The sequence below is a fragment of the Nocardia sp. JW2 genome (genome assembly GCF_051843015.1).
Taxonomy (GTDB): domain Bacteria; phylum Actinomycetota; class Actinomycetes; order Mycobacteriales; family Mycobacteriaceae; genus Nocardia; species Nocardia coubleae.
The window spans coordinates 1-57,047 of record NZ_JBPXLK010000013.1 but is presented as its reverse complement, the minus strand read 5'-3'; the positions used below and the strand labels follow the sequence as shown (position 1 = coordinate 57,047).

Below are 57,047 nucleotides of genomic sequence, written 5' to 3'. Positions count from 1 at the left end.
ACGACCTGACCACGGTCTTCCAGGCATTATCCCTGTCCGACGACCTACGATTGGCCCCCGCCGCCTCGCTCACCGTCCGGGTGACGGGGGAGGGCGCGGCGCAGGTCCCCACCGACCGGACCAACCTCGTCTGGCAGGCCGCCGTCGCGCTGGCCCACCTGGCCGGGCGTGCGCCGCTCGTCGAGATCGCCATCGCCAAGGGCATCCCCGTGGCCGGTGGCATGGCGGGCGGCAGCGCCGACGCGGCCGCCGCGCTCGTCGGGCTCAACGAGCTGTGGGACCTGGGACTCGGCCGCGACGAACTGGCCTCGGTCGCCGCCGAACTCGGCAGCGACGTGCCGTTCGCCCTGCACGGCGGCACCGCACTCGGCACCGGTCGTGGTGAACAGCTGCTGCCGGTGCTGTCGCGCAACACCTTTCACTGGGTACTCGCCCTCGCCAAGGACGGGCTGTCCACGCCGTCGGTCTTCCGTGAGCTCGACCGCCTGCGCGAGGAAGGCGACCCGCCGCGCCTCGGCGACCCGCAGAAACTCCTGCAAGCCCTGGCCGCAGGCGACCCACACGCCCTCGCCCCGCTGCTCGGCAACGACCTGCAGGCAGCCGCTCTCTCCCTGAAACCGGAACTGCGCCGCACCTTGCGCGCCGGGGTCGGAGCCGGTGCGCTGGCCGGGCTGGTGTCGGGGTCCGGCCCGACCTGCGCGTTCCTGTGTGAGACGGAGGAGGCGGCCATCGCGGTGGCCGCCGAACTGGCCGGAGCGGGCGTGTGCCGCAGCGTGCGCACGGCGAGTGGCCCGGTACCGGGCGCGCGAGTGCTCGACCACGAAGCGCACTGAACGCGGCCGGCCCTGAGTGGGTGAGTAGGCTCGGCCCAGCCGGATAGTCACGCGGAAGGCGGGCGAAGAACACCTATGTCGAACCTGATCAACCTCGAACAAGTCTCCAAGAGCTTCGGCATCAAGCCGCTCTTGGACGACGTCTCCCTCGGTATCCACGCCGGGGAACGAATCGGGGTGGTCGGTCTCAACGGTGGCGGTAAGACCACGCTGCTCGAGGTGCTGACGGGTCTCGAACCGCCCGACAGCGGCCGGGTGAGCCGGGTCGGTGGGCTGCGGATGGCCGTGGTCACCCAGCGCGGTGTGCTGCCCGAGGGGGCGACGATCGGGTCGGTCGTGCTCGCGGGACTGTCCGACGACCTGTCGACCGTCGACATCGCCGAACACGAGTGGGCCGCCGACGCGCGCATCCGCACGGTGCTCGAGGGCATCGGCATCGCCGACCTGGGCCTCGACACCCCGGTGACCAACCTGTCCGGTGGGGAACGCCGCCGCGTCGCGCTGGCCGCCGCGCTCGTGCGCGACCTCGACCTGCTGGTGCTCGACGAGCCGACCAACCACCTCGACATCGAGGGTGTGCAGTGGCTGGCCGAGCATCTGATCGCCCGTCGTACCGCGCTGGTGGTCGTCACCCACGATCGCTGGTTCCTCGACACCGTCGCCACCCGTACCTGGGAGGTCGTCGGCGGCAAGGTGGAGACCTACGAGGGCGGTTACGGCGACTGGATCTACGCCCGCGCCGAACGCGCCCGCCAGGCCGATGCCTCCGAGGCGCGCCGCGCCAACCTGGCCCGCAAGGAACTGGCCTGGCTGCGCCGGGGCGCCAAGGCCCGTACCTCCAAGCCGCGCTACCGCGTGGAGGCCGCCGAGGCGCTGATCGCCGATGTGCCGCCGCCGCGCGACTCCGTCTCGCTGGCCGCCTTCGCCCGCAAACGCCTCGGGCGCGTGGTGATCGAGCTCGAAGACGCCACCCTCACCACCCCCGACGGCCGCGAGCTGGTCAGCGACCTCACCTGGCGGCTCGCACCCGGCGAACGAGTCGGTCTCGTCGGTGTGAACGGTTCGGGCAAGACGACGCTGCTGCGCGCCCTGGCCGGCGACGTGGAACCGGCCGCGGGCAAGCGGATCCAGGGTCAGACCGTGCAGATCGGCTGGCTGCGTCAGGAACTCGACGACCTGCCCACCGATATGCGTGTGCTGGAAGCCGTGCAGCAGATCGCGCAGCGAATCATGCTGGGGGACAAAGAGATCTCGGCCGGACAGCTCGCCGAACGGCTCGGGTTCACACCCGCCCGTCAGCGCACCCCGGTCGGCGACCTCTCCGGTGGTGAACGCCGCCGCCTGCAGCTCACCCGCATCCTGATGGCCGAACCGAACGTGCTGCTGCTCGACGAGCCCACCAACGACCTCGACATCGACACCCTGCAGCAGCTCGAAGACCTGCTCGACAACTGGGCGGGCACCCTCGTGGTCATCAGTCACGACCGCTACCTGGTCGAACGCATCTGTGACTCCACCTGGGCCCTGTTCGGCGACGGCAAGCTCACCAACCTGCCCGGCGGGATCGACCAGTACCTCACCCGCCGCGCCGCGCAGACCGACGCCGCCAAGCCGATCAACACCAAGTCGACCGCCACGTCGACGGATTCGGCCGACCGCCGTGCCGCGCGCAAGGAACTCTCGCGCCTGGAACGTTCCATCGCCAAGCTCGACGAGCGCGAGCAGAAACTCCACACCGCCCTCGCCGACGCCGCCACCGACCCGGACAAACTCGTCAAGCTCAACACCGAGCTCAAAGAGGTCGTCGCGGAAAAGGAAGCGGCGGAAGAGCGCTGGATGGAACTGGCCGAGCTGGCCGAGAGCTAGGTCGCGGTTTCTCGGCCGTCGTTGATCACGACGGGTAAACAGGTCTGGACGAAGTCGGCGCCGAACTCGGTGAGCACGATGCTGCGATAGCTCACCTTGGTGCCGAAACTGGCGCGCTTCAACGCCTCTCGCACCTGTTCCTGCGCCTCGATGAGCTGATAGCGGCTCGGGTTGCCCACCGGCTCACGGGTGGACTCGATGAGCCCGAGCCTGCGCAGGTTCGGCAGGTACTGCGGCACCCGGTTCGGAAAGCGAAGGCCCGCATGCTCACCGAGCATGGTGAGACCGCTGATGAGGCGTTCGCCCCCGAACGCCCGCTGACGTCCGGTGCGCACGTCGATCGACGGCTGCGGTCCGTCCACGTGCAGAAACCGCAGGATGCGCGCCTCGTCGGGGGTGATCTCGGCGAGGATGCCCGGGTAGGCCGGATGCGAATCCGGTGCCACCGCATGGGTACTCGCCGACAGGCGGAGCAGTTCGGCGCCCTGTTCGCGCAGCGTCGGCATGCCCGGACCACCGTGCTGTTCCCCGCTCTGGGGAAGGCCGAGGGCGTTGCGCAGCCGGTCGCGTACTTCGGTCTGCGCGTCGGCGAGCACCTCGGCGGGTGGTGCGCCCGCGATACTGCCGCGCAGCACCGTGACCGTGACACCGAGGGCGGTGTCGAGAGTCCACATCGTCATCCCCGACGCGGCGGTGATCGCCACGCGCGCGACACCGGTCGCCGCGCGGGCGGTACGCACCGGTGATACCGGGAGCACGCCGCGGCGGGCATCGGGCGACGGCACCGACCGTCGCACCAGTTCGGTGGACGGAGGTCCGTCGTCTACATCCATGTCGTCGCTACTCCTGTTCCGAAGACCAGGATGTGAGCGTATCCGGCAATGAGTCCGAGCGCGCCGCCATGGACGAAAAGCAACCATTCGTCCTGTTTGATCGCCGAACGCAGCATGTCCACGAAGTCGTGCGGCGAAAGCGCGGACATTTGCCGGGCGATGAATTCGTTGACCTGGCGGCCCTGCTGGACATTGAACGCGGGGTCGGCGAAGGCCATCGGCGCGATCGTCATCGCCTCGGCGGTGAGGGTGGACTGCAGCGAGTCGTATTCACGGCTGCCGAGCATGAACTTCACCGCGGGCCTGGCCGGGCCGAGGGCGCGGTCGGCGGCCGGGCGCAGCGTGTCCTCGAGCATCTGCAGCGTGCGGTCCGAGCGCGGGCCGTTGAGCAGTTCGTCACCGATGTTGGCGACGGTGAGCACCTCGGTCGACACCAAAGCCGCGTAGCCGGAAGTGATTTCGGGCTGACGCTTGATGAGCAGACCCTGCCGCCACGGGCACCACCACTTGGGTTCGGCGGGCGCGAAGATCATGTTCAGGCCGACCCAGTTCACCACCCAGCCGATCACGATGCCGCCGAGCGGCAGGACGATCAGGGGCGAGAGCGAAGTGGTGTGCAGTGCCAGTACGAGCAGCAGGCCGCAGGGCGCGCCGAAATAGAAACCGAAATTCTGCATGAATCGGAGTTCTTTGGCGCCGAGCACCTGGAACAACTGGTTGAGCAATTGCGGGCGTGCCTGGAAATAGCGGATCACCATCTGCTTCACGTCGAGCAGCTGATCGATATTGGTGCCGAGTTCCATGGTGAGTTCGCGCAGGATCTCGGGCAGTTGCGAGCGCACCCGCTGGTGGATCATCTCCCTGACCTGGGTGGGCAGGTTGTACCAGAGCTGTGGATGCTCACGGCGCAGGATCACCTCGACGATGTCGCGGATCTGCGCGTCGGCCACCTCGGCCAGATGCTCCGCGAGTTTGTCCGGCTCGAGTTCGCGGTAGAAGTCGGAGACGCTGCCCAGTTTCGACAGCCCCTTGTCGACCGCGATGCTCGCCATTTTGTCGGCACGCGAGGGAACGATGCCCTGCCAGCCGATGCGGCCGTCGTAACTGAGCAGCGGCAGCACCTGAATTCGCTTGGGCAGGTAGGGAAACACCGTGCGCAGACCGGGCAGCTTGACGCCGTGGAACTCGAGCGGCCGGAAGAGCATGAGAATGCCGGTCCAGTTGGTGATGTAACCGATGACGCCTGTGAACAACGGGATGGTCAGAATTTCGAGCAGGAGCGTCGGATGTATACCGAACACACTTTCCAACACTGACGACACCCTCCTGCCGATACCCGGTGACCACCGCCTTCACCGGCGTTCAAAAACTAGCACCCCCGCAGCGAGGTGACCCTACTGTGAGGTACGGAACCGGGTCCATTCGCCGTGCTCCAGGCCACAGGGTAGTGTCTGAGACATCAGTCACAGAACCTGTCGCGGATGCCGCACTCGGCCCACCGAATCGGAACAATGACCATCACCACATTTCGTGACAGGCCACAATCGAGGCGCGGACAGGGGCGCGCTGTAGATCGCACTGTGCCTGGAGCGTGGTCGGGCAATAATCTGGTGGGCGATCGTTGTCCACGGCGAGACTTCGGAGTAGGACGTTGACAGACGACAGGACCGGACAGGACCTGGCCCGTGCCGGTACCCGCGCCGTCGAGCGCAGCTCGGATGTCGAGCAGCGACAGATCAGTAACGAAGCCCGCCTGATCCGCGGGGTGTTCCGGGCGGCCGGACTGGCCGCGGGCACCGCCGTGCGCGGCAGCCAGTGGGCCGTCGGCACCACCTATGAGGTCACCAAGGAGCTCGCGCAGGCCGCGCTCGACGGTGAGTCGTCCGCCGATATCGCCGAGCGCACCGGCAACGCGCTGCGCTCGATCGCCCGCAGTGCCCTCGGCGTCACCGAGGGTTCGGTGCGCGAGATCGTCAGCTATGTGCCGACCACCAACGGTTCGGGCCAGCAGTCCCTCGCGGTCGGCCCGTACCTGCGCTCCACCACCACCGAGGAACTGCGCCGCCGCGGTGATGCGCTGCTGGCCCGCTCGGCCGACGTGTACTTCACCGAGGACGTGCACCCCGCCTACGACCGCATCCTCGATGAGATCGCCCCCGACGAGGCCCGCATCCTGCGGTTCATGGCCCTCAACGGACCTCAGCCCGCCGTCGATGTGCGGACCAACCGCCCGCTCGGCATCGGCTCGGAACTGGTGCAGGGCGACCTCACCTCGGTGCCCGAACAGGCAGGCGTGCGCTATCCCGACCGGGCACGTTCCTACCTCATCAACCTCAACCGCCTCGGTCTCACCCTCACCTCCGACGACCCGGTGGTGCTGAGCCGCTACATGGTGCTCGAGGTGCAGCCGGTGGTCGAGGAGGCGCTCAAGAAGGCCGGACGCGCGCCGAAGATCGTGCGCAAGAGCCTTCGCCTCTCGGAATTCGGCGAGGACTTCTGCCGCACCTGCTTCACCATCGGCTAGCCCAGACAGTCCGGGGCCCGAGCGGGCGCAGGTCACACTCCGGTTTCGACAGGGGTAGCGATCGGGTACAGATCCGCCTCGCGTGGGCGATCCGGTGGGATCGTGGAGGCATGGAGCAAGGGCCCGGGTCTGTGAACGCGCGCGTCGAGGAGGTCGATGTGCGTCGTGAACGCTCGGGGCCGCTGTTACCCGGGGCGGAGGAGCCGTTGGTCGCCGGGCACGGGACGGACAGTGTGATCGCCGACGACGAACAGCCCGCCGCCGCGCCGCCCGAGCAACCGAAGCCGCGTCCGCCCGAGCACCCCGACGACGTCACCGCGATCAGCAGACTCAAATTCCGCTACCTGCGCACGCTGGACACCAAGTCCTGGGACGAGTTCGCCGACACCCTCGTGCCCGAGGCCACGGCGACCTACAGCGAATACCTGCAGTTCGAGTCGCGCGAGGCCTTCCTCGCCTTCCTGCGCAACACCCTCGGCCCGCACGTCATCACCGAGCACCGGTGCGACCACCCCGAGATCGATGTCGACGGCGACACCGCCACGGGCACCTGGTATCTCGCCGACACCGTGCTCATCCCCGAACACAACATGTGCCTGCACGGCGCCGCGTTCTACACCGACCGCTACGTGCGCTGCGACGACGGCTACTGGCGCATCGCGCACACCGGTTACGAACGCACCTACGAGGTGGTCCTCTCGCTCAGCGACCTGCCGAGCCTGCGGCTCACCGCGAGCCGCTGGGGCATGATCTCCCAGGACGTTTCCCGGGTGGAACGCGAACCGGAGGAGTAGCCGCCCTCCCGGCCCAGACAGCTAGTCGGCCGTGGCCACCAGCGGCTCGAGGGTGAGATCCGGGTGTTCCTTCTCGATGTACTGCAGCCGCCACTTGTCGCTGAACAGGGCGAGGATCGCGCCGTCGGTGCGGGTGAACACCTCGACTCCGCGCTGGCGGTCCAGCTCCGGCGCCGACTCGGCATCGGTGCGCCTGGCCAGGGTGTAGGCGAGGAAGTCGAGCTGGGTCTCGACATTGAACTCGGCCTGCATACGGGCGGTGACCACCTCGAACTGCATGGGCCCGACGGCGGCGAGCACGGGCGAGGCGTCGCCGCGCGCGTCGTTGCGCAACACCTGGACCACGCCCTCGGAATCGAGCTGGTCGATGGCCTTGCGGAACTGCTTGTACTTGCCCGCGCTCTGGGCGCGCAGCGTCGCGAAGTGCTCGGGCGCGAAGCTGGGGATCGGCGGGAATTCGACCTTCTTGTCCACGAACAGGGTGTGCCCCGGTGCCAGCGCGGTCGCGTTCACCAGGCCCACCACGTCGCCGGGGTAGGCGGTGTCGACGGTGGTGCGTTCGCGGCCGAACACCGTGAGCGCGTACTTCGTCGCGAAGGGGCGACCGGTCTGGGCGTGCGTCACGACCATGCCTCGTTCGAACTCACCCGAGACGATGCGCATGAAGGCCAACCGGTCGCGGTGGGCGGTGTCCATGCCGGCCTGGACCTTGAACACCACCGCGCTGAACGGGTCACCGGTCTCGCGGGCTCTGCCGTTCACGTCGGCGCGCGGGCCGGGTGCCGGCGCCAGCGCGACGAGGGTCTCGAGCAGTTGGCGCACACCGAAATTCAGCATCGCCGAGGCATAGATGACCGGCGAGGTCTGCCCGGCGAGGAACAGTTCCTGATCGTGGTCCTGCCCGGTGGCCGAGAGCAGTTCGCTCTCCTCGGCGGCGGTGGTCCACGCCTCGCCCTCGCGCGCCTGCGCCTCGGCGGGCGTCAGCGATTCCTCGGGGGCGATCGTCGCGCCACCGGCGGTGCGGGTGAAGTGGATGTACTCGGTCGCCTCGCCCTCGGGCCCGCGGCGCAGCAGGCCGCGGAAGTCGCCCGCGATACCGACCGGGAGGAACAGGGGAGTCGGGGTGAGGCCGATGCGCTCGCTGATCTCGTCGAGCAGTTCCAGCGGCGCCTGACCCGGACGGTCCCATTTGTTGATCACCGTGATCACCGGGATGCCACGGTGCCGACACACCTGGAACAGCTTGAGCGTCTGCGGCTCGAGGCCCTTGGCGGCGTCGATCAGCATCACCGCGGCGTCGACGGCGGTGAGCACCCGGTAGGTGTCCTCGGAGAAATCGGAGTGACCCGGCGTATCGACGAGATTGATGACGCTGTCGACATCCGAACCGGCCGCGCGGTAATTGAACTGCAGCGCGGTGGAACTCACGGAGATACCGCGCGCCTTCTCCATTTCCATCCAGTCCGACACGGTCGATTTCCGACCGGCCTTACCGTGGATGGCGCCCGCCTCGGAAATCATCTTCGCGTGCAGGGCCAGCGCCTCGGTGAGCGTCGACTTACCCGCGTCGGGGTGCGAGATCACGGCGAACGTGCGGCGACGGGCCACCTCGGCGGGCAATCCGCGCGGGGTGGGGGCGGCGCTCTCTCCGGACTCGCTCAACACAAAACCTCTCGCAGTGGTCGGCAACCAATCGAGTTTATTGGAGCGCCGGCGCGCTCGAGGCCGCGGCCCCTCCTCGGGGTCGGGGCGTGGGGGCTGGGAGTTCGAAGCTGGAGCGGTTTCAGGTCGGCCGATTCGGTGCGGTATGGTGGTCGGGTTGTCTCGGCGAGGGTGAGTCGCACCCCGTGTGCTCACCGTGATCGACGCGGCTCGGCCTTCCCGGTCGTCCTCGTTCGTTCTTCGTCCGACGAGCAGACCACCCGACCCCGGTAGATGGGTCGCCCTTGACCAGCCCGGAAGAGCCGTAGGAGCGCATCAGTCATGTCCGACGTGAACCAGATCGAAGCCGCCGTCCGTACCGAATTCGGTAAGGGCGCCGCTCGCCGTACCCGTCGCGACGGCAACGTGCCCGCCGTGCTGTACGGCCACCAGTCCGAGCCGCAGCACCTGTCGCTGGACGCCAAGGCCTTCGCCGCCATCCTGCGTCTGCACGGCACCAACGCCATCCTGAGCCTGAAGATCGACGGCAAGGAGCAGCTGGCGATGACCAAGTCGGTCGTCGTCCACCCGATCCGTCGCTACATCGAGCACGCCGACCTGCTGATCGTCAAGCGTGGCGAGCGCGTCGTCGCCGACGTCAACGTCGTCGTCACCGGCGATGCGGCTGCGGGCACCCTGGTCACGCTGGAGCTCAACAGCCTGTCGATCGAGGCCGACGCGATGAACCTGCCCGAGAGCATCGAGGTCTCCGTCGAGGGCGTCGAGGCGGGCACCCAGATCCAGGCCGCCGACATCGCACTGCCCAAGGGTGTCACCCTGGCGGGCGAGCCGGAGATCCTGGTCGTCAACGTGATCCAGGCGCCGTCGGCCGCTCAGCTCGACGACGAGGGTGAAGGCGCCGCCGCCGCGGGCGACACCCCCGAAGAGACCGAGTAAGACGCTCCACGGTTCGGCCGATGACCGAATCCTCCGGGCCCGCACTCGTGGTGGGGCTGGGTAACCCCGGCCCCGAATACGAGCGCACCCGCCACAATGTGGGCTTTCTGGTCGCCGACGTGCTCGCCGAGCGCGTCGGCGGCCGTTTTGCCGTGCACAAGAAGTCCGGCGCCGATCTGCTGCAGGCCCGCCTCGACGGCCGCCAGGTTCTGATTGCCAAACCGCGCACCTATATGAATCTGTCCGGGCGCCCGGTGGCGGCGCTGGCGAAGTTCTTCTCGGTGCCCGTCGATCAGGTGATCGTGGTGCACGACGAATTGGATCTGCCGTTCGGGACGATCCGGCTCAAGCAGGGCGGCGGCGAAGGCGGCCACAACGGCCTGCGGTCCATTTCCCAGGCCCTCACCACCAAGGACTACCTGCGCACCCGGATCGGCATCAGCCGTCCGCCTGGTCGTCAGGATCCGGCTGACTATGTGCTCAAACCGTTCTCGGCCCCCGAGCGCAAAGAGGTGCCGGTGATCGTGGAGCAGGCCGCCGATGCGGTGGAGCTGTTGCTCAAAGCCGGTTTGGAAACCGCCCAGAACCAGCTGCACTAGCGAACTTTCGACAACGAGCCCTCCCCGGTTTCGGGGAGGGCTCGTCGGTGTCAGCGGAGGTGTGCTGCCGTCGCTGTGCGGCGGAGCTTTCCCGAAGAGGTCTTCGGGAGGGCGCCGGGGCCCAGAATGGCTACGGTGCGGGGGCGGGCGCCTACCTCGGCGAAGACCTCGTGGACGATCTCACGTTCGATGCGTTTCACCTCGTCGGGGACCTGATAGTCGTTGGATTCGACTACCACGGCGAAGCTTTCGCGTTTCTCGCCCGCGTCGAGGCGCACAGCCACGGCATTGCCGGGACGAACTCCCTGCACGCGCAGGGCGGCGCGTTCGATGTCGGTGGGGTAGATGTTGCGGCCGCCCATGATGATGACGTCCTTCATGCGGCCGCACACCACGATGAGGCCGTCGTCGGTGAAGTAGCCGATGTCGCCGGTGTCGAGCCAGCCGTCGGCGTCCTGGGCGGGGCGGAACCCGTCGACGGTGACGTAGCCCGAAGTGACGGCGGGGCCACGCAATTCGATGACGCCCACCGAGCGCACCGGCAGCGGCTGACGCTCGTCGTCGACCACCCGGCCCTCGAGATCGTCGACCAGGTGGCCGAGGGTCGGCAGTTTGCGCGGTGTGCCGTGATGGCCGTCCTCGGCGACGGGCACTGCCTTGCCGACGGCCTCGAGCAGATCCGCGTCGACGATATCGAGCACCATGCCGTGACCGGGATCGGGAATTGACACGGCGAGGGTGGTTTCGGCCATGCCGTAGACGGGGGTGAGGGCGGACGGGTTGAGGCCGAATTGTTTTCCGGCCTCGGCCAGGGCCGTCATGGTGTCGGGGTCGACCGGTTCGGCGCCGTTCCACATGTAGCGCACGCTCGACAGGTCCATGCTGCCCGGTTCGGCCTGCCGCAGCCGGCGCGCCAGCAGCGAATACGCGAAGTTCGGTGCGGCCGTGACGGTCCCGCGATACTTGGCGATGAGTTCGGCCCACAGCAGCGGCCTGGCCAGGAAGTCGAGCGGCGTCACGCACACCACTTCGGCGCCGAACTGCATGGGCACACTGAGGAATCCGACCATGCCCATGTCGTGGAACAGCGGCAGCCAGCTGATCATCACGTCGTCGTCGGTCTGGAACTTGACGCGATTGAACATCGCGTAGGCGTTGACGTAGAAGTTGCCGTGGGTGATGCGCACGGCCTTCGGTGAGCCCGTCGACCCGGAGGTGAGCTGCTGCAGGGCGATATCGGCCTCGGTGGTCGGCACCGGATCGGAGTCGGCGCCCTCGGCCAGCTCCGCCACCCGGACCACGGTGATCCCGCGCTCCCGCAGCACCGGTTCGGCGGCGGCGAACGGCTCACCGAGCACGACGGCCTTCGCCTCGATCATGTTCAGGACGGTCTCGGTGTCGCGTACCCAGACCGCGAGGTCGGTGCGTGGCGTCGGCTGGTGCAGCATCGTGATCGAGGCGCCACGCATCCAGATCCCTTGGCACACAGGGGCGATGTCGACCGGCAGCCCGGCGAGCACACCCACGGCATCGCCGTGCCCGATCCCGGCGGCCGCGAGACCGCCCGCCATCCGCCGCGCCTGGCGATGGATTTCCCCCCAGGTCTGCCGAAGCGGTGCCTCGGGTTCTCCGGTGACCAGCCCACGCGGGCTGGACAGCGCTGTGGCAAACATTTCGTCGGTGAACCTGCTCAACGTCGGACTCCCTTTACGCCAACGATCGGTTACGGCCGTGCTCCCAACAAGATCCCGCCCCGTGATTCCGGTGTTAACCCCAAATGCCCCCGGCACCCCTGTGTGAACACGATAGCCGCTGCCTCCGACTGCTCTGGCCACACCGGGGCAATTGCCTGCCGGAGGCAGCGGGCCGAACGTGCGATCCGCCGGTCAGCGCCGCGTCAGGGTTGCCAAGGTCGCGACGAAACGGTCGAGATCGGAGCGGCTGACGAAGTAGTGCGGTGAGGCGCGCAGGATGGCGGGCAACGCGCGCTCGGTCATGTCGAGCAGCGCCGAGGTGGCGCGGCTGACGGTGACGGTGACGGCGTGCTCGGCGAGCCGGTCACGCAGCCGGTCGGGGTCGTGGCCGTCGACGGTGAACGAGACGATGCCGCTGTGCTCGGTCCCCAGATCGCGCACGGTGACGCCGGGCAGGTCGGCCATGGCTTCGCGCAGGTATTCCGCGCCCGCGGCCACCGCCGCGTAGGCCTCGTCGGGGCCGAGTTCGAGCAGGTAGTCCACGGCGGCGCCGAGGCCGAGGCGGGCGGCCACATCGCACTCCCAGAACTCGAAGCGCTGGGCGCCGTCGGCGAGGCGGTAGTCGGTGGGGCCGGTCCAGGTGGCGCTGTGCAGGTCGAGGCGGGCGGGTTCCATCGTGTGCGCCAGTTCGTTACGCACGTAAAGGAATCCGGTGCCGCGCGGGCCACGCAACCACTTGCGCCCGGTGGCGGACAGGGCATCGACACCGAGTTCGATCACATCGATCGGCAGTTGGCCGATCGATTGGCAGGCATCGAGCAGCACGATCGCACCGGCTTGTTTCGCGATGCGGGTCGCCTCGGCGACCGGGTTCACCAGGCCGCCGTTGGTCGGCGCGTGCTGCAGCGAGACCAGGCGTACGCGCTCGTCGAGCATGTTCGCCAGGGCGGCGGTGTCGAGTCGGCCGGTGTCGTCGCTGGGAATGCGCTCGACCACCGCGCCGGTGGCGGCGGCGCGCTGCAGCGCGGCGATGGCATTGCTCGCGTAGTCGGCGCCGGAGATCAGCACGCGGTCGCCGGGGCGCAGTGGCACGGAGTAGGCGAAATCGGCCCATGACCTGGTGGCGCTGTCGCTGAGCGCGATGGTGTCGGGGGTGGCGCCGATCAGTGTGGCGATGGAGGTCTTCACGGCGGCGAGGTCGTCGAGTCGTTCGTTTGCCGCACGGTAGCCACCGATGTCGGCTTCGCGACGGAGATGGGCGATCACGGTGTCGGTGACGATGCGCGGCGGCAGGGACGAGCCCGCGCTGTCGAGGAAGACCTTGCCGTCGGCAAGGCCCGGGGTGGCGGCGGTAATGGCGGCGAAATCCAGCATGGCGACGACCCTAACGCCGATCGGTGTTCGGCTTCTCGACACTTTTTCTGTCGGTGGCCCTCGCTACCCTGGAATGAACGACATGCGCCGAGCCCCGGCGGCGCTCACCACGTGGAGGTTGGCATGGCGGTCACCCTGGAACGTTCCTCCTGGCCGGATTCCGCCTGCGACCAGGGCGAATTGTCGTCGCGGGCGGCGGCTGAGGCCTATGTGGGCGGGGTCTGTTTCAAGCTCGGGCCCCCGACGCTGATCGGTGCCGAACTCGAATGGCTCACCGCCGGACCCACCGGCGCCCGACCCTCGCTCGACCAGCTCTCCTCGGCCCTCGGGCCACATGCTCCGACTTCCCTCGCCCCTGCCTCACCCGCGCTTCCCCTGCCCGGTGGCAGCGCGGTGACCATCGAACCCGGTGGTCAGATCGAACTCTCCAGCGCACCTTTCGCCGATCCGGCGGAGCTCACGCGGCATCTGCGGGCAGATGCGGCCCGTTTGCGGGACTTGCTCGCCACCAGGGAAATCACCGTCACCGCCGCGTCCGCCGATGCGCACCGCCCGGCTGAGCGGCTCCTTCGCTTGCCCCGATACGCGGCCATGGAACGCGCGTTCGCAGGCATCGGCCCCTTCGGCGGCCTGATGATGTGCAATACCGCCGCCACCCAGGTCAGCGTCGACGCGGGCGCCGACCCGGCCGAGGTGCGCGCCCGCTGGACCGCGCTCTACGTGCTCGGGCCCGCGCTGATCGCGGCGTTCGCCTGCTCGCCCGCCTTGCACGGAATACCGTGCGGCGATTGGGTTTCCCAGCGGATGCGCACCTGGTTGCGGCTCGATCCGGCCCGCACCAGGCCCTCGGTATCCGACTGGGCCGACCCGATCACCGCCTACGCGCGCTGGGCGCTCGACGTTCCACTGTTGTGCGTGCGCTGCACCGAACCCGACGCCGACTGGTCGCCCCCACCCGGTGCGACCTTCGCCGACTGGCTCTCGGGCGCGCTCGACGACGAGGTCGGCCGCCGCCCCACCCGCGCCGACCTCGACTACCACCTCACCACCCTGTTTCCGCCGGTCCGGGCCTCGGGGCACCTCGAGGTGCGCTATCTCGACACTCAGCCGGGCGATACCTGGACCACCCCGATCCACCTGTTCGACGCCCTGCTCTCGAGACCCGAGGTGGTCGCGGAGGCAACGGCTCTCGCGGCCCCGGTCGCGGGGGAGTGGACCACAGCGGCGCGCCACGGGCTGCTCGACCCGCAGGTGCGCCAGGTGGCGGTGGACGTGCTCGACCTGGCGGCACAGCATGCCAGAACACCCGCCGCCGCACAGGAATTGGCCGACGCGGCGCGTCGATGTCGCTCGGCACTCAGCCCCTCGGACCAGCTGGAGAGCTCGGAGGGTTCGCGATGAATCGACGCCGCGCGCCCGATGGGCCGACCCTGCCTGCCGCTGTGAAGATCCCTGTCGCCCAGCCTCACTCGGAGATCCGCTCGTGACACTTTCCGCACCCGCCGACCATGCCGACCGCGAACGCACGCGAGCCAGGATCGCCGAGGTGCTCGCTCGTGCCCGCCGCCGCACCGCCGTGCTCACCGACAGCGTCGACGAGGCCGACCTCGTGGCGCAGCATTCACCGCTGATGTCGCCACTGGTCTGGGATCTGGCCCATATCGGCAACCAGGAGGAGCTCTGGTTGGTGCGCGATGTCGGCGGCCGGGAGCCGGTGCGCAGCGATATCGACGAACTGTACGACGCCTTCAAGCACGCCAGGGTGAACCGGCCCGCGCTGCCGCTGCTGAATCCGGAGCAGGCGCGTGGCTATGTGGGCACCGTGCGCGAGAAGGTCTTCGATGTTCTCGAAGCCAGTCCGCTGCTGGGAAACCCGCTGGTGGACAGCGGTTTCGCGTTCGGGATGATCGCTCAGCACGAACAGCAACACGACGAAACCATGCTGGCCACTCACCAGTTGCGTCTGGGCGCACCGGTACTGTCGGCGCCACCCGCGCCGTCCGCACGGGTTCCGATCGGCGGTGAAGTAGTTGTTCCCGCAGGCGAGTTCGTGATGGGTACGTCAGCCGATCCCTGGGCGCTGGACAATGAACGGCCCGCGCATCCGGTGTATGTCGAGGGTTTCGCCATCGATGTCGCCCCGGTGACCAACGAGCAGTACCTGGCGTTCATCGACGACGGCGGCTACGAGCGCCGTGAGCTGTGGTCGGAGCGCGGGTGGGCGCACCGGCAGGAGGCGGGGCTGGTCGCGCCGCAGTTCTGGGAGCGCGAGGGGAATCACTGGTACCGAAGGGTTTTCGGGGTGCGCACCGCGTTGCGGCCACGTCAGCCGGTGGTGCACGTGTGCTGGTTCGAGGCGGAGGCCTATGCGCGGTGGGCGGGTAAGCGGTTGCCCACCGAGGCCGAGTGGGAGAAGGCGGCCCGGTTCGACCCGGCCACCGGAGCGTCGCGGCGCTATCCGTGGGGTGAGGACGAGCCGAGCGAGCGCACCGCCAACCTGGGCCAGCGTCATCTGGAACCGGCCGAGGTCGGCGCGTATCCGGCCGGTGCGTCGGCAACCGGGGTGCACCAGCTGATCGGTGACGTCTGGGAGTGGTGTTCCTCCGGCTTCGAGGCCTACCCAGGGTTCCGTGCGTTCCCGTACCGGGAGTACTCGGAGGTCTTCTTCGGTGGGGACTACCGGATCCTGCGCGGCGGTTCGTTCGGCACCGACGAGGTGGCCTGCCGCGGCACCTTCCGCAACTGGGACCACCCCATCCGCAGGCAGATCTTCGCCGGGTTCCGGCTGGCCCGCGACCTGCGCGAGGACGAACGCTGATGTGCAGACACCTCGGCTATGTCGGCCCACCGGTCGCGGTCGGTGAATTGGTGTTGCGCGGCTCGCATTCGCTCTACGCCCAGTCCTGGGCGCCGCTCGACATGCGTGCCGGTGGCACCGTCAACGCCGACGGTTTCGGCGTCGCCTGGTGGCGCCGGGCCGAGGTCGGCATGGACGGTGCCCGCGACGCGGTGACCCGCTACCGCAACCCCGCCCCCATCTGGACCGATCCGGCCGTCGCCGAGGTCCTCGGGCAGCTCGAGTCCCGAGCGGTGCTCGCGGCCGTCCGCTCGGCCACCGTCGGCATGCCGATCGAACGCTCCGCCTGCGCCCCCTTCACCGACGACCACTGGGCCTTCAGTCACAACGGTGTCGTGCAGGAGTGGCGAACCACCCTGCCCGCCGTCCTCACCGACTTGGCGCCCCTCCTCGACCCGTCCGCCACCGCCTCGATGTTCCTGCACGCCGAGGCACTCACCGACGCGGCGGCACTGTGGGTCGTGCTTCGTGCCCTGCTCGCCGCGATCGACCCCGACGGTCCGGTCACGTCGCCGGCCGACGCGCTGCGACTACTGGTGACCACCGTGCTGCGTCATCAGCCCAACGCCCGTGTGAATCTGTTGCTCGGCAACGGTTCCGAACTCTGGGCCACCACCTGCTGGCACGCCTTGTCGGTGCTGGTCACCGACGACTACGCCGTGCTGTCCTCGGAACCGTACGACGACGATCCACGGTGGCGACCGATCGCGGATCGTCAGCTGGTGACCGCCTCGCCCGGCCACTGCACCATCACCGCTCTGGAATTCCCCGCCACCGAAAGGGTCCGTTCATGACCGCGCCGCTGCTGGACATCCACCTCACCGACGCCGATCTCACCGAGGCCCTGCGAGCCGACGCCCGCGCCGGACTCACCGCCGACCCGAAGTCGCTGCCGCCCAAGTGGTTCTACGACGCGCGCGGCAGCGAATTGTTCGAGGCGATCACCGAGCTGCCCGAGTACTACCCCACCCGCACCGAGCGGGCGCTGCTGCGCGATGTGGTCGACGAGATCGCGGCCGCCGCCCACGCCGACGTACTGGTGGAACTCGGCGCGGGCTCGGCCGCCAAGACCCGGCTACTCCTCGACGCGCTCACGGCCGTAGGCTCGCTGAAAACCTATGTGCCACAGGATGTTTCCGCGTCAGCCCTACGCGGTGCGGCAACCGAATTGGCGGCCGAGTACCCGAACCTGTCCGTGCACGGTGTGGTCAGCGATTTCACCGATACCCTGCACAACCTGCCGAGGGGCGGGCGCCGGATGATCGCCTTCCTCGGCGGAACCATCGGTAACCTGGTGCCCGCCGAGCGCGCCGAATTCCTGGCCGGCATCAACGAGGTTCTCGAACCCGGGGAACTGCTGCTGCTCGGCGCGGGCCTCGTGGTCGACCCCGAGATCGTCGTTCCCGCCTACGACGACGCCGCGGGTGTCACCGCCGAGTTCAACCGCAACGTCCTGCACGTCCTCAACAACCGGCTGTCCGCCGATTTCGAGCCGGACAAGTTCGAGCATGTGGCGCTCTGGGATCCCACGAACGAGTGGATCGAAATGCGCCTGCGCGCCACCGAAGCCATGACCGCGACCGTCGCCGATCTGGGCCTCACCGTCGACTTCGCCGCGGGCGAGGAGATGCGCACCGAGATCTCGGCCAAGTTCCGTCCCGAATCCCTCGGCGCCGAACTCGACGACGCGGGCTTCACCCCTACCCACACCTGGACCGACCCCGAGAACCGCTTCACCCTCGTCCTGGCCGAGCGTCGTTGACCGCGGCTACGTCAGAACTGCCGCGGTCGGCAGGATGTCGACCGAGCCGGTCGTCATGGCGTGGCGGCTCTAGAGGTCGAGTTCGTCGGCGACTCCTTCGCCGCTGATCAGGTTCTCGTCCCCGTCGAGGTCGGCGTTGTCGAGGGAGTCCTCGTCGAAAGCGCGGACGGCGACCTCTTCGGCGGGGCGCTCGTCTTCTTCCATCTCCTCGTGGCGCTCGCCGCTCTCGGTCCACTCCTCGGACAGTTCCTCGCCGATACCGAGGAAGCCGTCGGCGTCGGCCTCACGGTTGCGGATCACGTAGTCCGCGGGCGGGTCTTCGATATTGCGTTCGTATTCGATGATGTCGTCGGCCTGATCGTCGTCGCCCATGTCCATGTCCAGCGGTTCACGGCTCATGGTGCCAGTATCGGCCTGTGCGCCGACCCGTGCCAGGAAGGCACGCCCGCGCGGATCAGTCGACGCCTTCGAGGACGGCGGCCAGCCATTCGATGAGCGGACGTAGCTCGTTCCAGGCCCGCCGGACCTCGGTGACGCCTGCGGGGGTCTCGAGCCAGTCGGGTGCCCCGTAGTCGCGGCGAACGATCAGCGACTTGTGGCGGAGCAGTCCGATACGCGGATGGTCGGCGGGGTAGCCCTTGGGGCGGGTCTTGAGCTGTTCGCCGCCGAGGTCGAAACCGGCGGCCGTGATCGCGGCCAGGATGCCCTCCAGTTCGCGGCCGCGCACGTCGTCGTCGATGGTGGCACGCAGGACGGCCAGGGCACTGGGCGCGGGCCGGAAGCAGCCGCCGCCGACGGCCAGCCCGGCCGCACTGATCTGCACGTACCAGCCCACGCCTGGGGAGAGGTGGACCACCGCGCCCTGATGAGTCTTGTAGGGCGTCTTGTCGGCCGAGAATCGCACGTCACGGTAGGGCCGGAAAACCCTGGCGTCCCCGAATTCCGCCGCGAGTTCGGTGGTGAGCGCGACCATCGGCGCCCGCACCGCCTCGTCGTAGGTGTGCTTGTGCGCGGTCCAGAAGGCCTTGGAGTTGTCGGCCTCGAGATCCTCGTAGAAGTCCAGGCCGGCCAGGGGGAAACCGGTGAAAGCGTTCATCGTGCGTGCGGTTCTCAGTTCTGTGACGGGATGATGTCGGCGTCGAAGAAGAACACCCGGATCGCCAGCCCCGCGAGCAACGCGAACAGCGCCGCCACGGCCGACCAGTTGCCGAGCGGTTCACCTTTCCTGCTCCCGTACAGCCCCGCCGCGATCCCGAGCACACCGAAGATGATCGGGAAGAACAGCAGGGCGATGACGGCGAACACGAACGCCACTGTCGACCAGGTCTTACCCGCGGGCGCCTCGACATCACCATCGGAGTCGTCGACGGGCAACCCACCGTAAGACACCTCGGGCCTGCCGCGATATTTGGCCTCGTGCGCGCCATGCGATGACTCGACCGGCTCGTCCGACAGCGAATACGACACCTCGGGCCGCTCCGGCTTGGCATGCCGAGGCCGATACCCGCCCTCGCCGGATCCGGATTCCTGCGGTGTGCTCATCGAGACCTCCCAGGTCGGGCTATCGTCGGGCTACCGTTCCCAGTATCACCCAACGACGGCCCGTACCAGCACCGACGAGCCTGGCCGGGCTCTCGAAAGAACCCACAGATTGCGCAAGTACATGGGTAACTCACCGGGTACGAGCTAACCCACCCACATCACAGAAGCTTGCCGCCTCCCCAACGAACCCCGCACCTGAGTCTGGCCAGAATTCCCGGGGAGGCGGAACAGCTCAAGCGTTGCCGTTGAACAGGCCCGTCACCGAGCCGTTTTCGAAGACCTCGCGGATGGTGCGGGCCAGCAGCGGCGCGATCGACAGCACCGTCAGCGTGGGGAACTTCTTCTCCTCGCTGATCGGCAGGGTGTTGGTGATGACCACTTCTTTGGCACCGCACGAGGCGAGGCGCTCGGCGGCCGGGTCGCTGAGCACACCGTGGGTGGCCGCGATGATGACATCGCCCGCGCCGGCTTCCTTGAGCACCTTCACCGCACCGGCGATGGTGCCACCGGTGTCGATCATGTCGTCGATCAGCACGCAGGTGCGGCCTTCGACGTCACCGACGACGCGGTTGGACTTCACCTGGTTGGGAACCAGCGGGTCGCGGGTCTTGTGGATGAACGACAGCGGGGTGCCACCGAGCGCGTCGGCCCACTTCTCGGCGACCTTCACGCGACCGGCGTCGGGGGAGACCACGGCCAGGTTGTCGGTGGAGTAGTTGGTGCGGATGTAGTCCGACAGCTGCACCAGCGCGTGCATGTGATCGACGGGGCCGTCGAAGAAGCCCTGGATCTGGTCGGTGTGCAGGTCGACGCTGATGATGCGGTCGGCACCGGCGGTCTTGAGCAGGTCGGCGACCAGGCGGGCGGAGATGGGCTCACGGCCGCGGTGCTTCTTGTCCTGGCGGGCGTAGGGGTAGAACGGCAGCACGGCGGTGATCCGCTTGGCCGAACCACGCTTGAGCGCGTCGATCATGATGAGCTGTTCCATCAGCCACTGGTTCAGCGGGGCCGGGAAGCTCTGCAGCACGAAGGCGTCGGAACCGCGCACCGACTCCTCGAACCGGACGAAGATCTCACCGTTGGCGAACTCACGCGCGGTCTGCGGGGTGATGTCGACATCGAGTTCCTTGGCGACCTGCTCGGCAAGCTCAGGATGTGACCGGCCGGCGAAGAGCATCAAGTTCTTCTGATTGTCGATCGAGAACGCGGTCACTGCTGGTTGCCATCCTTTTGCTCGATTGCCTTGTTCGACGTCTCGTCTGCCGCGATGGCTTCCGCCGCCGCGCGTGCCGCAGCGGTTCCGGGACGGTAGCGCTGCACCCAGTTCTCAATGGTGCGCTGTGGCCCACCCGACACGGCAAGTGCCCCGGGTGGAACGCTCCTGCGCAGTACAGTACCCGCACCCGTATAGGCGCCGTCACCCACGGTGACCGGAGCGATGAACATGGTGTCGCTGCCGGTCCGCACATGGGAACCGACCACAGTGTGGTGCTTGTTCACCCCGTCGTAGTTCACGAAAACACTGGACGCGCCGATGTTGCTGTACTCGCCGATCGTCGCGTCACCGACGTAGGTGAGGTGCGGAACCTTGGAGTGCGCGCCGACCGTCGCGTTCTTGGTCTCGACGAACGCGCCGAGCTTGCCGTGCTCGCCGAGCACGGTGCCGGGGCGCAGGTAGCTGAACGGTCCGACGTTGGCGTTCTCGCCGATCTCGGCCTGCTCGCCGTGGGTGCGCACCACCTTGGCGCCCGCGCCGACGATCACATCGGTGAGCGTGGTGTCGGGCCCGATCTCGGCGTCCTCCCCGATATGGGTCTCGCCGAACAGCTGGGTTCCGGGGCGCAGGACCGCGTCGCGCCCGATCCGCACACTCGCGTCGACCCAGGTGGTGGCCGGATCGATGACGGTGACGCCCGCGCGCATGTGCCGTTCGAGGATGTACCGGTTGAGCGTGGCACCGGCCTGCGACAGCTGCACCCGGTCGTTGACCCCGGTGACCTTGTTCGAGTCGACCAGTCGCGCGCCGTGCACGGGATGTCCGGCCTCGCGGGCGAGACGCAGCACGTCGGTGAGGTAGAGCTCGTGCTGGGCATTGGCCGTGGACAGCCGCCCGATCATGGTGCGCAGCACGGCGGCGTCGAAGGCGTAGACGCCGGAATTGACTTCTTTGATCTTGGCCTGGGCCGGTGTCGCGTCGGCGTGCTCGACGATCTCGGCGACCTGACCGTCGTCGTCGCGCACGATCCGGCCGTAACCGTTGGGATCGTCGGGGACGAAGGTGAGCACGGTGACGGCCGGTCGTTCGGCGTAGCTGCGGTGCTCGTCGAGCAGGGCGCCGAGGGTGTGCCCGTCGAGCAGCGGCACATCGGCGGAGGTGACCAGCAGGTCGCCGGTGAAATCGGCGGGCACGGCCTCGAGCGCGCACTGCACGGCGTGGCCGGTGCCGAGCTGCTGTTCCTGTACCGCACAGACGATTTCGCGTCCGAGTTCCTTGCCGACCTCGGCGACGGCGGCGCCGACCTTGTCGCGGTCGTGGCCGACGACGGTGATCAGATGGGTGGGGTCGATCTCCGCCGCGGCGTGCAGCGCGTGCGAGAGCATCGAACGCCCCGCCAGCGGATGCAGCACCTTCGGAGTCTTCGACCGCATTCGCGTCCCAGCCCCGGCTGCGAGAACGACGACGGCGGTCTGCGGTGGCATGGATCTCCCTCGGCTGCCGGTCAGCGAGTGTGCTGTGGCGGGTTCGGTCGGTCGGTGATGGGGTGCGGGCCGACGATACGTCACTGTGCCCGTGTGTGCTCCGCCGCCAGGACTCGAACCTGAACTATCTGAACCAAAATCAGAGGTGCTGCCATTACACTACGGCGGATCGCCACACCAGTGGGCTGTCAGAGCCCACCACTGTGCTACGGCACGGCCATGATCCTCGCATAGATCGCGCCTCGCGGAAAATCTTGGCTCGCCCACATCCCCGACAATTTTGACCATCATGGGGTCTGAGACAGTTGACGCGGTGGGTCCGGCAGGTGGTGGAGAGGCAGGGAAGTTGTCTTCTAGTGATCCGGGGCGCGTTTCCAGACCGAGGATGACGGGTACTCAGCGGCGCCAGCAGTTGATCGAGATCGGTCGCGCGTTGTTCGCGGAGCGGGGCTACGACGCCACATCGATCGAGGAGATCGCGCAGCGTGCGCAGGTGTCCAAGCCGGTGGTCTACGAGCATTTCGGGGGTAAGGAAGGGCTCTACGCGGTGGTCGTCGACCGCGAGATGTCGATGCTGCTCGACATGGTCACCTCCTCGCTCACCCAGAACCGGTCGCGGTTGCGGCTCGAGCAGGTGGCGCTGGCGCTGCTCACCTACATCGAGGAACGCACCGACGGGTTCCGCATCCTGGTGCGCGACCAACCGGCCCCCAACGCCGACGGCCGGTACTCGAGCCTGCTCAACGAGGCCGTCAACCAGGTGGCGCACATCCTGGCGGGCGACTTCGGCCGCCGCGATCTCGACACCAGTCTGGCCCCGCTCTACGCCCAGGCGCTCGTCGGCATGGTGTCCACGGCGGCCACCTGGTGGCTCGACGAGCGCACCCCGCCGAAGGAAGTGGTCGCGGCGCATCTGGTGAACCTGTGCTGGAACGGTTTGAGCCACTTGGAAGCCGAACCGGGTCTCAGCTCCGAATGGAATACGAACATCGCGGGGCCCAAGCCGGGGTAACCGGTCGATAGCGCCCGTGCCGGAAGCGAATCCAGGATTCGGGTGCCCCCGAAGGGTCTGGTGGTACGGTTCACCCATCCTTTTGGGTGCTGCCGGGCGGTATGTCGATCAACTTCGGGATGTCGGTCTACTTCAGGATGGCTGGATTATTGGATGACAGGCGGATCTGATGGCTAGGCAAGCGCGCGCGGAGATCACCCGCGACTCCGTCCTTGCTGGCGCTGCCGATGTCTTTCTCCGTTTGGGCTACGCCAACGCGAGCCTCAGCGAAATCATCGCGCAGTCCAATGTGACCAAGGGCGCCTTGTACTTTCACTTCGGCTCCAAGGAGGAGCTGGCACGGGCGGTGGTCGATCAGGGCAACGAACGGCTCATCGGGTCGTGTCAGGGTTTCTTCGATTCCCGGGTGCCCGCGCTCGAGGCGTGCATCGGCATCACCTATGTGGTCGCCGATCTGTCGATGAACGATCCGATGGTCGGTGCGATGCTCAAGCTCACCCACCAGATCGGTGACTATCGCGGCGCCCAGGGCGACAACATCGCCAAGACCTGGGGTGAGACGTACCGAGTGCTGTCGGAGCGCGCGATCTCCCAGGGCAACCTGCTCGCCGATCTCGACGCCGAGGTGGTCGGGCTGTTGCTGCAGGAACTCACCGCGGGCGTGCACATCGTCGCGGTGGGCACCGAGTCGATGGACCAGATGGCCACCCGGATGGAACGGGCCTGGTATTTCCTGCTGCCCTCGATCGTCCCGCCCGAGAAGCTGTCGTATTTCCGGGAGTTCGCGGCGCGCCGGTTGCGCCGCTACGTGGTCTAGACGCTGCGGTCGGTGGCGAGCACGGCCCGCACGTCGGCGTCGGGTCCGCTCGCCTCGATCCGCACCTCGTCGCGACCGAAGGCGTGCAGCAGCAGTTCCGAGGGCGGGCCGGTGAGCACCACCGCGTCGCCGGTGCCCGCGTGCGCGGTGATCCGGTCACCGCCCGGGGTGGCAAGCACCAGCGGCGCGGGTGACTTGCGGTAGTTCGCCCGGGCGATCGCCCGCAGCGCCCGCCACAGCCGCTGCTCGTCGGCATCGTCCAATTGCCTTGGCTCCCAACCTGGTTCGCCGCGGCGGATGTCTTCGTGGTGGATGAACATCTCGGTCAGGTTCACCACCGCGTCGACCGGGCGCAGCGGTGACCACAGCGGGGGCCCGGTGCGGATCTGCTCGGCGAGCTCCGGGAACGGACGCTGCCGGATCTTGGCCTGTTGCTTGTCGAGGTAGCCGGACAGGGGCTTCAGGAGGATGCCGAGTGCGGCATCGGGCCTGCGCTCGCGCACCACCAGGTGGGCGGCGAGGTCGTAGACGGTCCAGGTGCCGCACAGCGTCGGTGCTTCGGCACCCGCCGCGAGTGCCGACCGAACAAGGGCGTGGCGTTCACGTTGAGCCAGACTCACGCCTGCGACCCTACGCCGCGTGGCCGGTGCCTCGCCCAGCTCGGGGAGATGTCGGAGCCGGTGACTAGACTTTGCTACGTCCTCCTCGACCATCCCGTCTGCGCATTCAGGAGCGTTCATGTCCTCCCTTCGTCCCCCGCTCGCCGGTCTGGCCGAGGCGGCTGGGGGTGATGCCGCGCTGCGGACGGTGGCCGATCTGGTCGGCAAGTCCGGGGTGGAACTGGTCGCCCCCTCGGCGGTGCGCGCGTTCGTCGCGAGCACCGTGGCCGCCCAGCGCCCGCTGGTCGTCGTCACGGCCACCGGCCGCGAGGCCGACGACCTGACCGTCGAGCTGGCCGAGATGCTCGGCGACTCGGTGGCGATTTTCCCGTCCTGGGAGACGCTGCCGCACGAACGCCTCTCACCCGGCGCCGACACGGTCGGGCGCAGGCTCGAGGTGCTGCGCAGGCTCGCCCACCCCAACGACCCGGTGTACCCGGAACCGCTGCGCGTGGTGGTCACCACGGTGCGGTCGCTGATGCAGCCGATGACGGCGGGCCTCGGCGATATCGAGCCCATCGTGTTGCGCGTCGGCGAGGACCACGACTTCGACGCCCTGCTCGCGCGCCTGGTCGAATTCGCCTACACCCGCGTCGACATGGTCGGCAAGCGTGGCGAGTTCGCGGTGCGCGGCGGCATTCTCGACCTGTTCCCGCCGACGGCCGATCACCCTGTGCGCGTGGAGTTCTGGGGTGACGAGGTCACCGAACTCCGCCCGTTCGCGGTGGCCGATCAGCGCTCCATCGACGATCTGAGCGTCGAGGTGGTCGTGGCCCAGCCGTGCCGCGAACTGCTGCTCACCGAGCCGGTGCGCGAACGCGCCGCCGCGGTCGCGGCCGACAACGCCGCCGACGCCGCGCTCGTGGAAATGCTCGACAAGATCGCCGAGGGCATCCCGGTCGACGGCATGGAGGCGCTGCTTCCCGTCCTGGCGCCCGGCAAGCTGAGCCTGCTCACCGAGGCGCTGCCCGAGGGCACCCACCTGCTGCTGTGCGACCCGGAGAAGATCCGCACCCGCGCGGCCGACCTGGTGCGCACCGGCGAGGAATTCCTCGAGGCCTCCTGGACGGCGGCTTCCTTCGGCAGCGACGCCCCGCTGGGCGCGCACGGCCTCGACCTGGCCGCCTCCGGTTACCGATCGCTGCCCGAATTGCACGGCAGCGCAGACGAACTCGGGCTGCCGTGGTGGACGTTGAGCCCGCTCAGTTCCGGCGATCCGGTCGAGGTGAACCTGCCGGTGCTCGCGGGCCCGACCGCGCGTGGGTCGGAGGAGTTGGTCGCGACCATCTTCGCCTCGCTGCGCGCGCACGTGGCGACCGGTGGGCGCGCCGTCGTGGTGGTCACCGGGTACGGCACCGCCCAGCGCGTGCTGGAACGGCTCGGTGAGGCCGAGGTGCCCGCCGCACCGCTCCCGGCCGGGGCGGTGCCGGAGCCGGGCGTGGTCGGTGTGCTGTGCGGTTCGCTGCACGACGGGTTGATCTTCGACGACGCGGGCCTGGTCGTCGTCGCCGAATCCGATCTCACCGGCAACCGTGTCACCGCGCCCAGCGAGGGCAAGCGGTTGCCCGCCAAGCGCCGCAACCAGGTCGACCCGCTGGCCCTGTCGGCAGGCGACATGGTGGTCCACGACCAGCACGGCATCGGCCGCTTCGTCGAGATGATCGAACGCACCGTCGGCGGGGCGCGCCGCGAATACCTGGTGATCGAGTACGCCCCGAGCAAACGCGGCCAGCCCGGCGACCGGTTGTTCGTGCCGATGGAGTCGCTCGATCAGCTCTCCCGCTACGTCGGCGGCGAGCTGCCGAGCCTGTCCAAGCTGGGCGGTTCGGACTGGGCGAACACCAAACGCAAGGCGCGCAAGGCCGTTCGCGAGATCGCCGGCGAGCTGGTGCAGCTCTACGCCGCCCGCCAGGCCGCGCCGGGACACGCCTTCGGTCCGGACACCCCGTGGCAGCAGGAGATGGAAGACGCCTTCGCGTTCACCGAGACCGTCGACCAGATGACCGCCATCACCGATGTGAAGGCCGACATGGAGAAGCCGGTCCCGATGGACCGGGTCGTCTGTGGCGACGTCGGCTACGGCAAGACCGAGATCGCGGTGCGCGCGGCGTTCAAGGCGGTGCAGGACGGCAAGCAGGTGGTGGTGCTCGTCCCCACCACACTGCTGGCCCAGCAGCACCTGCAGACCTTCACCGAGCGGGTGGCGGGTTTCCCGGTGACGGTGAAGGGCCTGTCGCGCTTCACCGACGCGTCCGATTCCAAGGAGATCCTGGCCGGGATGGCCGATGGATCGGTCGACATCGTGGTCGGCACCCACCGGCTGCTGCAGACCGGGGTCCGCTGGAAGGACCTCGGCCTGGTGATCGTCGACGAGGAACAGCGCTTCGGTGTGGAGCACAAGGAGCACATCAAGGCGCTGCGCACCCACGTCGACGTGCTCACCATGTCGGCCACCCCGATTCCGCGCACCCTGGAGATGAGCCTGGCGGGCATCCGCGAGATGTCGACCATCCTCACCCCGCCCGAGGAACGTCATCCGGTGCTCACCTACGTGGGCGCCTACAACGACAAGCAGGTCACCGCCGCCATCCGCCGCGAGCTGATGCGCGACGGTCAGGTGTTCTACGTGCACAACCGGGTGTCCTCGATCGACAAGGCTGCCAAGAAGATTCGCGATCTGGTGCCCGAGGCGCGGGTGGTCGTCGCGCACGGTCAGATGAACGAGGACCAGCTCGAGCGCACCGTGCAGGGTTTCTGGGAGCGCGAATACGACGTGCTGGTGTGTACCACCATCATCGAGACCGGTCTCGACATCTCCAACGCCAACACCCTGATCGTGGAACGCGCCGACTCCCTCGGCCTCTCACAGCTGCACCAGTTGCGCGGCCGGGTCGGTCGTTCGCGTGAGCGCGGGTACGCCTACTTCCTGTACCCGCCGGAGAAGCCGCTCACCGAAACCGCTTACGACCGGCTGGCCACCATCGCCCAGAACTCCGATCTCGGCGCCGGTATGGCGGTCGCGATGAAGGACCTCGAGATCCGTGGCGCGGGCAATGTGCTCGGCGCCGAACAGTCCGGTCACGTGGCGGGCGTGGGTTTCGATCTGTACGTGCGGCTGGTCGGTGAGGCGGTGGAGGCCTACCGGGCCGCCGCCGACGGCAAACCGATCGTCACCGAGGAGATCAAGGAGGTGCGGATCGATCTGCCCGTCGACGCGCACATCCCGCCCGACTACATCGCCAGCGACCGGCTGCGGCTCGAGGCGTACCGCAAACTCGCCTCCGCGCAGGATGATTCGGCGCTGGCAGCTGTCGTCGAGGAGCTCGTCGACCGGTACGGGCCGGTGCCGGTGGAGGTCGGCAGGTTGGTGTCGGTGGCGAAGCTGCGACTGCTGGCGCGCGAGTACGACGTGGCCGAGATCGTGGTCACCGGCTCGACGTTGAAGATCGCCCCGCTGAACCTGCCCGACTCGAAACAGATGCGGCTCAAGCGGATCTACCCCAGCGCCACCTACCGGGCGGCCAGCGGAATGGTGCAGTTGCCGCTGCCGCGCGTCACCGACAGTGTCGGCGCCGACCGGGTCCGCGATGTCGCGGTGCTGCAATTCGTCGCCGACCTGCTGCTGGTGCTCGACGGCAAACCGCAAGGGATGGTGGATCTTTCGGTCCCCGCCGAGGCGAGTGTATGAGCGAGGCGCAGGAGGCGGCCGATACCGCCGTCGTCGCGGCGGGCCTGGCCGAGGCCGTGCGGGTGATGGACCGGCTGTGGCACTTCGGTGGTTGGGAAACCACCCAGACCCACGATTCGCTGCGCCCCTATCTGCTCGAGGAAACCTACGAACTGCTCGACGCCATCGGTTCCGGCGACTACGAGACCATCAAGGAGGAACTCGGCGATCTGCTGCTGCAGGTGCTGTTCCACTCCCGCATCGCCGAAGCCGCAGGTGAATTCACCGTCGACGAGGTGGCCGCGGCACTGGTCGGCAAGCTCGTCCACCGCAGCCCGCACCTGATCGAGGCCGACCTGCCGCCCGGCATCTCGGTCGCCGAGAAGATCGCCGCGCAGGAAAAGGCTTGGGAGGAGCGCAAATCCGCCGAGAAGGCCCGCCGCTCCTGCCTCGACGGCATCGCCATGGCCCAGCCCGCGCTCGCACTCGCCGAAAAGGTCCGGTCCCGCAGTGCCCGCGCCGGCCTGCCCGACGACCTGGTCCCCGCCGCCCTGCGCACGGTGGAGCTGGGTGGCCCGGACTCCGCCGAGGAGCGCCTGCGCAAGGCCACTCTCGATTTCGCCTCGGCCATCCGTGCGGCCGAGGACGCGGCGGAATCGGCGCGCGGGGAGCGGTTACCGCTCACCGCCGAGGACTGGCGAGCCTACTGGCCGCGCTGACCACGCGCGACACCGCGAGATCGGTTCGGGTCGAACACGAGTGCGGTGCACAGCTACCCGACGGCTAACGATCTTGGTCGGGTGAATGCCCGGCGATCGCTGCCGAGACGTTAGCGGCAAGTGGCACAGCGCTTTAGACTCGGTGGCGAGCTCGCTGTTCGCGGCGGGCTGGGGTGTCCGACGATCGTCGAGGTGAGGTAGATGGCAACAGAAGTCGATCCGGTAGAACACGGCGAGTTGACAGATCATCCCGAACTCGACGTGTTGCCGGTGTGGCCGCAGGAAACCATCGCGGTACTGGTCACCACCGATCCCGCCCCGCACGCCATTCCGGTTTCCTGGCCGGTGCGCGCGGGCGACCGGCGCATTTTCATCAGCCTGCGCACCAATCGTGGATCGCTCGCCCGGTTGCGGGAGCGACCCGAAGTGGCGTTGCTGATCCTTGGTGGCGGCAATGTGGCGCTGTCGGCCCGTGGCCGGGCGACCGTGATCGCCGAGCAGATGCCCGAGGCCGAGGACTACGCCGCCGTGCGGATCGACGTCGACGTGATCGACGACCACCGTCAGTCGGCCTTCGCGGTGGACCGGGGTATCCAGCGAACGGTTCTCGACGACACCGAACTGCGCGCCCTGGAGGGCCGGGTCGAGACCTTGCGCACCTGGGCCGAGCAGCAGCACTGAACACGATCAGGACAGAAGGGTTTTCATGAGCGTCTCACTCGCCAAGGGCGGCAATGTCTCGCTGTCGAAGCAGACCGACAACCTCACCAAGGTCGCGGTCGGTCTCGGCTGGGACGTGCGGACCACCACCGGCGCCGACCACGATCTCGATGCCAGTGCGTTGGCGACCGGGGCCAACCTGAAGGTGCTGTCGGACCAGCATTTCGTGTTCTACAACAACCTGCGTTCGCCCGAGGGGACCATCGAGCACACCGGCGACAACCTGACCGGTGAGGGCGACGGTGACGACGAGGTGATCAATGTCGACCTGGCCGCCACGCCGCCGTCGATCACGAACATCTTCTTCCCCGTCTCGATCCACGATGCCCAGGCCCGCGGCCAGTCCTTCGGTCAGATCCGCAACGCCTACATCCGGGTGACCGACGCCAACACCGGTGTGGAGCTGGCTCGCTACGACCTGTCCGAGGACGCCTCGACCGAGACCGCGATGGTCTTCGGTGAGCTGTACCGGCACAACAACGAGTGGAAGTTCCGCGCCATCGGCCAGGGATACGCGTCCGGTCTCGCGGGGATCGCCCGCGATTACGGCGTCAACATCTGACGAACCGCGCGACGAACGGGCGGCGGTCCTGGCGACCGCCGCCCGTCATCCTGCCTGGGTCGCGGGAATGCGCGGGAGCGGAGTCGTACTCGCCTGGTCGAGCAGGCTGAAGTACTTGCGGAGCATGAGCGCTGCCGTCGTGGCCAGGCCTGCCGTGAGGCCCCACCAGACGCCCGCCGCCCCGAGATGCAGCGGGAACGCGAACAGCAGGGCGGCCGGAATGCCGACACCCCAGTAACCGACGAGCGAGAGCCGGAAGCCCGCCGAGGTTTCCTTGAGCCCGCGCAGCAGGCCCGTGCCGATGTTCTGGGCGGCGTCGAAGAACTGCAGCACGATGCCGATGAGCAGCAGCGTGTGGGCGATGTCCACGGTCGCGGTGTCGGAGGTGTCGAGGAACGGCGCGAGCACCACGTCGGGAGCAAGGACGTAGACCGCGCCCGTGACGACGGCGAGCACGCCCGCGTGGCGCAGGGCGAGCCAGGCCAGCGACCTGGCGTGGCTGTACTCGTCGCGCCCCACGGCATGGCTGACCAGGATCGACGCACCGTGCGACAGGCCGATCGCGACCTGGAAGACGATGTAGATGATCTGGTACACGACGTTGTGCGCGGCCAGGGCGGCCGGCCCGAAACTGCCCATCACCAGGGCGAGCACCGAGAACATGCCCGCCTCGGAACCGTAGGTCAGCGCGATGGGGGTGCCGAGACGCAGTTCCTCACGCACGGTCGCCCAGCGCACCGGCCACGGTGTTCGCGGCAGGGTGGCGCCGAGCTGTTCGTCGCGGCGCACCATCGCCCAGAACACCCCGAAGGTGATCAGGAAGACCAGCGAGGTGGCGATGCCGACGCCGGTCAGGCCGGAGGCGGGGATGCCCGCCCAGCCGTGGATGAAGGCGAGTGCGAGCACCAGGTTCAGCACCACCGAACCCAGCGTCACCATCAACAACGCCTGGGGACGCTGCATGCCCACGGTGTACTGGCGCAACACCTGGAACCACAGGCACGGCAGCAGGCCGGGAGCCAGCGCGATCATCATCGGCCGGGCCAGGTCGAGAACGGCGGTGTCCTGCCCGAGCCACGACAGTGCCCAGCCGAGACCGATCAGCACCGCACCACCGAGCAGGCCGGCGATGGTGGCGATGACGAACGCCGCCCGGACCACCGCGCGCACCTCGTCGTCGGCCGACTCGCCGCGTTTGCCCGCCGCGCCGAGCGCACCGGCGATCTGATTACCGGTCCCGGTGATCAGGCCGACACACATGGTCCGGATCTGGTTGAACAACACCAGCGCCAGGCCGCCCGCTGCGACCTCCGCGACACCGAGCGTGCCCATCAGCACGAGATTGGTGGTCGACACCGCGATCTGGGCCAGCTGGGTCAACGCGATCGGCGTCGCCAGCTTGGCCAGTGCGCTGGTGTCGGTGTTCTTGCCGTTCACCAGCGCTCCCCGGTCTCCGTTTCGCGCGCGATCGCGCTCACCTGACCTCCATCAGTTCGTCGTGGCGCCGCAGCGGTGAGTACCGGCGCAGCAGTGTGGTGACCTCGCATTCGGCGGCCGGATCGAGCAACTCGCGCGCGCTCATCCAGTCGTCGTCGAACACGGTGTCCAAGTACTTCTCGCCACCGTCGCACACGATGGTGACCACGGTGGAACCGGCCGGGAATTCCTCGAGCCGGGCCAGAGCATTGTGCACCGAACCGCCCGCGGAACCACCGATCAGCAGACCGTGTGTCCTGGCGACGGCGCGGGCGGTGGCGAACGCGTCGACATCGCTCACCTTCACACCCTCGTCGAGCAGGCTGTAGTCGACCGCGGTGCCGATGGTGGCGCCCGGCGGGGTGCCGGTGCCCGACTGCCAGTACGGGCCGCCCTCGCCGCCGAAGGCGATGGACCCGACCGGTTCGACCCCGATCACCTTCGGCACGCAGCCGAGTTCGCGCAGGCGGGTGGCGGTGCCGAACAGCGACCCGCCGGTGCCGACCGCCGACAGCAGGATGTCGACCCGCTCCACCTCGGCCAGCAATTCCTCGGCGACCGCGTAGTAGCCGACGGCGTTGGCGTCGTTGTTGTGCTGTTCGGTGAAGAAGGCGTCGTCGCGGGCGGCGGCCATCGCCTCGGCGAGGTCCTCCCGTGCCGAGGTGGCCAGTTCGTCGTCACCGTCGTCGGCGACGAACACCAGGTCGGTGCCCATGGCCTTCATCGCGCGCAGTTTGTCCTTACAGGCGTGGTTGTCGACCACGGCGGTGAACCGATAGCCACGTTCGGCCGCGACCACCGCCAAGCCGAGCCCGGTATTGCCGGACGTAGATTCGATGATATGCCCGCCATCGCGCAGCAAACCGCGCCGCTCGGCATCGTCGACCATCGAGCGGGCCATGCGGATCTTGGCGGCGCCGGTGGGGTTGAACTGTTCGAGCTTGAGCAGCAGGCGGGTGCCGCTGTCGGTGACGGCCAGCTCGAACAGGGGAGTGCGGCCGATCAGATCCGTCACGCGCGTGACGAGAGCCATGGGGTTTCCTCCATCGGGAGTGGATCAGCGGGAAGTGGTGTCGAGGGTCCAGCGCAGCCGGTCGGCGCGCTCACGCAGCACGACCTTGGGCGGCAGGGGGAGTTCGTGGAACGGTGACTCGTTGGAATCCATCTGATACCCGGCGGTGTTCGGGTAGATCAGCAGGTCGCCGACGTGAGCGCGGCGGGGCAGCGGGATTCGCCGCCTGCTGAGGAGGTCGGATTCCAGGCAGGTCGTCGCGCCGACGCAGGTGGGGGTGGTCGCGCCGGGTCGCTGCGGCCACAGCACCGGGTCGGGCAGGTATTCGCTGGCGAACCACTGTTCGGACAGGCTCAGGCTGGTGCCGTCGACGGTGAGGATGTCGTACGGGTGACCCTGTGTCGTCCGGGTTTTCACGCCCTGCACGCGGAAGACGGAACTGCCCGCGCGATCGAGCAGAGCGCGTCCCGGCTCGACAGCCAGGCGTATGCCGTTGTCGCGCAGCCGTTTCGCGAGACCGTTGTGCGCGAGGACGGCGCTGAGCATGTCGGCACCTGGTGACGGGAAGTGATAAGGGTAGTAGTCCTCCGCAGGCGCGCTGCCGTGAAACCACTTGTCGCTGAGCGTCTCCCGGAAGCGGGACCACGAATCGGCATCGAGGTAGTCCACGCCGAAGCCGCCGCCGATCGAGATGATGTCGGCAGGATGGCCCTCGGATCGTGCCCTCAGGCAGTAGTCGACCAGAGCCGTTGCTTGTTCGGCGCGGGCGGTGGCCTCGTAACCCGACAGATGGAAACTGAAGCCGGACAAGCTGATCGGTCCGCCCGGAGTCACGGCTCCGATCGCCTGCTGGAGTTCCCGGCGATCCAGACCGAACCGGCTCGTCGATCCCTCCGGCAGCACACGAAGCACGATCCGGGCAGGCAGGTCGAGCGCGGCGAGCCGGTCGAGTTCGTCGACGGCATCGATCGCGATGAGCGCGCCATGACGTGCGGCCAGCCACAGCAGATCGTCGGACTTCGCAGGGCCGGTGACCATCAGATCCTCGCCGCGCACGCCCTGCGCCAGCGCCGCCACGAGCTCGCCGGTACTGGCCACATCCACTCCTGCACCGGATTCCGCGCAGGCCCGGACCACACAGGCCGCCTTGTTCGCCTTCTTCCCGAAGTAGACGAACCCGTCGACCCCCGCGGCGGTGAACGCCGACCGGAAAGCCCCGACATTCACCGCGACCCGCTCCGGGAAGAGCACGTGGAACGGTCCACCGACCGCTTCGGCGATGTCGCCGAGCAGCAGTGGATCATCGAGCAGCCGTTGCTCCACCGCATCGATGTAGGCGGGCATCGGTGGTGCGCAATGGGGCGGGTCATCGGTTGCGCTGGAACGGTATTCGTCGACGACCTGGGCGGAATCGGTTCCGGCTAATCCCACAGCGGCACCTCCGTGCCCCGCCCCTCGGCGATCGCGCGCGCCGCCAGCGCATGCGCTACCGCGATATCGGTGAGCACCAGCCCGCTGTTGTAGACGAAGATCTTCTCGTCGTCGGAGCGGCGAGCCGTGGCCGCGCGGGTGAGGATCTGGGGGAGTTCGGCGTCGACCGAGCGCAGCGTGCCGTCGGGGCCTGCCATGTCGGTGCCGGTCAGCGCCATCTGTGCGGCACTGGTCGCCACCACCCGATCGGCGTCGACCAGCGTCGACGGTGCGAGCCCGTAACCCACGAGCACCGCGACGGAACCCGGTGCCAGATGGGAGGATTCGAGCGCGACCTCCGTGCCGGGACCGGCCGTCGCCAGCACCACATCGGCGGTGGGTGCCGCCGCGTAGGGATCGTCCACCTGTTCCAGTACTGCGTGCGGCACCTCGGCGGCCAGCTGCGCGTGCACCGCCGCCAGGCCCTCGGCGTGCGTTCCGTACACCATCAGCTTGCGTAGCTGCGGGTTCGCCGCGAGCAGGTGAGGCAGCGCGTTGCGCCCCTGCGTTCCGGTACCGATGAGCAACGCGCTCTCCGCACCGCGGCGGACCGTCTCGCGCACCAGCAGTGCCGACACCGCCGGAGTGCGCAACGCGCCGACCCGGGCGCAATCCATCATCGCGATGGGGGCGCCGGTGGTGTCGTCGTAGAGGGTGATGGTGGTGTAGTACCGCTTGGTGCTGCGGTCGTGTCCCGGGTCGAACTTGTAGGAGGTCTTCATCGCCACCACGCGGCGGCGACCGTCGCGGCCGAGCATCGCGTAGGACACCGACGAGCCACCAGGATCGGCGACGCTCAGCTTGCGCGGGTTGTCGGATTCGCCCGCGGCGAAGGCGAGATAGGCCTCCTCGACGGCCCGTACCACCTCGGCGGGCGTGATCGGTACATCGGCCAGATCGCTGCGCGAGAGCACTCGGAGCCCGACGCTGCGGTCACGGTTGTTCAACGGATCCTCGTTCATCTGCACTGTCCTGCCCTGCCGTCCGATCGGTGCGCGCCCGATACGGCGCGATCACCTCTTGCCCGTACCCATTCTCGGACGCTTCCTCGCTCCGCCGACGACGTTCCGGCAGGCGGATATTGACGCGCTTGAGCCACCGATCGGTGCCGTCGTAGCGGGCGCGGAACGGCACCCGGCCGTGCACGGCCACATCGTTGTCGACGAGCAGGAGCTCGCCGGGGGCAAGCGCCGGAGCGTGACAGACGCGCGCGAGTTCGGCGGTGAGCCGGGCGTAGGCCGCGCGGAACGCCGGGTCGGCGTCGTCGAGCGGGGTGTAGGCGGGGTCGTATCTGATGGTGTCGCAACCGTTTTCGTCTACCCAGACGGTAGGCAGCGGTGGTGCGAACGATCCGAAGTCGGTGCCGTAGGAGACATCGGGCAGGATCGGCACCGTCGGGGTGGCCAGGATGCGGCGGTCCTCGTCGCTGAGTTCGACCTCGCGGATCGAGGACACGGTGGTTGCCACCCGGTCGGGATTACGCACGCACGCCAGCATCAGCAGATTGGCGCGTTCGGCGTGGAAGGCGTCCTCGGAGTGCGGGCTCAGCAGCGTCGCGCTGCTGGCACCGGACTGTTCGTGTTCGTGTCCGGCGGCGGGCACGATGTTGTTGACCAGCCGCCCGTTCTGCTGACCGAGCCAACCGAACAGCTCACCCGCACACCGCGCGAGCAGCAGCAGGACGATGTCGAGTTCCAGCGAACCGAGGTGGGTCGAATCGCCCGCCGAGACGGCCGCGCGCTGCCAATCCGCAGGCGTCGGGCCGAATTCGGCGTCGCTCACGCGCAGTCCACGCACCACGGTCGCGCCCGCCGCGGTGGCGGGTGGGCGCACGGCGTGTCGCACGGATGCGGGGAGTTCGCCGGCGCGCCGATCGATCTCGGCCAGCAGGGCGGGGTCGTGCAGGGTCTCGGTATGCGGTAGGTCACTCAGTTGATGTCGGATCTCGGCGGCGAGGCGGCGAACGGCCTGGGCGGCGTCCGGCTCGAACTCGCGGTACTCGATGTCGTGCAGGTGAATCGTTTTACGTTCGGAGAGAACGCTTTTCACCGGCCTTCCCTTCTTCGCATCGGTCGAACGCGGGTGGTGGAGACTCGATGAGCGAAGGTAGTGCCTGGCAATGGATTAGGCAAGACTTACCTAACATGCTCTCATGGCAAATAGCTTATGGGTATGACGCTGATTTCTACCCGAAGTCGCTGGCAGTCGCCGAATCGGGGGCCGTGGGCGGCGTGGCGGAACGGTCTCGGTCGAAAGGAAGACCACCACCGGGCCACTGTTTTAGGCTAGCCTCGCCTAGTTTGCGGCGCCCGGTGAAGGGGTTCGGCGCCCGCCGCTCGAGGAGGAACACCATGGGTTTCACACGCAGGCAGTTGCTGCAATCCGGCATCGGTCTCACCGCAGTGCTGCTGGCCGCCGCGTGCACCAGCGGCGAGGAGTCGAACGGAACCGTCAAGCCGGGCGGCACGCTGCGCGTCGGCGCGCTCGGCACCGCCGCGCGCAGTGAACGCGATCCGCACGCCAATCTCAGCAACGAGAGCGACTTCCTGATCGCCTCGCTCGTCTACGACGCGCTGACCGTTCCCGGCGACGATCCGAATGTCGTGCCGCGCCTGGCCTCGCGCTGGGAGGCCGACGCCGAGAACCGCCGCTGGACCTTCACCATCGCCGAGGGCGCCAAGTTCCACAACGGCGCGCCGGTCACCGCCGAGGACGTGGTGTGGTCGATGCGGCGGCTGCGGTCGGTGGGCGGGGCGTCGAAGATGCCGGTCGCCGAGAACGACATCGTCGCCGACGGCCCGAACCGCGTGGTGTTCACCGTGCCCGCACCCAATACCCAACTGCCGCTGCTGCTTCGGCTGATGACCTTCACCGTCCCGCAGGGCACCACCGACTTCGCCGCCGCCGTCGGCTCCGGTCCGTTCCGGCTCGAGTCCTACCAGAACGGCAATGCCCGCCTGGTGCGCAACGAGAACTGGCACGGCACCCCGCCGTCGCTGGACGCCATCGAGGTGACCATGTTCGACAGCGTCACCGCGCTCGGCAACGCGGTGCTCGGCGGACAGATCGACCTGGCCTCCAATGTGGGCGCCATCGCGGGCCGCACCGCCGCCGGTCGCGGCGACCTGCAGGTGATCCGCCGCCCGGACGACACCATGCTCGGTGTCGCGATGCGCGCCGCCGACGGGCCGTTCGCCGACGCGCGGGTGCGCACCGCGTTGCGGCTGGGCGTGGACCGGGAGGCGCTGGTCAACCAGGTGCACTCCGGGTTCGGCACGGTCGCCGCCGATGTGCTCGGTACCGCCGACCCGCTCTACGACACCTCGCTGCGCCGCGGTCGCGATATCGAGCGAGCGAAAGCCCTGCTGCGCGAGGCGAATTTCGATACCGGACGCAGCTACCCGTTCGTCACCAAGGTCGAGGTGCCCGGTGAGGTCGAGTCGGCGAAGGTGATCGCCACCCAGCTCGCCGAGATCGGTGTCCGCCTCGACGTGCAGACGGTGGAGTCGGCCGCGTTCTACGACCAGACCTGGTTGAACGCCCCGCTCTACACCGTGTCCTGGGGCACCAACGATTCGGTGCTTTTCCTGGCCGACAAGCTGATGACCTCCGGCTCCAACCGCAACGAAACCGCTTTCCGTGACCCGGAATTCGATGCCGCCAACGCCAAGGCGCTCGCCGCGACGGGCGATGAATACGGCCGTGCGGTGCGTGAGTTGCAGCGCATCCAGTTCGAGCGCGGTGGCTACCTGGTGTGGGGCATGGCCGACGGTGTCGACATCGCCGCCGCGTCCGTGCGCGGGCTGCCGACTCTCGGCGGTTTCGCCCGCGTCCAGCTGGAACGTGCCTGGCTGGCGTGAGTGCCGTGAGAGCGTTCGCCCTGCCCGCCCTGCGCCGGGTCGTGCTGCTGGTGACCCTGCTGGCCATCGTGTTCGTCGCGGTGGACCTGCTGCCCGGCAGCGCGGCCCGCTCGGTGCTGGGCAGGGAGGCCGGTGCGGCCGAGCTCGCCGCCAAGGAACACGAGCTCGGTCTGGATCGCGCACTGCCGGTCCAGTTCTGGCACTGGATCACCGGTGTGCTGACCGGTGATTTCGGCCGGACCGCACGCGGCAACTCGATCGGTGACATGCTCGCCGACAAGTTCCCGCAGACGCTGCTGCTCGGCGGGATCGCCCTGCTGCTCACGGTGGTGTGCTCGCTCGCCCTCGGCTGCTGGTGGGCGATGCGGCCCAAGGCTTTCGGTTCGCGAATCCTGCAGCCGACCACCACCATTGCCGTCGCCGTCCCCGAATTCGTCTGCGGCACCGTGCTGATCCTGGTGTTCTCCCTGGCCACCGGCTGGTTGCCCGCCGTGACGATCACCGACCGCGCCGGATTCCCGGCGGGCCCCGAGATGCTCGTGCTTCCGGTGCTCGCGCTCGCGATTCCCCAGATCGGCTGGAACACGCGGGTGGTGCGGTCGGCGCTGCTCGACGTCGCCGCGGCACCGCATGTGGAAAGTGCTGTCCTGGACGGCCTTCCGCGCCGCACCATCCTGCTCCGGCACATGCTCCCCTTCGCCGCCCCCACGATCGTCGCCGGGTACGCGACCTCCGTCGGCATGCTCTTCGGCGGCGCCCTGGTCGTCGAAACCCTCTTCAACTACCCCGGCGTCGGTGCCGTACTCGCGGGCTCGGTGGCCGACCGCGACACCGCGACCGTCGCCGCCGTGGTCGCCCTCACCGCCATCGTCATCATGCTGCTGCTCGCGTGCGCCGACTTCGTCCGCACCTGGTCCACCCGGGGCGCCCGATGACCGGCGCTCGAGATCACCACGCGCTGGTGGCGGGAGCTACTCGGCCGATGCCGCCGCCAGAGCGTGGTGATCAAATGTCCAAGTCTTGTGGGGGTGAGGTGCGCAGGGCGGGCGTGTCGAGGAAGACGAGTGTGATCGGTGTGGACCGGTGGATTCCGAGGAGAGCCCGGCGTGAGGGCTGGGGCTTCGGGGAATCCGTGGAGGTGGCGTGATGGGTACGGAAAGGTGGGGGCTCGGCCGGAGCGCTTCGCGCACGGCGGGGCGCTTCGGGGGAGTTGTGCGTTCGTGGCGGTGGGGTACGGGTTTCGGGGTGGGGCTGGTGGTGTTGGGTGCGCTGGTCGGCCCGCTGTTCGCGCCGCACGGGGCGGAAGAGGCGGTGGGGATCCCGTTCGCGGAGCCGGGTGGGGGTGCGGTGCTCGGCACCGATCGGCTCGGGCGCGATGTGTTCAGTCACCTGCTGACCGGGGGGACGCAGCTGCTCGTGGTCTCGGCGGTGATCGCGGTGGCGGTGACCGTGTTGTCGGCGGTGCTCGGGGCGGTCGCCGCCGTGCGACCGCGGGCGGGTTCGGTGATCGAACTCGCGGGTGACCTCGTCATTCTCCTGCCCGCCGTGCTCGGCATCCTGCTCGTGCTCACCGCCTGGCCGCAGGGTGGGGTAGCGGCGTTGATCGTGGTGTCGCTGGTGTTCGGAGTGCCGTACTGCGCACGGATCTTCGCCGCCTCGGCCGCGAGCATCGCCGCCACCGGCTATGTCGAAGCAGCCGTCGCCAGCGGAGAATCACTGCCCTACTTGGTGTTCCGTGAGATCCTGCCCAACCTCCGCTCGGTCTTCACCACCCAGCTCGGCCTGCGTTTCGTCGTGGCGATCTATCTGGTGAGTACCGTCTCCTTCCTCGGTGTGCCCGCGCTCGGGGCCGACAACTGGGCGATCATGGTCCGCGACAACGCCTCCGGCATCCTCCTCAACCCCTGGGCGGTGCTGGCCCCCAGCGCCGCCATCGCGATCGTCGCCGTCGGCGTGAACCTGGTGGTCACCGCCGGGTCCGCGCGTGATGCTGCCCGACGCCGACGGGCTGGAGCCACTGACTACGTCCCCGATCGAGGTGCGATGGTCGCCGCGGGCAGCCGCGGTGACGTGCAGCTTTCCGGTTTCGGCGGGCAGCGCGATCAAGCGGGCAACCCCGCTGGGATGCCGGATGAGACAGCATCGCCCACCGACGTAGAGCAGGCGGTGATGGACGGACTCGTGTCCAGCGGGCGGCGGAATGGACACCCCGCGGCGGTCGACGCCGGGGATGCGGCGGTGGTGGATGGGCTGACGGTGGTGAGCGCTGCGGGGGCGGTGTTGTTGGCGCCGTTGTCGTTCCGGCTGAAGGCGGGATCCGTGACGGCGCTGACCGGGGCGTCCGGGGCGGGCAAGTCGACGGCGATGCGCGCGCTGCTGGGGCACGTGCCCGCCGGGATGCGGTGTGCGGGCACGGTTCTGGTGGCCGGACACGACGTCTTCGGGCTCGATCCCCGTGCGCTGCGGACTTTCCGGCGCGAGCGGATCGCCTACGTCGGCCAGGATCCCGGGTCCGAGCTGAACCCCCTCCTGCGCGTTGGTGCGCTCCTCGCCGAAGCCGCACCCACCAGTTCCGAGGCCGAACGACAAGCGATGCTCGATCGCGTCGGGCTGGACGAGACGTTCCTGCGGCGCCGCGTCGGTCGCCTGTCCGGTGGCCAGCAACGCCGGGTGGCCCTGGCCCGCGCCCTCCTCCGCCGTCCGATCGTCCTCGTCCTCGACGAACCCCTCGCCGGTCTGCACGGCGCCTTGCGCACCGAAATAGCGCGGCTCATAGCCGATCTCGCCGTCACCGACGCCACCGCCGTCCTGCTATCCGGCCACGACACCACCACCGTCCATGCCATCGCCGACACGGTGATCGAAGTCCATCCACCCAGCGCCGTACCGCGATCCCGCCGGGTGGGCTCGGCGCCGATCGGGCACGATGAGAAGGCAATGCCGTACAGCCGCCAACGAGGTGACGCGTCGACGGATGACGGCGCCACGCTTGCAGCTGTTCAGCGCACAGCCGGTCGCCGCACCGCTGAGCCCGAGGACGACCGGGCCGCTGGGTCAGCTGACCAGGCGCCGCGCGGCGAGATCCCGGTTGCCGAGGGTTTCGCCGGACCTGCGAGTCCCGCGACCGACGGGCGGGAACGGCCGGGAATCGCGCTGTCCGCCAAGGGGATCACCGCCGCAGCCGACAACCACCGGATTCTCGGTGAGATCGATCTGGAAGTGCGCGAGGGGGCGGCATTGGCGGTGGTCGGGCCTTCGGGGGCGGGCAAGACCACGTTGGCGCGGGTGATCGCCGGCTTGCAGATCGGGGTCGCGGGCGTTGTCGAAGCAGGCGCGGTGCGGGCGCCGGTCGGGAAACGGCGACGGATCAAGCCGGGGGCCAAGGGTATTCAGCTGGTCACGCAGAATCCGTTGGCAGCGTTGAATCCTCGCCGAACCGTCGAACAGACCCTGGCCCGGCCACTGCGGCGGATCGCCCGCGTGCCGAAACCGGATGTGCGCAAGCGGGTCGAGGTCCTGCTGGCCGATGTGGACCTGCCTGCCGACCTCGCGAGCAGGCGACCACACGAACTGTCTGGCGGACAACGTCAGCGCCTGGCCCTGGCGCGAGCTCTCGCCGCCGATCCGGCCGTCCTGATCTGCGACGAGATCACCACCGCCCTCGACCAGCACACGGCCGCGGGTGTCATGACCCTGCTCGACCGCCTGCGCACCGAGCACGGCACCGCCGTCCTGCTCATCAGCCACGACATGGCTCTGGTCGCCAGGCACTGCACCGACCTGCTGGTCCTCGACCACGGCGAGGTCGTCGAAAGAGGTGATCCCGCAATCGTTCTCGCCGCTCCGGCGCACCGCGCCACCGCGGAGCTGCTGGTGTAACGGCGCGGCGGCAGGAGTCGATCACATCGGGTTGTCCCCCAAGCGTTTTCAAGGAGACGAACCCCGATGACCCACCCTGCCCCTCCGCATGAGGGCGCTGTGCCGCCGAGCCCGCCACCGTCGACCGGCATTCCGGTGGTGCGGCCGTGGGGCGAATCGTCTCCGAACCCCGCGCCGGAACCGACCCCATCGCGTCGTAGATCCCCGGTGCTGCTCGCGATCGTCGCCGTCGTCGTATTGCTCACCGCCGCCGGAGCGGTCACGGGCTACCTCCTCACCCGGCCCGGCGATCCACGCATGGCCGTCGGCGATTGCGTGAGCCGGGACGAACTGCCCGTCGAATACGCCTGCGCCGACGACCTCGCCGTATACCGGGTGCACGCCAGGCAACCGATGCAGCACCCGTTCGCCCTGTCCTGCATGAAATTCGAGAAGGCGACCCGTGCGGTAGCCGACCCGAGCCCCACCGACAGCGACACCGTGCTGTGCCTCGAACCGACCGAGAAGAACGCGACCGACGCGGGCGGACTTCGCCCCGGCGACTGCATCGATGTGCGCAAGTCCGGCGGCGAAATCGAACGCAGCACATGCGGATTCACCGGCGGACCGCACGTTGTGATCGCCACCGAGCTGCACGTCAAGGTCCCGGTCACCGATCGGGCCTGCGAATCCCACCCGGAAACCCGCGAAGCCTACGCCCAGTCGTCCCTTGGTGGCCGTGCCGTGGTGATCTGCACGAAACCCGCCGAGGACTCCGACTCGATGGCGGGAGCCTTTGTGGGCGAATGCGCTTCGAATGTGTCGATGAAGACGATCGCGTGCGCGCACCGCTCCGCCACGCACCGGGTGCTCTCGGTACGGACCCAGTACACCGAACCGGCCGACCCGAAATGCGAAGAGGTCACCAACGCCAACGCGGCATCGGTCTCGCTCAACGACAACACCGACCTGCGCGTCGTCGTCTGCCTGGGGCCGATCGACCAGAACCACCTCGGTTACGCCCGGCCCGGCGACTGCGTCACCGGTTACGCGGGCACCGCTGGCCTGCCGAGACTGGTGAGCTGTGACGACAGCAGTGCCGACGGTCGCGTCACGTCCGTGTACGACGAAGCGAACATCGGATGTTCGGCCGGCGAGGCGCGAATGTCACGCGAGGCGGGCGTCTCCCACGGCTCGACCATCTGCCTGGTCGCGACCTGAGAACTCTGAGAAGTCACTGTGAGATGTGCATGGCGGCGCGCTGATCTGGATGATTGGTTGAGTGTCTGTGCAGAAAGCCGGCGTCATCGTCGCCGTGGCGGTGGCCGCGTTGCTCACGGGGTGCAGTTCGCTCGCGTCGATTCCCGGTGACATGCCACCGGGCCCCGGCGTGGCCTTACCCGTCATCGATATCGACGCACCGGGTCGCGCCGCCACGCAATTGCGCGGCTGGGCCGACGAGCAGTCCGACGCGCTCGGCATCGCACCGGTGGCCCTCGAGGCCTACGGCTACGCCGCCGCCGTGCTCGCCAGGTCGGCTCCGGAGTGCGGCATCGCGTGGACGACCATCGCGGGCATCGCCAGCGTGGAGAGCGGGCACGGCACCCACCGCGGCGCCGACGTGGACGCCGACGGAACCGTTCGCCCGCCGATCATCGGTGTCGCCCTCGACGGGACCAAGGGCAATGCCGTCATCCGCGACACCGACGGCGGCCGCCTCGACGGCGACACCGCCTACGACCGGGCGGTCGGCCCGCTGCAGTTCATCCCCGAGACCTGGCAGCGCTGGGCCGTCGACGCCAACGGCGACGGCGTCCTCGACCCCCAGAACATCGACGACGCCGCCCTCACCGCCGCCCGCTACCTCTGCACCCGCGGCGGCAACCTGACCTCGGCCGACGGCTGGCAGCGTGCCCTGTTCGCCTACAACCAGTCGAACAAGTACATGCTGGTCGTGCGGGATCGGGCCGCCGCCTACAGCATCGGGCGCCGCGCCTAGTCGCCACCTGCCCGGAGTGCCGGTTACTGCCTGCCACCGCGAGACGATAGGCTCGGCTGCGCACGGACCATCCCGTGAGACCTACCGTGCCTTTCCGTCGTAAGGAGTCGTTTTCGTGGCCATCATCGAACAGGTCGGAGCTCGCGAGATTCTGGATTCGCGCGGCAATCCCACTGTCGAGGTCGAGATCGCCCTCGACGACGGCACCCTGACCAGGGCAGACGTGCCGTCCGGCGCGTCCACCGGTGAGCACGAGGCCGTTGAGCTGCGCGACGGTGGCGACCGCTACAACGGCAAGGGCGTCACCAAGGCCGTCGAGGGTGTCCTCGACGAGATCGCGCCCGCCATCATCGGCCTCGACGCCGTCGAGCAGCGCACCGTCGACCAGGTCCTGCTGGATCTGGACGGCACCCCCGACAAGTCACGCCTCGGCGCGAACGCCCTGCTCGGCGTCTCGCTGGCCGTGGCGCGCGGTGCCGCCGAGTCCTCGGGCCTCGAGCTGTTCCGCTACCTGGGTGGCCCGAACGCCCACGTGCTGCCCGTGCCGATGATGAACATCCTCAACGGTGGCGCGCACGCCGACACCGGTGTGGACGTGCAGGAATTCATGGTCGCCCCGATCGGCGCCCCCACCTTCCGCGAGGCGCTGCGCTGGGGCACCGAGGTGTACCACTCGCTCAAGGCCGTGCTCAAGGAGAAGGGCCTGTCCACCGGCCTGGGTGACGAGGGTGGCTTCGCCCCCGACGTCGCGGGCACCAAGGAAGCGCTCGACCTGATCAGCCTGGCCATCCAGAAGGCGGGCTACAAGCTCGGCACCGATGTCGCGCTCGCGCTCGACGTGGCCGCTACCGAGTTCTACACCCCCGGTGAGGGTTACAAGTTCGAGGGCAAGGTCCGCTCGGCCGAGGAGATGGGCCAGTTCTACGAGGAGCTGCTCACCCAGTACCCGCTGGTCTCCATCGAGGACCCGCTGTCGGAGGACGACTGGGACGGCTGGGTCGCGCTCACCGACGCCATCGGCGACAAGGTGCAGCTCGTCGGCGACGACCTGTTCGTCACCAACCCGGAGCGCCTGGAAGAGGGCATCGCCAAGGGCGCGGCCAACGCGCTGCTGGTGAAGGTCAACCAGATCGGCACCCTCACCGAGACCCTCGACGCGGTCGACCTGGCCCACCGCAACGGCTACAAGACCATGATGTCGCACCGTTCGGGCGAGACCGAGGACACCACCATCGCCGATCTCGCGGTCGCCGTCGGTTCCGGCCAGATCAAGACCGGCGCCCCCGCGCGTTCGGAGCGGGTCGCCAAGTACAACCAGCTGCTGCGCATCGAGGACGCCCTCGGTGATTCGGCACGCTACGCCGGCGACGTGGCCTTCCCGCGTTTCACCGGCGAGTTCTGAACAAGAAGTACCGCGGGACCTGGAGATGATGGGGTAGAGCGCCAATGACCGAGCGACGTGCGCGGGGGACCAGTCCGGGTGGACGAGGCGACCGGCGCACGTCGCGGGCCGCGCGCTCACGCCCCAGTCCGCTCGACACACCCGGCCGTCCGACCGCCGCCAAACGCACCACCCGGCGGCGGCCGGAAACGGCCACCCGCAAGCCGAGCGGCAAGCTGGAACGCACCGAACACACGATCCTCGGGCTCTCCACCGGCAAGGCGGTGATCCTGGCCGCCGTGCTGTGCGGGCTGGCGCTCACCCTCGCCGTGCCGACGCGTACGTACTTCAGTCAGCGTGCCGAGGCGGCCGCGCTGGCCGAGGAACGCGCGGAACTCGACGCCGACCTGGCCGCGCTGCGCGATCGTCGTGCGCAGCAACAGGATCCGGCCTACATCCGCACCGAGGCCCGTGAACGGCTGCGGCTGGTGATGCCCGGCGAAACCCCTTACATCGTGCAGGTTCCCGGCATCGAGGCGCCTGCACCGCCGCCGATGAGTACCCGAACAGCGGAGCCCGACCCCTGGTACACCGACCTGTGGCGCAGCATCTCCGAACCAGCACCGGAAGGACCGTAGGTGACCGCACCGAACGAGCGCGACCTCGAGATCATCGCTCGGCAACTGGGCCGCGAGCCGCGCGGAGTCCTCGCGATCGCCTACCGCACCCCGGACGGTCTGCCCGCCGTGGTGAAGACCGCGCCGCGTCTGCCCGACGGCACCCCGTTCCCCACGCTGTACTACCTCACCGACCCCCGGCTGACCGCTGAGGCGAGCAGGCAGGAGTCGGCCGGGGTGATGCGGGAGATGACCGAGCGCCTCGCCCACGACCCCGAACTGGCCGCCGCCTACCGCGCCGCGCACGAGAGCTACCTGGCCGAGCGCAACGAGATCGAGTCGCTCGGAACGGATTTCACCGGCGGCGGCATGCCCGACCGGGTCAAGTGCCTGCACGTGCTTATCGCGCATTCCCTGGCCAAGGGGCCGGGCGTGAACCCGCTCGGTGACGAGTCCGTGGCCCTGGCCGCCGACGCCGGGCTGCGCGGGACCGCCGTTCCCGCCGACTGGCCCGCTGCCCGCAAGTCCGACGAACAGGCATAATCGCGGGACAGCAGCTGGTCGAGACCTGGAGGAACACTCATGAGTGAGCGCATCGCCGCAGTGGATTGCGGAACCAACTCGATCCGTCTGCTGATCTCCGAAGTCGGCGCCGACAACGCGCTGACCGATGTGCACCGCGAGATGCGCATCGTGCGACTCGGCCAGGGTGTCGACGCGACCGGACGACTCGCCCCCGAGGCGATCGAACGGACCCGCGCCGCGCTGGCCGACTACGTCGATGTGATGCTGGCGCAAGGCGTTTCGCGCGTGCGGATGGTGGCCACCTCGGCCACCCGCGACGCCGCCAACCGGGACGATTTCTTCTCCATGACCCGCACCGAGCTGGGCCGCGTGGTCGAGGGTGCCGTCGCCGAAGTCATCACCGGTGACGAAGAAGCTCGGCTGTCCTTCGCCGGCGCAGTCGGTGAATTGTCCGCCGATGCCGGACCTTTCGTTGTGGTCGACCTCGGTGGCGGCTCCACCGAACTCGTCGTCGGCGACGAAAAGGGTGTGCAAGCCGCCTATTCCGCCGATATCGGCTGCGTGCGCATCACCGAACGCTGCCTGCCCGGCAACCCACCCACGGCCGAACAGATCTCGGCGGCAAAGGAATTCGCGCAGGAGAAGCTCGACGAAGCGTTCGCGAAGGTCCCGGTCGACAAAGTGCGCACCTGGGTCGGTGTCGCGGGCACCATGACCACCATCACCGCCGTCGCCCTCGACCTTCCCGAATACGACTCGGAGCGTGTGCATCTCACCCGCCTGAGCCTCGACGAGGTGCACCAGGTGTGCGACCGCCTGGTCGCCATGAACCACGACGAACGCGCCGCCCTCGGGCCCATGCACCCCGGCCGCGTCGACGTGATCGGCGGCGGAGCGGTGATCACCGAGGTGCTGGCCGACGAACTCGCCGCGCGAGCGGGCGTCACCGAACTCGTCGTCAGCGAACACGACATCCTCGACGGCATCGCCATGTCGATCCTGGGCTAGCAGCGGCTCAGCGGATGGTGACCACTCGGCTGTGGTGTCCGGTGGAACCGTCCGGGAAGGGCGGGACTCGTTCGTCGGTCTGGACATAGCCGGTGGCGTCGGTGGCTCGGACCCGCAGGGAGTGGGTGCCGGGGGAGGCGTCCCAGCGCCAGGTCCACTGGCGCCAGGTGTCGATCGAGTAGGCCTCGGCCAGGGTGGCCTGCTGCCAGGCGCCGTCGTCGACCTGCACTTCGACCGCGCGGATACCGCGGCCCTGCGCCCAGGCGACGCCCGCGACGACGACCGGGCCCGAGGGCAGGGTCGCGAACGCCGCGGGGACGTCGATCCGCGAGGCGGTCTTGATCGGCGCCGTCGGCGCCCATCCGCGACGGGTCCAGTAGGCCTCGGCGCGATCGAAGCGGGTCACCTCGAGGTCGACGACCCACTTGGTCGCCGAGACGTATCCGTAGAGACCGGGGACGATCATCCGGGCCGGATAACCGTGCGCCACCGGGAGGGCCTCGCCGTTCATGGCCACCGCGAGCAGGGCGTCCTGGTTGCCGGTGAGGGCGGCCAGCGGGGTGCTCGCGGTGAAGCCGTCGATGCTGCGCGACAGCACCATATCGGCGTCGCGGGAGGGACCCGCCTCGGCCAGTAGGTCGGCCAGCCGGTACCCGGTCCAGCGGGCCGTGCCGAGCAGGTCACCACCGACCTCGTTGGAGACGCAGGTGAGCGTGATGACGGATTCGACGGCGTCGCGTGCCAGCAGTTCGTCATAGTCCAGCCGGATCTCGCGCTCGACCATGCCGTGGATGCGCAGTCGCCACTCGCCGCGGGTCAGCGAGGGCAGTTGCAGGGCGGTGTCGACGCGGTAGAACTCGTCGGCGTCGGTGACGAACGGGGTGATCCCCTGAACGGGCAGATCCATCTCCGCCGACACCGGCGGTGCCGGTTTCGCCACCCGGGGCAACAGGAATGCGGCGCGGTCGGCGGCGATATCGCGCAAGCGGGTGGCGAGGTAGCGCCCGGCCACGCCTGCCGCGACGACGCCTGCGGTCACCCCACCCAGGGCCAGCATGAAACCACGCCTGCTCGGCCCGGTGGCCGGTTCCGGCTCCGACCCCGAGAAGCTCACGAACAACACGGTCAGCGCGGCCACACCGGCGAGGGTTCCGGCGAGCGCGGGCACCGCGAACCAGAATGTGGCACTCGGACGCCGCAGCGCCAGGAAGGCGACGATCACGCCGAGCACGGTGAGCACGCCCGCCGCGAGGGCGAAGCGACGCCGGGCGAGCTCACCGAGCAGACTCGCCGCCACCACCATCACCGCGCCCATCGAGATGGCCAGCGCCAGTTTGTCGTTGGCGCCGAACCAGCGGATCGCGCTGTCCTTCAACCACTTCGGCGTGTTGTCGACGACGGTGGCGCCGAGCACGAAGAACGGCGACGCGGCGGGAGCCACGAACACCGCGACGAGATGGCCGACGGCCAGCACGGTGGCCGCGGCCACCGTCGCGGCTGCCGCGGCCGCGAGGTGCCCCAGTTCGCGGGGTGCGCGGTGAATCATGCTGACCTCCTGAGGATGTGGCTGCCCGATCAGCCGACTTTCACCCCGGCGAGGACCGGTGGTGTCGGCGTCGGCGATCCGCCTGCCGGTTCGATCGTCACGGCCAGGGTGTCCGCCGCCTGGACCGGGGTCACGATCATGGGTTGTCCGGCCAGCACCGCCACCGATTCCGGTTGCCCGGCGGGCGGTACCCGCCACAGCTGATAGGTCCGATCCGAGGGCAGGACGGGCAGATCGTGGAAGGCCACCGCCGCCGCACCGAGCTCCTTCGACAGATGCACTGTCATCTCGCCGCCACCGGTGACCGGGGCCGAACTTTCCCGGCTGTCGGGCTGCTCGAGCACCTGCTGCGCGGTGATCGCGGCGGGTGCGTCGTTCGCCCGGTCGACCGCGACCGTTATTCCCACCGCCGCACCGGCGACCACCACCGCTGCCGCCGCGGCCGCGAGCCACCGAAGCGGCCGCCGTTCCCGCGAAATCGTGTGCGGTCGAACGGAATCACGCCGGTCGAGCGCTTCCATCAGCGCGGTCTCGAGCCGAGCGGGCGGTGCGGCCACGTCCATGCTGGTCAACGCCGCGAGGGTCTCCTGGATGCGCCGCACATTCGCGTGGAACTCGGCCGTCACCGCCGGGCCCGCCGCCCGTAGCCGCTCATCGATGTCGGCACGCTCCTGGGCGTCGAGCGCGTCCAGTGCGTAGGGGTAGGCCTCGTCGAACCATGACCAGGGGGTCCGCCGATCCGTCTCGTTCATCGGGAAGTCCCTCCGGTCAAACAATTCTCGAGCCTTTTCAAACCGTCGCGGATCCGGCTCTTCACCGTCGGCAACGGCACCGCCAGGGTCTCGGAGACCTCGGCATAGGTGCGCCCGCTGTAATAGGCGAGCGCGACCGCCTCGCGCTGCAGGGCGGTCATCGTTTCCAGGCAGTCCTGTACCGACTGCTCGTCGAGGCGCTGGGTGACCTCCTCGGACACCACGTCGTGATCGCGGCCGAGGTGGCAGTGACCGAACACGATGTCGCGGCTGGTGGCCGACTGTTCGGCGCGCACCCGGTCGACCGCGCGACGATGGGTGAGCATCATCAGCCAGCCGATCGGGCTCGCCCGGTCCTGGTCGTAGTCCGAGGCCAACGACCAGACCTGCAGGAACACTTCCTGAGCGATCTCCTCCGCGAGGGCGTGACTGCGCACGACTCGCAGTGCGAGCCCGAAGACCCGCGGGCTGGTCGTTCGATAGAACTCGGTGAACGCGGGTCTGCTACCGGCGGCGACGTCGTCGAGCAGGGTCACCAGCCGGGCCTGCACAGCCCGGTCCGCCCCACGATCCGGCGGACACGTGGGCGGGTCGGTCGGCACCGATCGCAGGCGGATCGGCGAGGATCCCGGGCCATTCGTCATCGTCGGGCCCCTGTTTCCATGCGCATGGGAGGGATTTCGGCTCACCCGCGCCGCCGGATGGGTGTCATGCCGAAATTCTTCTCCCCACCCCTCGGTCCGCGCCAGTGCCCGCGCGTTCACGACGGTGGCATGAGGACGGTGTCGATCATGTAGACGGTGGCGTTGGCGGTCTGCACGCCGCCGCACAGCACCTTCGCGTCGTTGACGGTCAGGTTGTCGCCGGAACCGCTGACCTTCACATCGGCGCCCTGCACCGTGGCGTGGGTGCCGGGGATCTGCTGGGGCTCGATCCGGCCGGGGACCACGTGGTAGGTGAGGATGGTGGTCAGGGTGGCGGAGTCGGTCTTCAACGACTCGACGGTGGCGGGATCGATCTTCGCGAACGCCGAGTCGACCGGTGCGAACACGGTGAACTGTCCGCCGTTGAGAGTGTCGACCAGGTTCACGTCCGGGTTGAGCTTGCCCGATACCGCCGACACGAGGGTGGTCAACATCGGATTGTTGGACGCCGCGACGGCGACCGGGTCCTGCGCCATGCCCGCCACCGAGCCGGGGCCGGAGGGCACCTGGGCCGCGTACTCCGCGCATCCGGGTCCGACCGGACCCGAGGCTGCCGGGGTGCCCATCGCCGAGGAGGTGGCCGCCGTGGTGCTCGCGGCTGTCGCCGTGTCGGCCTCGTCGTCCTGTGAACAGGCCGTCATGCCGACCACCGAACCGAGCAGCAGGGCCGCCATCAGGGAATTACGTACAGATCGCATCTTCTTCCATCACTTCCGTCGAGGCGGTCGCAGCCGCACAGCTGTTTGACGGAAGGATTTCGGCCAGCCACCCGGCCCGGATGGGCGCTACTTGCCGGTGCGTTCCCGATGCTGGCATCCGGGCCAGCAGCACGGCCGCCGCTGGCCCTCTTCGAGCTCCTCCTGGGTCCGCCGGATTCGCCGCTCCCGCGTCGCGGCCTGCTTGGCGTCTTCGACCCAGCAGATGAATTCGTTGCGAGCCAGTGGCGTGATGTCGCGCCACGCGGCCAGCGCGGCGGGATTGCTCGCCAGCGCGGTCCGCAGATCGGCGGGCAGCTCGTGCACGACCCCACCCGGCACCGTTGGACTGCTCATGTTTCCACGGTAGCGCTCAGTGCTCGGCCGGCTGCGGTGAACATGTAGTCGGACAGGTCGAAATGACCGCTGCGCCAGGCCGCCTCCAGGGTGGAGGACGGGCGAAGGGGCACATCGCCGTGTTTGTCGAAGTAGTAGCTGTTCGCGTCGGCGCAGCTGTCCTGCCAGAACACCTGGCCGCCGCGGCGGGCCAGCACCTCGCGGAAGAACCGGTCGTTGGCCTCGCGGCGAACCTCCACACGGGTGGCTCCGGTGCTGCGGGCGCGGCGCAGGCAGCGCAGGATGTGGCGGGTCTGGTTCTCGATGAGGGTGAAATACGAGGCGCCGTTGTAGCCGTAGGGGCCCATGATGGAGAAATAGTTGGGGAATCCCGGCACGCTGACGCCCTCGTAGGCCTGCAGCCGGTTCTCGTCCCACCATTTCTCCAGGTCGAGGCCGTCGACGCCGTGCAGGTCGTAGGTCGGCATATTGCCCGACTCCATCACCTTGAAGCCGGTGGCGAGAATCAGCACGTCGGCCGGATGTTCGGTGCTCGCGGTGCACACGCCGGTCGCGGTGATCTCGGTGATGGGCGCGGTTTCCAGCGTGACGTTCGCGCGGTTGTAGGTGGCCAGGTAGTCGTTGGAGAAGCTCGGCCGTTTGCAGCCGAGGGCGTAGTTCGGGGTCAGCTTCGCGCGCACGGCTGGGTCCTTCACCTGGCGGCGCAAGTGGGCCAGCCCGGCGCGCTCGCCGATCGCGGCGGTGGGCAGCGAGCGGTGGTAGTGGGCGGCCAGGGGGAAGGTGACCTCGACGTAGGTCTGGCTGATGAGCCGCGTGAGGGTGCGGCCGCCGGGCAGGCGGAGCGCCAAGCGCGCGGGTGGCGGCATGGGCAGATCGGGGCGGGGCAGGCACCAGATCGGGGTGCGCTGGAAGACGGTGAGGTGCTCGACCAGCGGCGCGATCTCCGGGATCACCTGCACCGCCGACGCCCCGGTCCCGATGATCGCGACCCGCTTGCCGCGCAGGTCGAGGCCGTGATCCCAGCGCGCGGTGTGCACGGTGGTCCCAGCGAAGGTCTCGATCCCGGGGATGTCGGGCAGTTTCGGGCGGGTGAGCACACCGGTCGCGCTCAGCACGAACCGGGCGGTGAGCTCGGCGCCGTCGGCGGTGCGCAACACCCAGCGGTCGCCGTCGGCGTCGAAATCGGCGGCGACCACGGTGGTGCCGAACCGGATGCGCGGGCGCAGACCGTACTTGTCCACACAGGATTCGGCATAGGCCTTGAGTTCACGGCCCGGCGCGTAGACCCGCGACCACTCGGTCCGCTGATCGAAGGAGAACTGGTAACTGAACGACGGGATGTCCACGGCCACACCGGGATAGGTGTTCCAGTGCCAGGTGCCACCGACCCCGTCGGCGTCGTCGACCATCAGGAAGTCCTCGAAACCCGCCTCGCGCAGCGCGATCGCGGCACCGATGCCGGAGAAGCCCGCGCCGACGATGATGATCTCGTGATCGATGGTGCTCATGCCGTTGCCTCGCCGAGATTCGGTCGCGCTGTTCGCACGGCGCGCAGGTAGCTGATTCGCTCGCTCACGCTGATTCCTTTCTGTCGGCCGCGCCGACCCTGGCGGCTGTCGCGGGCAGATGGTGACCGCGGCCGATGGTGCGCACGACGTGGTGGGAGTCGTCGGCGAAGACGATGGTGTCGACCCGGTGCTCGATGCCGTCGACCGTGCGCACGCCGAGCGGGGCGAGCCGTGCGATCGGCCAGGTGACCAGCCGGCAGTGCGGTTGTCGCAGCGTGCGGTAGTAGCTGTCGTGCACGGCGACGCCCGCGTCGTCGTCGGGCGTGAGCCGGTACCGCAGCCACGAATCACGCACTTGCCAACGGAGATTGGCGCGTGCGACGAGTCGCACCAGACCATCCGGCGCGTGCCGCAGGGCAGCGGGCGGCAGGGGTGCGCGCGGCACGATCCAGACGGCCTCGGTCTGGAACACCGTCACCCGCGCCGCCTCGGCCGCGATGCCGGGCAGTAGTCGTGCCGCCGCCGCGCCGGAACCGATGATCGCCACCCGCTCGCCGGTGAACTCGCGGCGCGGGTGGAATTCGTGGTGGTGCACGATCCGGCCGTCGAATGTGCCGGGGAGCCCGGTCATTTCGCGACCGGATCGTAGGTGAGCTCGCGGACCCACGACGGACGGTGACCGAGCACCCGGACCGGGAACCTGTCGATACAGGCACTGGACACATCGGCGAGCAACTGGAACGGCTGCCGGTGGTCGATCGTCGCCTTCGCATGCAACCGCACCACGTGATAGAGCGGCAGCCGCCGGATCCGCGGGCTGCGCTCGCCGACGGTCTCGTAGCGCCGCACCGCGTTCCACAGCTTTTCCTCGTCCAGACCGAGCGCCACGATATTGGCCGCCATCCGCGACAACAGCGGTGCGTAGAGCAGCGCGCCGAGCACGAAAGACGGGCGCGCCGCGAAACCCGCTGTCTCGATGGCGATCTTGCGCAGCGGTCCGGCGCCGAGCTGCTCGAGCACCTGGAAGCCGACGGCCAGGTGCCGGGACTCGTCGCTGTTGATGTGCCGGAACACCTCGTGGCACACCGGATCATCGACCTCGTCGAGCAGGAACTTCACCAGCGCACCGTCCAGCGCCGTCTCCAGGGACGGGATGACGGTGCCGAGGACGGGCAGGGTCATGTGCTCGGCGTAGCGATCGAGCCAGCTGATCACCAGTCGAATGTTCTTGTTGGGCACCGGCATCGCGTCGTCGTCGAGCATGCCCCAGCGGCGCATCAGCGCCAGCTCGGCATTGGCGTGCTTCTGCTCCTCGGCATGGAAGTGCCGGTAGATCTCGCGCAGCGCACCCGGTGGCGCCTGCTGGACCAGCGCGGCGAAACCACGGGCGCCGACGTGCTCGATCCACACCAGATCGGACATGAACGCGGCGAGTCGTGGCCGCTGCTCGTCGGTGATCAGCTCGGCACCCGGTGCGTCCCAGTCGATATCGGCCAGGGCCCATTGCTTGGCCCGCACGGTGGCGAGCATGTCGGGATAGGCGAACGTCATTGTCCGTCTCCTTCCGGTCGGTTCAGCGCACGACCCGCTCCAGCAGGCCCGCCGAACGGGTGTAGGTGGCGGGCATCAAGCGTTTGGCCTGCCACAGCACTTTGGCCTCCAGTTGCGGCACCACATAGAGGTCGCCACGGTCGACGGCGTCGAGGGTGGTCTTCGCGATACTCGCGGGCGCTCGGCCCGTCCACCGCAGGAGCGATCCGCCGAGGCGTTCGGCGGTGCCGTCCAGCGGCGAATCCGACCGCAGGATCCCGGTTTTCACGGCGGTGGGACAGAGCACCGTCACGCCGACGCCGGTTCCGGCCAGCTCGGCCGCCATGGTCTCCGACAGCGCGAGCACTCCGGCCTTGCTCACGTTGTAGGCGGCCATCCGTGGTGCCGCGCCGAAGGCGGCGGCGGAGGCGACATTGACCACCGTTCCCCGCCCCGCCGCGCGCAGGATCGGTGTGAAGACGTGGCAGCCGTTGATGACGCCCCACAGGTTCACCGCGAGGGTGCGTTCCCAGTCGTCGAGGGTGAACTCGCCGACCGGCGGCCCGCCCGCGCCGATCCCGGCATTGTTCACGACCAGACTCGGCGCACCACCGAACCAGTCCTGTGCCAGGGCGGCCAGCGCGGTGACCTCGTCGATCGCGGTGACATCGCAGCGGGCGCCGACGGCCTTGCCACCCGCGTTCTCCACCAGCACGGCGGTCTTGGCGGCCCGGTCGGCGTCGATATCGGAGCACACCACCCGCCCGCCGCGCCTGCCGAGTTCCACGGCGAAGGCGCGGCCGATGCCGCTGCCCGCGCCGGTGACCACCGCATCGGCGTGTTCGGTTCGACGACGACGAAACAGGCGCATGGCGACTCCCTGGTTCAACCGGTCCGGTCGGAACTGGTGTCGTCTGCCACCATTGGCCGCACCTGACACCAATTAGGCGCGTGACGGAGTACTTTGTCAACCATGGATGTGCGCGCACCGGCCCGGACCTGGGGCGGCCGCACCGCCGAAGAGCGCAGGGCGCAGCGCCGCGCCGACCTGATCGCGGCGGCCCTCGAGATCTGGCTCGACAGCGGATGGGCCGCGGTGACGATGCGTGGCGTCTGCCAGCGGGCCGCGCTCAACGACCGCTACTTCTACGAGAACTTCACCGACCGCGACGACCTGCTCGCCGTGGTGTGGGACGAGGTGTGCGCGGAGGTCTTCGCCGACCTGGCGACCATCCTGGCCGACAACGCCGACCGCGCCCCCCTGGAAATCCTGCGCGCCGCCATCGCCCGCGCCGTCGAACTGCAGACCGACCTGCGTGGCCGGGCCCGCATCCTGCTCGCCGACCACGCGGGCAGCGCCGTCCTCGAGCAACGCCGCAAAGCCATGCTCACCGACGCCACCGACCTCCTGCTCGCCGCCGCCTGGCCCCACCTGCGCCCCGACGCCGACGAAACCGCCGTGCGCATGAGCACCCTGGCAGGCATCGGCGGCTTCATCGAACTGCTCACCGCCTGGCGCACCGGTGCCATCGACGTCGACGCCGCCCGCCTCGTCGAACACACCTACGCCATCGCTACTCAACTCGGCGCCATGTTCCTGCCCGCGGACATCATCGGCGGGTGAAAACCCGTTGGCGAACGATGGCGCCCACTGCTACCTTTCACGAATTCCGTGACAGTGGACGAGGAGGTGGTACCCGTGAACGCAGTATCGACATGGGTGCTCTCCGCTGGAGTCACGGTCGGGCGATAGGTCGTCCGGGAGCGCCGATCATCAGCACTCCCGAAAGGCACGACCGTGCGATTCATTACCGAACAACGCCTCGACGACGACATCCTCGAACGCGAATTCCTCCTCGGCGACATCCCCGGAATTCTGTGGACGCCGGCGTCTGTCCCCACGCCGACGCCCCTGATCCTCGTAGGCCCTCCTCCTATCGGCCTGCGCAACGCGTACCCGCGCCTGCTCGCCCGGGTCCGGCCCACCGTGGCGGCGGGCTACGCCGCGGCCACCATCGAGCTCCCCGGCAGTGGTGACCGCCCCCGTTCCCCCGCCGCCGATCAGGCCCTTGCCGACCTGCGCCGGGCGCTGGCGGCCGGGGGACCCGTCGCCGATGAGATCGTCGACCGGCTCATCCTTCCGCTGGTCGACGAGGCTGTCCCGGAGTGGCAAGCCGCCCTGGATGCCCTCCTCGCTCTGCCCGAAATCAGTGGCCCGGTCGGCTATTCGGGCGGAGTCATCTCCATCGGCACCCGACTGGCAGTCGTCGAACCACGCATCGCCGCCGCCGTCCTTTTCGCCGGCAGCTTCGTGCCACGCGCCATCCTCGAGGAAGCCCGCAACGTCAAAATTCCGCTGCACGTCCTGCTGCAATGGGACGACGAAGGAAACGACCGCCAAATGGCCCTCGACCTATTCGACGCCTTCGGTTCCGAGGAGAAGACGCTGCACGCCAATATGGGCGGGCACACCGGCGTCCCGCCGTACGCCGGGGCGGAGGCGGGCCGATTCTTCGCCCGGCACCTGACGTGAGGTCGGCTGTCAACGGCATGCGCGGCGTGAGGGCGCTCGAGTAGCCCCTCGTGCGGAAGTGTCTCCGCCGACCCGGTGTCGGCG

Annotated in this window: 52 protein-coding genes and 1 tRNA gene (1 of these 53 running past the window's edge); 27 read left to right on the top strand and 26 right to left on the bottom strand. The window is 68.8% G+C overall.

The features are described 5' to 3' along the window. Both ACSVDM_RS19275 and ACSVDM_RS19270 read left to right on the top strand, forming a co-directional pair. Positions 1–833 carry the 3' portion of a 4-(cytidine 5'-diphospho)-2-C-methyl-D-erythritol kinase gene (locus ACSVDM_RS19275; protein ID WP_439266778.1) on the top strand. It extends 94 nt beyond the left edge of the window, so the window shows 833 of its 927 coding nt (coding positions 95–927); its start codon lies off the left edge, out of view; the stop codon is at positions 831–833. A gap of 75 nt (positions 834–908) precedes the next feature. Next, positions 909–2,699: an ABC-F family ATP-binding cassette domain-containing protein gene (locus ACSVDM_RS19270; protein WP_439266776.1), complete on the top strand. Its 1,791-nt coding sequence runs from the start codon at positions 909–911 to the stop codon at positions 2,697–2,699. Here ACSVDM_RS19270 and ACSVDM_RS19265 read toward each other — a convergent pair. Then, positions 2,696–3,532 (bottom strand): Abi-alpha family protein, encoded by an 837-nt coding sequence (locus tag ACSVDM_RS19265; protein WP_067637936.1) that lies wholly within the window; start codon positions 3,530–3,532, stop codon positions 2,696–2,698. The genes ACSVDM_RS19270 and ACSVDM_RS19265 overlap by 4 nt on opposite strands. Next, a complete protein-coding gene (locus tag ACSVDM_RS19260; RefSeq protein WP_439266774.1) occupies positions 3,523–4,833 on the bottom strand; it encodes a hypothetical protein in 1,311 nt (436 codons plus the stop codon). Before ACSVDM_RS19260 ends, ACSVDM_RS19265 begins: the two co-directional genes overlap by 10 nt. A 350-nt stretch (positions 4,834–5,183) precedes the next feature. On the opposite strand from ACSVDM_RS19260, the gene ACSVDM_RS19255 reads away from it, so the two are divergent. After that, positions 5,184–6,056 (top strand): Abi-alpha family protein, encoded by an 873-nt coding sequence (locus ACSVDM_RS19255; RefSeq protein WP_084456787.1) that lies wholly within the window; start codon positions 5,184–5,186, stop codon positions 6,054–6,056. A 206-nt stretch (positions 6,057–6,262) separates the two neighbouring features. Continuing rightward, positions 6,263–6,850, top strand: coding sequence for a nuclear transport factor 2 family protein (locus ACSVDM_RS19250; protein ID WP_370465680.1), 588 nt, complete (start codon positions 6,263–6,265; stop codon positions 6,848–6,850). Positions 6,851–6,871: 21 nt separating this feature from the next. On the opposite strand, the gene ACSVDM_RS19245 is transcribed toward ACSVDM_RS19250, so the two are convergent. Continuing rightward, entirely contained in the window at positions 6,872–8,512 is a 1,641-nt protein-coding gene (locus ACSVDM_RS19245; protein WP_439266772.1) for a peptide chain release factor 3, read from the bottom strand. A gap of 321 nt (positions 8,513–8,833) precedes the next feature. On the opposite strand from ACSVDM_RS19245, the gene ACSVDM_RS19240 reads away from it, so the two are divergent. After that, on the top strand, positions 8,834–9,448 hold the full coding sequence (locus tag ACSVDM_RS19240) for a 50S ribosomal protein L25/general stress protein Ctc (RefSeq protein ID WP_439266770.1): 615 nt from the start codon (positions 8,834–8,836) through the stop codon (positions 9,446–9,448). Between the two features lie 20 nt (positions 9,449–9,468). Further along, positions 9,469–10,047 carry an aminoacyl-tRNA hydrolase gene (pth, locus tag ACSVDM_RS19235; RefSeq protein WP_067485516.1) on the top strand — a complete coding sequence of 193 codons (579 nt, stop codon included), beginning with the start codon at positions 9,469–9,471 and terminating at the stop codon, positions 10,045–10,047. Positions 10,048–10,097: 50 nt separating this feature from the next. Here the strand turns inward: pth and ACSVDM_RS19230 are convergent, their stop codons facing one another. Both ACSVDM_RS19230 and ACSVDM_RS19225 read right to left on the bottom strand, forming a co-directional pair. Beyond that, entirely contained in the window at positions 10,098–11,741 is a 1,644-nt protein-coding gene (locus ACSVDM_RS19230; RefSeq protein WP_439266768.1) for a fatty acyl-AMP ligase, read from the bottom strand. Positions 11,742–11,933: 192 nt separating this feature from the next. After that, on the bottom strand, positions 11,934–13,115 hold the full coding sequence (locus ACSVDM_RS19225; RefSeq protein ID WP_439266766.1) for an aminotransferase class V-fold PLP-dependent enzyme: 1,182 nt from the start codon (positions 13,113–13,115) through the stop codon (positions 11,934–11,936). Between the two features lie 123 nt (positions 13,116–13,238). Between ACSVDM_RS19225 and egtA the strand changes: the two genes are divergently transcribed. From egtA to egtD, 4 genes are all read left to right on the top strand, one after another. Then, entirely contained in the window at positions 13,239–14,516 is a 1,278-nt protein-coding gene (gene egtA / locus ACSVDM_RS19220) for an ergothioneine biosynthesis glutamate--cysteine ligase EgtA (protein ID WP_439266764.1), read from the top strand. 82 nt (positions 14,517–14,598) lie between these two features. After that, positions 14,599–15,933 carry an ergothioneine biosynthesis protein EgtB gene (gene egtB, locus ACSVDM_RS19215; protein WP_439266762.1) on the top strand — a complete coding sequence of 445 codons (1,335 nt, stop codon included), beginning with the start codon at positions 14,599–14,601 and terminating at the stop codon, positions 15,931–15,933. After that, positions 15,933–16,766: an ergothioneine biosynthesis protein EgtC gene (gene egtC, locus ACSVDM_RS19210; protein WP_067637927.1), complete on the top strand. Its 834-nt coding sequence runs from the start codon at positions 15,933–15,935 to the stop codon at positions 16,764–16,766. The genes egtB and egtC overlap by 1 nt, the downstream gene beginning before the upstream one ends. Continuing rightward, positions 16,763–17,734, top strand: a complete 972-nt coding sequence (egtD, locus tag ACSVDM_RS19205; protein ID WP_439266760.1) for an L-histidine N(alpha)-methyltransferase — start codon at positions 16,763–16,765, stop codon at positions 17,732–17,734. The genes egtC and egtD overlap by 4 nt, the downstream gene beginning before the upstream one ends. Positions 17,735–17,803: 69 nt before the next feature. On the opposite strand, the gene ACSVDM_RS19200 is transcribed toward egtD, so the two are convergent. The 6 genes from ACSVDM_RS19200 to ACSVDM_RS19175 all read right to left on the bottom strand — a co-directional run bounded on the left by ACSVDM_RS19200 (position 17,804) and on the right by ACSVDM_RS19175 (position 22,145). Next, entirely contained in the window at positions 17,804–18,133 is a 330-nt protein-coding gene (locus ACSVDM_RS19200) for a hypothetical protein (RefSeq protein WP_174552173.1), read from the bottom strand. Between the two features lie 55 nt (positions 18,134–18,188). Continuing rightward, the gene (locus tag ACSVDM_RS19195; RefSeq protein WP_439266758.1) at positions 18,189–18,830 is read right to left on the bottom strand and encodes a DUF2461 domain-containing protein; all 642 of its coding nucleotides are present in this window, start codon (positions 18,828–18,830) and stop codon (positions 18,189–18,191) included. Positions 18,831–18,844: 14 nt separating this feature from the next. Continuing rightward, positions 18,845–19,276 (bottom strand): hypothetical protein, encoded by a 432-nt coding sequence (locus ACSVDM_RS19190; protein ID WP_439266756.1) that lies wholly within the window; start codon positions 19,274–19,276, stop codon positions 18,845–18,847. A 232-nt stretch (positions 19,277–19,508) separates the two neighbouring features. Next, positions 19,509–20,489 (bottom strand): ribose-phosphate diphosphokinase, encoded by a 981-nt coding sequence (locus tag ACSVDM_RS19185; RefSeq protein WP_357148053.1) that lies wholly within the window; start codon positions 20,487–20,489, stop codon positions 19,509–19,511. Further along, positions 20,486–21,976 carry a bifunctional UDP-N-acetylglucosamine diphosphorylase/glucosamine-1-phosphate N-acetyltransferase GlmU gene (gene glmU / locus ACSVDM_RS19180; RefSeq protein WP_181696671.1) on the bottom strand — a complete coding sequence of 497 codons (1,491 nt, stop codon included), beginning with the start codon at positions 21,974–21,976 and terminating at the stop codon, positions 20,486–20,488. The genes ACSVDM_RS19185 and glmU overlap by 4 nt, the downstream gene beginning before the upstream one ends. A 98-nt stretch (positions 21,977–22,074) precedes the next feature. Then, positions 22,075–22,145, bottom strand: a tRNA-Gln gene (locus tag ACSVDM_RS19175). A 216-nt stretch (positions 22,146–22,361) separates the two neighbouring features. Here ACSVDM_RS19175 and ACSVDM_RS19170 point away from each other — a divergent pair. Continuing rightward, the gene (locus tag ACSVDM_RS19170) at positions 22,362–22,988 is read left to right on the top strand and encodes a TetR/AcrR family transcriptional regulator (protein WP_067485532.1); all 627 of its coding nucleotides are present in this window, start codon (positions 22,362–22,364) and stop codon (positions 22,986–22,988) included. A gap of 169 nt (positions 22,989–23,157) precedes the next feature. Beyond that, positions 23,158–23,805 (top strand): TetR family transcriptional regulator, encoded by a 648-nt coding sequence (locus tag ACSVDM_RS19165; protein ID WP_439266753.1) that lies wholly within the window; start codon positions 23,158–23,160, stop codon positions 23,803–23,805. Here ACSVDM_RS19165 and ACSVDM_RS19160 read toward each other — a convergent pair. Continuing rightward, positions 23,802–24,425, bottom strand: a complete 624-nt coding sequence (locus ACSVDM_RS19160) for a TIGR03085 family metal-binding protein (RefSeq protein WP_439266751.1) — start codon at positions 24,423–24,425, stop codon at positions 23,802–23,804. The two genes, ACSVDM_RS19165 and ACSVDM_RS19160, sit on opposite strands and share 4 nt — an antisense overlap. 118 nt (positions 24,426–24,543) lie before the next feature. On the opposite strand from ACSVDM_RS19160, the gene mfd reads away from it, so the two are divergent. The 4 genes from mfd (at position 24,544) to ACSVDM_RS19140 (ending at position 30,132) form a co-directional block, all read left to right on the top strand. Beyond that, the gene (mfd, locus tag ACSVDM_RS19155; protein ID WP_439266749.1) at positions 24,544–28,152 is read left to right on the top strand and encodes a transcription-repair coupling factor; all 3,609 of its coding nucleotides are present in this window, start codon (positions 24,544–24,546) and stop codon (positions 28,150–28,152) included. Beyond that, positions 28,149–28,850 (top strand): MazG family protein, encoded by a 702-nt coding sequence (locus tag ACSVDM_RS19150; protein ID WP_439266747.1) that lies wholly within the window; start codon positions 28,149–28,151, stop codon positions 28,848–28,850. Before mfd ends, ACSVDM_RS19150 begins: the two co-directional genes overlap by 4 nt. Before the next feature lie 201 nt (positions 28,851–29,051). Beyond that, positions 29,052–29,531: a hypothetical protein gene (locus tag ACSVDM_RS19145; protein ID WP_439266745.1), complete on the top strand. Its 480-nt coding sequence runs from the start codon at positions 29,052–29,054 to the stop codon at positions 29,529–29,531. Between the two features lie 25 nt (positions 29,532–29,556). After that, the gene (locus ACSVDM_RS19140; protein WP_067485544.1) at positions 29,557–30,132 is read left to right on the top strand and encodes a TerD family protein; all 576 of its coding nucleotides are present in this window, start codon (positions 29,557–29,559) and stop codon (positions 30,130–30,132) included. 45 nt (positions 30,133–30,177) lie between these two features. Here ACSVDM_RS19140 and ACSVDM_RS19135 read toward each other — a convergent pair whose 3' ends face one another. The 5 genes from ACSVDM_RS19135 to ACSVDM_RS19115 all read right to left on the bottom strand — a co-directional run bounded on the left by ACSVDM_RS19135 (position 30,178) and on the right by ACSVDM_RS19115 (position 36,139). Then, positions 30,178–31,569: an MATE family efflux transporter gene (locus ACSVDM_RS19135; RefSeq protein WP_439266743.1), complete on the bottom strand. Its 1,392-nt coding sequence runs from the start codon at positions 31,567–31,569 to the stop codon at positions 30,178–30,180. 37 nt (positions 31,570–31,606) lie between these two features. Next, positions 31,607–32,641, bottom strand: a complete 1,035-nt coding sequence (locus ACSVDM_RS19130) for a PLP-dependent cysteine synthase family protein (RefSeq protein ID WP_067485546.1) — start codon at positions 32,639–32,641, stop codon at positions 31,607–31,609. 24 nt (positions 32,642–32,665) lie between these two features. Then, positions 32,666–33,964 carry a Y4yA family PLP-dependent enzyme gene (locus ACSVDM_RS19125; protein WP_439266892.1) on the bottom strand — a complete coding sequence of 433 codons (1,299 nt, stop codon included), beginning with the start codon at positions 33,962–33,964 and terminating at the stop codon, positions 32,666–32,668. 77 nt (positions 33,965–34,041) lie between these two features. Beyond that, the gene (locus ACSVDM_RS19120) at positions 34,042–35,052 is read right to left on the bottom strand and encodes an ornithine cyclodeaminase family protein (RefSeq protein WP_174550305.1); all 1,011 of its coding nucleotides are present in this window, start codon (positions 35,050–35,052) and stop codon (positions 34,042–34,044) included. Then, positions 35,024–36,139 carry a TauD/TfdA family dioxygenase gene (locus tag ACSVDM_RS19115; RefSeq protein WP_439266740.1) on the bottom strand — a complete coding sequence of 372 codons (1,116 nt, stop codon included), beginning with the start codon at positions 36,137–36,139 and terminating at the stop codon, positions 35,024–35,026. Before ACSVDM_RS19115 ends, ACSVDM_RS19120 begins: the two co-directional genes overlap by 29 nt. A 302-nt stretch (positions 36,140–36,441) precedes the next feature. On the opposite strand from ACSVDM_RS19115, the gene ACSVDM_RS19110 reads away from it, so the two are divergent. The 9 genes from ACSVDM_RS19110 (at position 36,442) to ACSVDM_RS19070 (ending at position 47,338) form a co-directional block, all read left to right on the top strand. Then, positions 36,442–37,950: an ABC transporter substrate-binding protein gene (locus ACSVDM_RS19110; RefSeq protein ID WP_439266738.1), complete on the top strand. Its 1,509-nt coding sequence runs from the start codon at positions 36,442–36,444 to the stop codon at positions 37,948–37,950. Beyond that, a complete protein-coding gene (locus ACSVDM_RS19105) occupies positions 37,947–38,885 on the top strand; it encodes an ABC transporter permease (protein WP_439266736.1) in 939 nt (312 codons plus the stop codon). The genes ACSVDM_RS19110 and ACSVDM_RS19105 overlap by 4 nt, the downstream gene beginning before the upstream one ends. Before the next feature lie 211 nt (positions 38,886–39,096). Next, positions 39,097–41,829, top strand: a complete 2,733-nt coding sequence (locus tag ACSVDM_RS19100; RefSeq protein ID WP_439266734.1) for an ABC transporter ATP-binding protein/permease — start codon at positions 39,097–39,099, stop codon at positions 41,827–41,829. 66 nt (positions 41,830–41,895) lie between these two features. Next, entirely contained in the window at positions 41,896–43,029 is a 1,134-nt protein-coding gene (locus ACSVDM_RS19095) for a hypothetical protein (RefSeq protein WP_439266732.1), read from the top strand. 67 nt (positions 43,030–43,096) lie between these two features. After that, positions 43,097–43,807, top strand: coding sequence for a lytic transglycosylase domain-containing protein (locus tag ACSVDM_RS19090; RefSeq protein WP_439266891.1), 711 nt, complete (start codon positions 43,097–43,099; stop codon positions 43,805–43,807). Between the two features lie 115 nt (positions 43,808–43,922). Continuing rightward, the gene (gene eno, locus ACSVDM_RS19085) at positions 43,923–45,209 is read left to right on the top strand and encodes a phosphopyruvate hydratase (protein ID WP_067485554.1); all 1,287 of its coding nucleotides are present in this window, start codon (positions 43,923–43,925) and stop codon (positions 45,207–45,209) included. Positions 45,210–45,253: 44 nt separating this feature from the next. Further along, on the top strand, positions 45,254–45,826 hold the full coding sequence (locus ACSVDM_RS19080) for an FtsB family cell division protein (RefSeq protein WP_067485556.1): 573 nt from the start codon (positions 45,254–45,256) through the stop codon (positions 45,824–45,826). After that, entirely contained in the window at positions 45,827–46,348 is a 522-nt protein-coding gene (locus ACSVDM_RS19075) for a DUF501 domain-containing protein (RefSeq protein ID WP_067485558.1), read from the top strand. Between the two features lie 39 nt (positions 46,349–46,387). Next, positions 46,388–47,338, top strand: coding sequence for a Ppx/GppA phosphatase family protein (locus ACSVDM_RS19070; protein WP_439266730.1), 951 nt, complete (start codon positions 46,388–46,390; stop codon positions 47,336–47,338). Between the two features lie 7 nt (positions 47,339–47,345). On the opposite strand, the gene ACSVDM_RS19065 is transcribed toward ACSVDM_RS19070, so the two are convergent. From ACSVDM_RS19065 to ACSVDM_RS19025, 9 genes are all read right to left on the bottom strand, one after another. After that, positions 47,346–48,884: a molybdopterin-dependent oxidoreductase gene (locus ACSVDM_RS19065; protein WP_439266729.1), complete on the bottom strand. Its 1,539-nt coding sequence runs from the start codon at positions 48,882–48,884 to the stop codon at positions 47,346–47,348. A 29-nt stretch (positions 48,885–48,913) separates the two neighbouring features. Next, entirely contained in the window at positions 48,914–49,636 is a 723-nt protein-coding gene (locus ACSVDM_RS19060; protein WP_439266727.1) for an anti-sigma factor, read from the bottom strand. Continuing rightward, on the bottom strand, positions 49,633–50,280 hold the full coding sequence (gene sigK / locus ACSVDM_RS19055; protein WP_439266725.1) for an ECF RNA polymerase sigma factor SigK: 648 nt from the start codon (positions 50,278–50,280) through the stop codon (positions 49,633–49,635). The genes ACSVDM_RS19060 and sigK overlap by 4 nt, the downstream gene beginning before the upstream one ends. 116 nt (positions 50,281–50,396) lie before the next feature. Continuing rightward, entirely contained in the window at positions 50,397–51,038 is a 642-nt protein-coding gene (locus tag ACSVDM_RS19050) for a fasciclin domain-containing protein (protein WP_439266724.1), read from the bottom strand. A gap of 87 nt (positions 51,039–51,125) precedes the next feature. Then, entirely contained in the window at positions 51,126–51,392 is a 267-nt protein-coding gene (locus ACSVDM_RS19045; RefSeq protein WP_439266723.1) for a YdeI/OmpD-associated family protein, read from the bottom strand. Then, positions 51,389–52,900, bottom strand: a complete 1,512-nt coding sequence (locus ACSVDM_RS19040; RefSeq protein ID WP_439266721.1) for a flavin-containing monooxygenase — start codon at positions 52,898–52,900, stop codon at positions 51,389–51,391. The genes ACSVDM_RS19045 and ACSVDM_RS19040 overlap by 4 nt, the downstream gene beginning before the upstream one ends. 64 nt (positions 52,901–52,964) lie before the next feature. After that, positions 52,965–53,531 carry an NAD(P)/FAD-dependent oxidoreductase gene (locus ACSVDM_RS19035; RefSeq protein WP_439266719.1) on the bottom strand — a complete coding sequence of 189 codons (567 nt, stop codon included), beginning with the start codon at positions 53,529–53,531 and terminating at the stop codon, positions 52,965–52,967. After that, positions 53,528–54,451 carry a ferritin-like domain-containing protein gene (locus ACSVDM_RS19030; protein ID WP_439266717.1) on the bottom strand — a complete coding sequence of 308 codons (924 nt, stop codon included), beginning with the start codon at positions 54,449–54,451 and terminating at the stop codon, positions 53,528–53,530. The genes ACSVDM_RS19035 and ACSVDM_RS19030 overlap by 4 nt, the downstream gene beginning before the upstream one ends. Positions 54,452–54,473: 22 nt before the next feature. Continuing rightward, positions 54,474–55,301 (bottom strand): SDR family NAD(P)-dependent oxidoreductase, encoded by an 828-nt coding sequence (locus ACSVDM_RS19025; protein WP_439266715.1) that lies wholly within the window; start codon positions 55,299–55,301, stop codon positions 54,474–54,476. 108 nt (positions 55,302–55,409) lie between these two features. On the opposite strand from ACSVDM_RS19025, the gene ACSVDM_RS19020 reads away from it, so the two are divergent. Both ACSVDM_RS19020 and ACSVDM_RS19015 read left to right on the top strand, forming a co-directional pair. Further along, complete coding sequence (locus ACSVDM_RS19020; RefSeq protein WP_372462148.1) at positions 55,410–56,054, top strand: TetR/AcrR family transcriptional regulator; 645 nt, start codon at positions 55,410–55,412, stop codon at positions 56,052–56,054. A gap of 174 nt (positions 56,055–56,228) precedes the next feature. Then, positions 56,229–56,963 (top strand): alpha/beta hydrolase, encoded by a 735-nt coding sequence (locus ACSVDM_RS19015; protein ID WP_439266713.1) that lies wholly within the window; start codon positions 56,229–56,231, stop codon positions 56,961–56,963. Positions 56,964–57,047 lie beyond the last annotated feature (84 nt).

Coding starts and splice junctions, on each gene's coding strand:
- ACSVDM_RS19110 (WP_439266738.1), top strand. CDS start 36,442: ATGGGTTTCACACGCAGGCAGTTGCTGCAATCCGGCATCGGTCTCACC.
- ACSVDM_RS19270 (WP_439266776.1), top strand. CDS start 909: ATGTCGAACCTGATCAACCTCGAACAAGTCTCCAAGAGCTTCGGCATC.
- ACSVDM_RS19150 (WP_439266747.1), top strand. CDS start 28,149: ATGAGCGAGGCGCAGGAGGCGGCCGATACCGCCGTCGTCGCGGCGGGC.
- ACSVDM_RS19145 (WP_439266745.1), top strand. CDS start 29,052: ATGGCAACAGAAGTCGATCCGGTAGAACACGGCGAGTTGACAGATCAT.
- egtD (WP_439266760.1), top strand. CDS start 16,763: ATGACCGCGCCGCTGCTGGACATCCACCTCACCGACGCCGATCTCACC.
- ACSVDM_RS19165 (WP_439266753.1), top strand. CDS start 23,158: ATGGCTAGGCAAGCGCGCGCGGAGATCACCCGCGACTCCGTCCTTGCT.
- glmU (WP_181696671.1), bottom strand. CDS start 21,976: ATGCCACCGCAGACCGCCGTCGTCGTTCTCGCAGCCGGGGCTGGGACG.
- ACSVDM_RS19040 (WP_439266721.1), bottom strand. CDS start 52,900: ATGAGCACCATCGATCACGAGATCATCATCGTCGGCGCGGGCTTCTCC.
- ACSVDM_RS19125 (WP_439266892.1), bottom strand. CDS start 33,964: ATGCCCGCCTACATCGATGCGGTGGAGCAACGGCTGCTCGATGATCCA.
- ACSVDM_RS19100 (WP_439266734.1), top strand. CDS start 39,097: ATGGGTACGGAAAGGTGGGGGCTCGGCCGGAGCGCTTCGCGCACGGCG.
- ACSVDM_RS19065 (WP_439266729.1), bottom strand. CDS start 48,884: ATGATTCACCGCGCACCCCGCGAACTGGGGCACCTCGCGGCCGCGGCA.
- ACSVDM_RS19240 (WP_439266770.1), top strand. CDS start 8,834: ATGTCCGACGTGAACCAGATCGAAGCCGCCGTCCGTACCGAATTCGGT.
- ACSVDM_RS19195 (WP_439266758.1), bottom strand. CDS start 18,830: ATGAACGCTTTCACCGGTTTCCCCCTGGCCGGCCTGGACTTCTACGAG.
- ACSVDM_RS19200 (WP_174552173.1), bottom strand. CDS start 18,133: ATGAGCCGTGAACCGCTGGACATGGACATGGGCGACGACGATCAGGCC.
- pth (WP_067485516.1), top strand. CDS start 9,469: ATGACCGAATCCTCCGGGCCCGCACTCGTGGTGGGGCTGGGTAACCCC.
- ACSVDM_RS19140 (WP_067485544.1), top strand. CDS start 29,557: ATGAGCGTCTCACTCGCCAAGGGCGGCAATGTCTCGCTGTCGAAGCAG.
- ACSVDM_RS19095 (WP_439266732.1), top strand. CDS start 41,896: ATGACCCACCCTGCCCCTCCGCATGAGGGCGCTGTGCCGCCGAGCCCG.
- ACSVDM_RS19025 (WP_439266715.1), bottom strand. CDS start 55,301: ATGCGCCTGTTTCGTCGTCGTCGAACCGAACACGCCGATGCGGTGGTC.
- ACSVDM_RS19050 (WP_439266724.1), bottom strand. CDS start 51,038: ATGCGATCTGTACGTAATTCCCTGATGGCGGCCCTGCTGCTCGGTTCG.
- ACSVDM_RS19030 (WP_439266717.1), bottom strand. CDS start 54,451: ATGACGTTCGCCTATCCCGACATGCTCGCCACCGTGCGGGCCAAGCAA.
- ACSVDM_RS19080 (WP_067485556.1), top strand. CDS start 45,254: ATGACCGAGCGACGTGCGCGGGGGACCAGTCCGGGTGGACGAGGCGAC.
- egtC (WP_067637927.1), top strand. CDS start 15,933: ATGTGCAGACACCTCGGCTATGTCGGCCCACCGGTCGCGGTCGGTGAA.
- ACSVDM_RS19130 (WP_067485546.1), bottom strand. CDS start 32,641: ATGGCTCTCGTCACGCGCGTGACGGATCTGATCGGCCGCACTCCCCTG.
- ACSVDM_RS19035 (WP_439266719.1), bottom strand. CDS start 53,531: ATGACCGGGCTCCCCGGCACATTCGACGGCCGGATCGTGCACCACCAC.
- sigK (WP_439266725.1), bottom strand. CDS start 50,280: ATGACGAATGGCCCGGGATCCTCGCCGATCCGCCTGCGATCGGTGCCG.
- ACSVDM_RS19225 (WP_439266766.1), bottom strand. CDS start 13,115: ATGCTGGATTTCGCCGCCATTACCGCCGCCACCCCGGGCCTTGCCGAC.
- ACSVDM_RS19190 (WP_439266756.1), bottom strand. CDS start 19,276: ATGAGCACACCGCAGGAATCCGGATCCGGCGAGGGCGGGTATCGGCCT.
- ACSVDM_RS19120 (WP_174550305.1), bottom strand. CDS start 35,052: ATGAACGAGGATCCGTTGAACAACCGTGACCGCAGCGTCGGGCTCCGA.
- egtA (WP_439266764.1), top strand. CDS start 13,239: ATGGCGGTCACCCTGGAACGTTCCTCCTGGCCGGATTCCGCCTGCGAC.
- ACSVDM_RS19070 (WP_439266730.1), top strand. CDS start 46,388: ATGAGTGAGCGCATCGCCGCAGTGGATTGCGGAACCAACTCGATCCGT.
- ACSVDM_RS19060 (WP_439266727.1), bottom strand. CDS start 49,636: ATGAACGAGACGGATCGGCGGACCCCCTGGTCATGGTTCGACGAGGCC.
- mfd (WP_439266749.1), top strand. CDS start 24,544: ATGTCCTCCCTTCGTCCCCCGCTCGCCGGTCTGGCCGAGGCGGCTGGG.
- ACSVDM_RS19170 (WP_067485532.1), top strand. CDS start 22,362: ATGACGGGTACTCAGCGGCGCCAGCAGTTGATCGAGATCGGTCGCGCG.
- ACSVDM_RS19265 (WP_067637936.1), bottom strand. CDS start 3,532: ATGGATGTAGACGACGGACCTCCGTCCACCGAACTGGTGCGACGGTCG.
- ACSVDM_RS19045 (WP_439266723.1), bottom strand. CDS start 51,392: ATGAGCAGTCCAACGGTGCCGGGTGGGGTCGTGCACGAGCTGCCCGCC.